Below are 53,441 nucleotides of genomic sequence, written 5' to 3'. Positions count from 1 at the left end.
CTGCGCGAGCGATATCCGGCGATAGATATCGAACTGAAGGAATCCCTCACCGACCGGCTCATCGCCGATCTCGGCGACGGCAGGCTCGATGCGGTCGTGGCGGCGCTGCCGGTCGACGCCGACGGCATCGTCACCCGGCCGTTATTTTCCGACCGCTTCTATATGGCCGTGGCGGAGAACGACCGGAACGTGCTCATGTCGCCGATGACGGAGGAGCAGGTGGATATTTCGCGGCTCCTGCTGCTGGAGGAGGGCCATTGCCTGCGCGATCAGGCGCTTGCCGTCTGCAATGCCGCCGGCAAACGGCAACTCGTGAGTTTCGGCGCCACGTCGATGGCGACGCTTCTTCAGATGGTCGCCAACGGCATGGGAATGACGCTGATCCCCGAGATTGCGGTGCCGAGCGAAGCCTCGCGCAACGCGATCCGCATCGTGCGCTTCGCCGCCCCGGAACCCTCTCGCGAGATCGGGCTCGTCTGGCGGCGCAGCAATCCGCAGCCACGCGACATGGAGGCGCTCGCAAGCGCCATTGCGGCCTGCGCCCGGGAAATCTCTAGACGGGATGAGGAAAAGCGTGTGCGGTTTTCCGCCCGCATCCCGCGTCTCAACCTGTTAGGTTCGATCACCTCTACGATTTTACGTCGGCCGGACATAAATCATCGTGATCCAGGGGCGCCGCGACGCAGGGTCGTGGCGCGGCGAAAGCTGCGCCTTGGCCGCCGCCCGCAAGACTTGGAAGCCTCAGGCGAGCTTCGCCTTCAGGAATTCGACGGTCCGCTGCCAGGCGAGGTCGGCCGCCTCCTTGTCGTAGCGCGCCGCGGAAGTATCGTTGTTGAAGGCGTGGTTCACACCTTCGTAGACGTGGATCGTCGCGTCCTTACCGTTCTCCATCAGCGCTTTGCGGTAGGCCTCTATGCCGGCATTGATGCGCTCGTCGAGTCCGGCATAGTGCAGGAGCAGCGCTGCATTGATCTTCGGCACGTCCTCTGCCCTCGGCTGGGCGCCGTAATAGGCGACGCCGGCCTTGAGATCGGGCGCGTTCACGGCAAGCCTGTTGACGAGACCGCCGCCCCAGCAAAAGCCGATCGCTCCGACGTTCCCCGTGCTGTCCGCATGGCCCTTCAGGAAATCCACGGTAGCCACCGCATCCGCATTCGTGGCGCCCGCATCGAGTGCGCTGATCATCTCCCGCGCCTTGTCCTCATCGTCAGGCGTCCCGCCGTCGGGGGACAGGAAATCAGGAGCGAGAACCACGAATCCTTCCAGCGCCATGCGGCGCGCGACGTCTCTTATGTGCGGGTTCAGGCCACGATTCTCGTGAATGACGATGACGGCCGGGAGCTTGCCGGACGCATCCGCGGGCTTGACGAGATATCCCTTCATTTCGCCGTCAGCGCCGGGATAGTTGATGTCCTCTCCCTTGATACGCTCGTCGGTCGCGGCGATCGTTTCGGCTTTGGCACTGTTTGCAGCCAGCATCGGCGCGATTGCGGCAGCGGCCGCGGCCGTACCGGCAAGCGCCGTCAATCTCTCCATGAAACGGCGGCGATCCAAAGTGAGATGGGTATATTCGTCATAGGCATCGATCATCGCCTGGGTGATGACAGGCTCGTTCATGACGCTCTCCTCGGGCTGTAGCAGATAAAAGCCGCTGTAGCAGGCGGCAGCGGCCAGACGACAGGATAGGTCAGCGGCGCGGTCACAGACGTACAAAACCGCGTTACCTCAGCTCATCGTCATCCAGACGGAAAGCCATGTCCACATCGCGCCGAGCACAACGAAACCTGCCATGAACAGCGGCCGGCGATAGCGCAGCCGGTTGCCGGTGACGTGGACGAAGGCATGGGCGTAACGGAGCGCCACGAAAAGCCAGGCGAGGCCGAGCGCGGCAGGATTGTCAGCCTCTGTGAGGTAGAGCAGCACGCAGCAGAAATGGAAGAGCACCGGCAGCTCGAATTGGTTCGCGATGCTGTTTCGCACGACGAGGCTTTCGCCCGGCTCGTCGCGGTTTTCCCGGAACACGGAAACGTCGATCTTGCCGGCTCTGACGAGCGCCACGCGACGCATGGAGAGGAGCGCATAAAGCATGAAAACAAGCGCGACATGGGCCACCATCGGCCAGATTATTTCAAAGCCTGTCATCGTTACTCTTCAACGTCAGCGATGGAGATGGCGGACGCCGGACGGCGCCCGCCGATGATATCAGGCGCCGCCGGGATAGTTCGGGCTCTCGCGGGTGATCGTCACGTCATGCGCGTGGCTCTCGCGGAGGCCCGCGCCGGAGATGCGAACGAAGGTAGCGCGCTCCTGATAATCCTTGATCGTAGGGCCCCCGACATAGCCCATGGAGGCCCGGAGGCCGCCGGCGAGCTGGTGCAGGACGCCGGAGACCGGCCCCTTATAGGGCACCTGCCCTTCGATGCCTTCGGGCACGAGCTTCAGCGTGTCGCGCACCTCCGCCTGGAAATAGCGGTCGGCCGAGCCCCGCGCCATTGCGCCGACCGACCCCATGCCGCGATAGGCCTTGAAGGACCGGCCCTGGTAGAGGAAGACCTCGCCCGGGCTTTCCTCGGTCCCGGCGAGAAGCGAGCCGATCATCACGGCCGAAGCGCCGGCGGCGATCGCCTTGGCAAGGTCGCCCGAATATTTGATGCCGCCATCGGCGATGATCGGGATGCCGGCGGCCTGCGCGGCCTCGACGGCCGCCATGATCGCGGCGAGCTGCGGCACGCCGACCCCGGCGACGATGCGCGTCGTGCAGATCGAGCCGGGGCCGATACCGACCTTGACCGCATCCGCGCCGGCGTCGATCAGCGCCTTGGTGCCGTCCCCGGTCGCGACGTTGCCGGCCATGATGCGCACCGAATTGGAGAGTTTCTTCACCCGGCTGACCGCATCGAGCACGCGCTGCGAATGACCGTGAGCGGTATCGACGACGATCATGTCGACGCCGGCATCGATCAGCCGCTCGGCACGCTCGAAGCCGTCGTCGCCGACGCTGACCGCGGCGGCGGCGCGAAGCCGGCCCTGAGCGTCCTTCGAGGCGTTCGGGTTCAGCTGCGACTTTTCGATGTCCTTGACCGTGATCAGGCCGACGCAGCGACCATCCTGGTCCACCACCAGAAGCTTCTCGATCCGGTGCTTGTGGAGCAGTCGCTTGGCTTCCTGCTGATCGACGCTTTCCTTCACGGTGATGAGGTTTTCCCGCGTCATCAGCTCATGGATCTTCTGGGAGGGATTAGAAGCGAAGCGGACGTCGCGGTTGGTGAGAATGCCGACGAGGCGCCCCTGGGTCTGCCCGCCCAGGCCGCCGTTTTCCACGACGGGAATGCCGGAAATGCCGTGCGCCTTCATCAGGCTCAGAGCATCCGCAAGCGTCGCATCCGGGCCGATCGTCACCGGATTGACCACCATGCCGCTTTCGAATTTCTTGACCTGCCGAACCTCTTCCGCCTGTTCGGCGGGCGTCAGGTTGCGGTGGATGACGCCGATACCGCCGGCTTGTGCCATGGCGATCGCCAGCCGCGCCTCGGTAACGGTGTCCATGGCCGCCGAGAGAATCGGGAGGTTGAGATCGATGTCCTGCGCGATGCGGGTCGCGATGTTCGTCTGGCCCGGCATGACCTCGGAATGCCCCGGCTGGAGCAGAACGTCGTCGAAGGTCAATGCCTCCAGACCGGTTGCCGTTTCGATGATGCGCGCCATGGCCAGTTCCTCTTCAAATAAACGAAAAATCCCCGGGGACGCTCAGCGACTTGTCCACCGGGTGACTTCAAGGCTTGTCTTGGAAGTTGGCGAGGGCTGGTAACACGGATATGTCGGAATGAAAATAGCTAAAGGCTCCGAATCTGTCGGGGCCTCGCCGAATTGTTGTCGCAGCGCAACAAGCCGCTTCTTCAGATGTCGAACTGATAGCTTGCCGGGACGAAGCGATAGCCCTGATCCTGGCTCTCTACGAAGCCGACGGCCGGAAACGGCATGTGATAGCCGATGAAGGGCAGCCGTTCGGTCGCGATCATGTCGAAGACCTTTTTCCTGCTCGCGCTCGCGGCCGACTTGTCCATGTCGAAGCGGACCTCCCAGTCGGGCCGCTGCAGCGACAGGACATAGTGGTTCGCGGTATCGGCCGTCAGGATCATGGCCTTGCCGTCGGAATCAAGCCGGTAGATCATGTGCCCCGGAGAATGGCCGAAAGCGGCCATCGCGGAGATACCCGGGACGACTTCCCCGCCAGCCGCGACGAAGGTCATCTTTTCCGCCAGCGGGACGACCTTTGCCAGCACCGCCTTGTGCCCGTTCTCGGCAGGCGTGCCGACGCGTGCGTCGTCCTTCCAGAAGTCGTACTCTACCTGACCGGTCACATAGCGCGCATTGGCGAAGGCAGGCTTTCCACCCTCCGTCAGTCCGCCGATATGATCGCCATGCATGTGAGTGATGACGACGACCGTCACCTGATCCGGGGCATAGCCAGCGGCCTTCAGGCCTTCGGCAAGCTTGCCCGTTCCCGCCTCGCGACCGGCTTCGCCAAGCCCCGTGTCGAAGAGAACGACCTCGGATCCGGTATCGACCAGGACCGGGGAAAAGCCGTTGACGAAGCCGCTGGTCGGCAGAAAATTCTGCTCCAGCAGCGCAGAGACCGACTCTGCAGGCTGATTGGTGCCGAAGATCTCGTGCGGGTTGTCCGAGGCTCGCGTTCCGTCGCTGATCACCGTCACCTTGAAACTTCCGAGTTTCAACGTCCTGAAGTCCGTGTCCTTGGCCATACCGTTCTTTTCCGCCGTTTCCTGCGCGCCGGCCAGGCCTGCGAGCAGGCTTGGTGCCGCCAATGCGCCCGCGCCTGCTGCAAACAGCGTCCGCCGCTTCAATTGAAAAACCATCGTCATTCCCTCCTGTTGATTGGCGCTGCCCGCCGGTCGTAACAGGCGAGAAGTAGCGCCCTCGGCGATTCGGACAGGACGGATCACATGCTTTTGATCTTCAATCTCCGGTTTTGCCCCTACAAAGCCATCGGAAGCCCTTACCCGCGCGAGCAGTTCCGCATTTCCAGCTGCTGAATGATTTTGTCCTTGAATCGATTCCGATCTAACGAACGGGGCGGCGACAGCCGGCAGTGACAGCCCAAGGCATCTTTCATGAACCGCATCGTCCCGATGATCCTCGCCATCGCCCTGTTCATGGAGCAGATGGATTCCACCGTCATTTCGACGTCGCTGCCGGCGATCGCGCGCGACATCGGGGTCGGACCGATCACGCTGAAACTGGCACTCACCTCCTATATGGTGGCGCTGGCAATCTTCATCCCTTTGAGCGGCTGGATGGCGGACCGGTTCGGCGCCAAACGCATCTTCCGCGCAGCGATCCTCGTCTTCATCGCAGGGTCGGTCTTCTGCGCCGTGGCGGATAGCCTCTTCGCCTTCGTGCTTGCGCGTTTCCTGCAGGGCATGGGCGGCGCCATGATGACGCCGGTCGCGCGGCTCGTTCTCGTGCGCAGCGCGCCGCGAAGCGAGCTCGTCTCGGCAATGGCGTTGCTGACCATTCCGGCGCTGGTCGGGCCGCTCGCAGGACCGCCGCTCGGCGGCTTTATCACGACGTACTTCTCCTGGCACTGGATCTTCCTGATCAACGTGCCGGTCGGGATCGTCGGCTATTTTCTCTCCGGCATCTATCTGCCCGAGATGGAGCGGAGAAACCCGCCGCCGGTGGACATCCTCGGTTTCCTGCTCGGGGGCATCGCTGCCGCCGGTGTGGTCTTCGGGCTTTCGGTCATCAGCCTGCCGGCCCTGCCACCGGAAATCGGCATCGGTTCCGTATCGGCCGGTATCGCCGCTTCGTTCCTCTATGTCTTCCATGCGCGCCGGCATCCGGCGCCGGTACTCGACCTTAAGCTCTTCCGCGACGGCGCCTTCCGCGCCGCTTCGATCGGCGGCACGATCTTCCGGATATCCGTCGGCGCAGTGCCATTTCTGATGCCGCTGATGCTGCAGGTCGGCTTCGGCCTCGACCCGTTCCAATCGGGCCTCATCACGTTCATAGGCGCTGTCGGCGCCATCACCACGAAGTTCCTTGCGCGCCGCGTGCTCGCTTTCGCCGGCTTCCGCACGACGCTGCTCCTCGCCGCCGTTATTGCCGCCGCAACGACCTTCGCCAACGGCTTCTTCACGCCGGCGACACCCTATCTCCTGTTGATCTCCGTCCTGCTGGTCGCCGGTTTCGCCCGCTCCTTCTTCTTCACCGGCGTCAACGCGCTCTCCTTCGCCGACATCGACGATGCCGACGCCAGCAAGGCGACATCGATGAGCGCCGTGCTGCAGCAGATCAGTCTTGCATTGGGCGTCGCGATCGCAGGCGCCATTCTCGAAATCGAGACGGCGCTCAGCGGCAAACCGCTTGAGCTTGAGGACTTCCACGTCGCCTTCATGATCATCGCCATCGCCAATCTGCTGGCGGCGATCCCCTTCATCGCCATGGCGAAGAATGCCGGCGCCTCCGTTTCCGGCCACCGGCTGGCGGTAAGGGGAGCGGAGACGACGGCTGCCGGCAAATGAGGGCGGTCATGAGGCGCCGCGCTTGGAGCCCATGCGAGGCAGCGGCGCGCTTGTCGGCCGCGGCAAAGCGAGGCGAGGCTTCTGCTCCTCTTCATTCCCGTGCTCGGGAATCCGGCCAGACCAAGTCCTTGGGCTGAACGAGCTCTTTCGGCCGCGCACGCGCCACCGCTCATTCCCTGTGACGGGCACAGGGACGAGGGAGCAAATCCGCCAACCCTATTCCGGCCGCTCGCAGACCGCCGAAAGCTTGTTGCCGTCCGGGTCACGGACGTAAGCCGCGTAGAAATTGGCGTGGAAGGGCCGCAGCCCCGGCGCGCCTTCATCGGTGCCGCCGCCGGCGAGCGCCGCGGCATGGAAGGCGTCCACCGCCGCGCGACTTTCCGCTTCGAGTGCCACCATCGAGCCATTGCCGATCGTCGCGGCCTCGCGGTTGAACGGCGTCACCACCCAGAGGCGGCAACGGAAATCACCCTCCGCACCGTAGCCGATCTCCACTTCATCCTCCTTGCGGCGCCTGAGGCCGAGGGGTGCAAGCGCCGTGTCGTAGAAAGCGCCTGCCCTCTGGAGATCGTTGGAGCCGAGGGTCACGTATAGCAGCATGCCTCTATTCCTCCGCGGCACCCTTTGCCGTATCGTCGCTCTCTGACGCATGGCGGCCTTTGAAGCCCTTGGCGAGCAGAAACATCTCGACCGATTCGGCACGGGAGGACGCCGGCTTCACATGGACGACCTGGCGGAAGTTCTGCTTCAGCATGTTCAGGAGGTCGCGCTCGGTGCCGCCCTGGAAGGTCTTCGCCAGAAAATGCCCGCCCTCCGCGAGAACCTCGACGGCGAAATGCGCCGCCACCTCGCAGAGATGCATGGTTCTGATATGGTCGGTCTGGCGATGGCCCGTGGTCGGAGCCGCCATGTCGGACATGACGATATCAGGAGCTCCGCCGATCGCCTCCTTCAGCTTTTCCGGCGCCGCCGGATCGAGGAAATCCATCTGAAGGAAGCGGACTCCGGGGATCGGGTCCATTTCGAGGAAGTCGATCGCCGCAACACGTGGATCTGGATCGGTCGAGTTCGTCACCTTGGCGGCGATCTGGGACCAGCTCCCGGGCGCCGCGCCCAGATCGATGATGCGCTTCGCGCCTGCCAGAATCTTGTGCTTTTCGTCGATCTCCAGGAGCTTGAAGGCCGCCCTTGCGCGGTAGCCTTCGAGCTGCGCCCGCTGAACGTAGGGGTCGTTGATGTGGCGCTCGATCCAGCGGCGCGAAGACGCTTTGAGCTTGCCCTTCTTGACCTTCTGGCCGAGCTTGCGGCCGCTGCGGTTGCCGCCGATCGGTGATTTCGTCATGCCTCGGTTCCTTCGTGGCGCTTCACACGCTCTTCACCTGCCGGCGGGGGACCGAAGCTGCGCTGATGGCGGCGCGGACGCCCCCGGCGCCAGGCCCCGTCATCCGCCATCATGTCGGTCAGCAGCCCTTCGCGAAGCCCGCGGTCGGCGACGCGCATGCGGGTCGACGGCCAGCGGCGGCGGATCGCCTCGAGGATCGCGCAGCCCGCGAGCACCAGATCGGCCCGGTCCGGCCCGATGCACGGATTGGCGGCACGTGCGGCAAAATCCCAGGAAAGGAGACGCGCCTGCATGGCCGAGACCTCGTCATCTGAAAGCCAGAGCCCGTCCACGCGGCGGCGGTCGTAGCGCGGCAGGTCGAGATGCACGCCCGCAAGCGTCGTCACGGTTCCCGACGTTCCGATCAGATGGAAGCTCTCCGCATAGGAACCGCTTGCGAGGACGTCGACGGAGGGGCTCTCGAAGCCGGCGAGCATGGCCTCGACCTCGCGCACCATCATCTCGAAGCTTTGAGGCGTCACATGCTCGCCGCCGTGGCGCTCGGAAAGGGTGACGACGCCCACGGGCAGCGACGTCCAGTGCGTGATGTGATTGGCAAGCCGGCTCGAGCGGTTTTCGCCGATGCGGATCACGGCGATCTCAGACGAGCCGCCGCCGATATCGAAGAGCACGACGGATTTGGTTTCGCGGTCCACGAGAGAAGAGCAGCCGGACACCGCAAGCCGTGCCTCCGTCTCGCGGTCGATGATCTCCAGTTCGAGACCGGTTTCCTCGGCGACGCGCTTCATGAAGGCCTCGCCGTTGGCAGCCGCGCGCGCAGCCTCGGTCGCAATCAGCCGGCGGCGGCGGATCGAGCGGGCACCGAGCTTGGCGGCACAGACCTTGAGCGCTTCCACCGAGCGCTCCATCGCATCGTCCGAAAGCCGTCCGCTTGCGCCGAGCCCCTCACCCAACCGGACGATTCGCGAGAAGGCATCGACCACGCGGAACTGACCCGGCCGGGTCGGCTGCGCGATGAGCAGCCGGCAATTGTTGGTGCCGAGGTCGAGTGCCGCGTAAAGCGGCGCTGGCGGGTCGGTCGGCTCGACGAACGGTGCTCCGAGCCTTTCGGAACGCGCCTGCTGCTGCGGGGTCTCGCCGCTCCGTGGCCGCGCAGCTTCGCCGGACCGCTCGACCGGGCGGCCGCCCTGCCGGGAATTTGCCGGAGGGTTGCTTGCGGTCGCCAGCGGCCGCCCCTGCAGGCCACGCCGATGGCGCGCCTTCCAGTTGCGCTTACGGCCGCCCTTCTTGTCGCTGAGCGCCGGATCCTGTGCCGGCGTGCTTGCACCGGACGCGGCGGAGGTGGCCTGTAGTTTTGCTGATTTCGAACGCCGGCGCCGTTTGCGCTTGCGCGATGGCTCCGCGTCGTTCAGTGCTGCGGGACGCCCTGCTTCTCCGGACGGGCCGGATCCGCTGGCAATTGCAGGCGGGGAACCGGACGGCTTGCGCCGCCTCCGCTTGCCCTTGCCGCCCCGCGGCGCGCCTACGCGCGCCTCGCTGCGACCTGCTGCCGACGCCCCGGATTCAGACGGCTTCTCGCCGTGATCGGGGTCTTTCACTTGTCTCAACCATGGCGCCGCGCGAAGCCTGACGGCCGCTCAAGGCGCTCTCTCGATTTTGCGTTGGCGCGACTGTACCAGCGCCGCCTCCTTTCGCCAAACTTTTTTTGAAACCATGGCGGCCCCTGAGAGCCCAGCCGCCCTCCCCTGCGGTTGCCGACATCGATTAAGGATCGCTGCACTTTCGAGGCTCAACCCAAAAGCCGAACGACACAGCCCGGCCGCATTTTTTTGGCAAAAGGTATTTGCATCGGGCGTTCTTTTGTTTATAAGCCCGCCACACCGACGCGGCGGCAGACACCGCCTGCGGCCTTGGGGAATAGGTTAACGGTAGACCAGCGGACTCTGACTCCGTTAGTCCTGGTTCGAATCCAGGTTCCCCAGCCACTTGTTTTCCTAATAAATACAGCTAGTTACCCGTAACCCCGGCCCATTTCGCTGGCTGCTTTGCATCACATTAACCTGCGACGAATTTCTCAATGATTACAACGCTTGTCACATAGTCCCACAGTTCCATGGCACATGAATGGCACATAGGACCCGCCGTAGAGACTTGAAAAGGCACCAGAAAGGGACCTTTCCGTTGCCGAAACATCAACACGGTATCGATACTTGGGACATCGACACCTTCGTCGAACATGTCAACGGCAAACACTATCACGAGTTCGCCCGCTTCCAGACCAAGTCGGCTTCAAGCAGTCACCCAGAAATTCGATGAAGCGTTGCGTTCTTGCCGGAAGGAGGCGCGTTTCGATGGCGGCGAAGACAGAGCGGCGGCGACGATTTCTTCCGCCAGAAGCGCGATGTCTTACGTCGGTGTTGAGCCCGCGCTCTCATCGCATCGGATGCAAGGAGCGTGAAGGGCGAGCAAGCGGTCACATTACTCAGGCGTCAGTTCAACTCGATACGTTCTCCCATTGCCGCCGAGCGTTTTACCGCATCGACTACCCTCAAGGTTTCGAGCCCCTCACGCCCGCTGACAAGCGGCGGTTCGTCTCCGAGGATCACCTTGCAGAATTGCCTGATCTGCAGAACGAGCGGGTCCTCGTCGTCGACCTCGATGCGCGTCTGGTCAAATGGTTCCCACCAACTCCGTTTACCAGGATTGCGCCAGACTTCGAGCGACGGAACAGCCAGCGCCCCGTGCGTTCCTCCGATCATGTAACAGGATTGCTCGGTTCTGGGATAGGCCGGATTCTCTCCGGTTGTCATCTCCCAGCTCCACGGTGCGACCACCGAGTCCGAGACCGTCGCAGTTCCCAATACGCCATTCTTGAACTCGATCAGGATCACAGCCGTTTCCTCAACTGCGTTGCCGCGCACCGCGTTGGACTCGCGTGCCTGAACCGCAGCCACATCGCCGAAGAGGTAGCGCAGATTGTCGACATCGTGGATGAGATTGAGGAAAACCGGCCCCGCACCGCGCTCACGACGCCACGAGATGTCGAAGTAATCGTCGGGCTTGAACAGCCAGAACATCGCATTGACAACAAGAACGCGGCCGAGCTTTCCGCTTTCGACGATTTCCTTTGCCTTCTGCATCACCGGATTGTGTCGGCGGTGATGGCCAGTCAAAAGAGGAATACCTTTTGCCTCAGCCGCTGCGATCAGCTTTTCCCCGGATAAAACGTCATCGGCGATAGGCTTCTCGATGAGTGCGGGAATGCCGGCTCCAACGGCTTCCAACCCGTTCTGGACGTGAGCCTGGTTAGGCGTAGCCACGATGATCCCGTCAGGACGGTCTGCGGCAATCATGTCCGCGAAGCTTGTAAACCACTTCACGCCGGCTTCCTTGGCAATAGTCTCGCCAACCGGCGTGGGATCGACCACGGCACTGAGTTGCGCCGAGGGCTCGGCCAGGACGTGCTGAATATGGCGCCTACCGATGAGGCCTGCGCCAAGTACGGCCAGCTTAACCCGTTGGGTCATGGTCACCTCAGCCCTTGCTCGCAGCCTTGATCATTGTCGCCGCGCGCCGGATGCCAAGCTGGTATCCTTCTGTTCCAAGGCCGCAGATCACGCCGTCCGCGCGGTGCGAAACGAACGAATGGTGTCGGAAGCTTTCGCGCTTGTGCACATTGGAGATGTGGATCTCGATCACAGGCCCCTCAAATGTGTTCAGAGCGTCAAGGATGGCGAGTGAGGTATGGGTGAAGGCTGCCGGATTGATGACGATGGCCGCACCGTCCTCGCGCGCCTCATGAATCCAATCGATGATCTCGTATTCCCGGTTGCTTTGATGAAAGCGGATTTCGTGGCCGAGTTCGGCTGCCAGTTTGCGGCAGTCCGCTTCTACGTCTGCGAGCGTTTCATGCCCGTAGATATGCGGCTGGCGTTTGCCGAGCAGATTGAGGTTTGGTCCATTGAGAACGTAGATCCGGCTCATAGTAGATAGTGTCCTTCTTGAGTACGCTGTTCTGGTCAGACGAACGCGATTGCTTGAACAGCAAAATCAGGGTCCGACTCGTAGAGATCTGCGCGCAAGCCGAGCCTTCCAACTTCGAGAGCAGGCGCGGCGATCGCCCGCGCGGCCTCGAGAACGGCAGTGAGGAGCTTCTGCTTGGTTTCTGCAGTACGACCCGGTGCCATCCGCACGATGATTTGGATGAAATGATTATCGACATGCTCATCGCCGACGCAGGAGTATGTCGCCTCCCGCGCAAGCGTGCGCACGGCGGAAGGTTTCACAAGGCCGCCATCGCGAACGCAGCGATGCACGGCCAGCGTCAGCCGGTCTATGGCCACATGCTCGCCTGCGCCCCGGCTATAATCGATGATGATGTGCGGCATTTGGGATCTCCCCATCAAATCGACAGGCGGCACAAGTCCGTAAAGTGACGGGACATGCGCTCTGCGTCGGGTGCTATCCCGGTGAATAATTCGAAAGCCGCTGCTGCCTGGTAGACGGTCATGCCGCCGCCACGAAGGGTCCGGCAGCCTTTTCTTTCGGCGAGAGCAAGGAGCTCTGTGACGAGCGGCATATAGACGATGTCGGCGACCCAATGCGATGGCAGCAGCCATTCCGGGTCGATCGGCAAACCAGGATGGCTCTTCATACCCGTCGGTGTCGCGTGGATAAGGCCGTCCGCGGAGCGCAGGGTGCTGCCGACATCCGTCGTGACACGAGCGCAAGCCCTGGAGAACCGCTCGTTCAACTGCCCAGCCAGGGTTTCTGCCCGTTTCGAATCCTGGTCAAAGATCGACAATCTCTCAATACCGAGCTTGATTGCGGCATGCGCCACGGCGACACCGGCGCCGCCGGCGCCCAGCAGGACGGCATGCGACTTCGCGACGTCCGGAAGGCCGCGCTGGAAATTCTCATAGAAACCGTACCAATCAGTGTTGTGGCCGATCCTCTCGCCGTCACGAAAGACCACGGTGTTGACCGCGCCGAGCATCTCTGCATCCTCGGAAAGGCGATTCAGGTGAGCGATCACCGTCTGCTTGCACGGATGTGTAATGTTGCTCCCGGCAAAACCGCGGCGCTCTTCCTCGTCTAGGAGGTCCGGCAGCGCCGACGCTGGAAGGCCTCGCTCGGCGAAGTCGAGAAGTTCGTAGCGGTAATCGATGCCCTGGTGTCGAGCCTCCGTTTCGTGGAGAGCCGGGGACTTCGACATTTGAATGTCGGCCCCGATCAGTCCCACGAGGAATTTCTTGTCGTGCATTGGTATCGCTTTCGAACGTCAGTGGTGGGCAAGGATTTCGCCTAGGAAGGTTTTCGTGCGTTCGTGCCTGGGAGACTTGAAGAAGACCTCCGGTTCGGCCTCTTCGACGATTTCTCCGGAGGCCATGAAGATGACGCGATCAGCGACCTGACGGGCAAACCCCATTTCGTGCGTGACACAGATCATCGTCATGCCGTCACGGGCGAGCCCGATCATGGTGTCGAGCACCTCCTTCACCATTTCAGGATCGAGGGCAGAGGTTGGTTCGTCGAAGAGCATGACCTTCGGCTCCATGCAGAGCGCGCGAGCGATGGCAACGCGTTGTTGTTGCCCGCCGGATAGCTGCGCAGGATACTTTTCCGCCTGGTCAAGGATTCGAACGCGCTCGAGATATTTTCGAGCCAGTCGCTCTGCGTCAGCGTGGCTTGTGCCTCGAACACGCATCGGGGCGAGTGTACAGTTCTGAAGTACGGTCATGTGCGGGAAGAGATTGAAGCTCTGAAACACCATTCCCACTTCGCGACGTATCGCATCGACGGATCTGGTGCTTCCGTCCAGTACCTGACCCTCGACGACGATCTTGCCGTCCTCGATCGTTTCGAGGGCATTGATGCAGCGGATTAACGTTGATTTCCCGGAGCCTGACGGCCCGCAGAGGACGATTTTCTCGCCTTTGCGGACCGACAGACTGATGGACTTCAAGGCATGGAAAGCGCCGTACCACTTCTGCACGTCCTCAAGGGAAATCAGCGTCGGTCGATCGTTTGCGGAATTGAGCACGGAACTCTCCATCTGGGATTTAATTGACGGTGAACGGGATGTTCGGAATGGACTCCGGGAACTGCGGCAGATCGATCGCCATCCACTTCTTCGTGATGGCGGCAAGCTCACCATTGGCCTTGATCTTTTCGATGAAGGCGTTGACGGCTTCGTTCCAGTCCTTCTCGCCGAGACGGGTCCCGACGCCGTTGTAGGTCGTCAGAAAGTTGATCTTGCGCTCATAGCTGCCGGCACTCGCGGCATCCAGACGCTGACCATAGAACTGATTGCCGCCAACCGCCTTTACCTGTCCGGAGATCAGAGCCTGGATGGTTGCGGCGTCGTCATCAAAGCGGCGGACCGTTGCGGTGGATCCGACGGCGTCCGTTACTGCCTTATCCTGCGAACTGGACTTCGGAACGCCGATCTCCCATCCCGCAACGTCTTCAGGCTTCGTAACCGTGTCGGACTTCGCGGCATAAAGAGAAATCGTGTTGGCGGCGTAGGGCTTGCTGTATTGAATTGATTTCGCGCGTTCTTCCGTCATCGCCATCGTCGCGAACAGGATGTCGACTTTGCCGGTCGTCAGCGCCGGAATTCGATTGGCGACGGCGAGCGGCTGGAATTGAACCTTCACGCCCAATTCCTTGGCAAAAAGGTTGGCGACGTCAGCGTCGAAGCCGTCCTGCACGCCGCTTGTGTTGACGAATCCCCATGGCGCATTGTCGCCCTGGATGCCAACCACAAGCGTGCCCTTTGCCTTGATTTCCTCCACACTTGCCGCAGAGGCGGCGGCAGCGCCAACGGTTGCGAAGGTAACGGTTGCCAGTGCAAGTCCGAGAAAAGACCTACGATTGGTATGCATGCTTGTTCTCCTCCTCAAGAGTTTTGCTTCGAACGAAGCGGTTAGCGGGCAGCTTTCGCCATCCGTTTTTCGAGGCCACTTCCGGCATGGGAGAGCGGCCAGCAAACGATGAAGTAGATTGCGCCGACGATCCCGAAGACGAGCAGCGGACGATACGTCTGGTTTGAAATGATCTGCCCGGCGCGGGTGAGTTCAATGAAGCCGACGATTGCTGCCAGCGACGTGCCTTTGATGAGCTGGACAAGGAAGCCGATCGTGGCCGGCATCGAGATTTTCAGGGCCTGCGGCAGGATGACGTCTTTCATCCGCGAGACGTAATGCAGGCCCAGGGCGTTGGCGGCTTCCGTCTGGCCCTTCGGCACAGCCTCGATGGAGCCGCGCCAGATCTCTCCCAGGAAAGCACTGGCATGGAGCGTGAAGGCGATTGCGACCGCGATCCACGCGTTGACCTCGATGCCCAACAGCGCAACGCCGTAATAGACAACGAAGAGCTGCATCAGAAGGGGCGTGCCCTGGAAGGCGCCGATATAGCCTGCGGTGATCCTCCGGGCGGCCTTCGTCTTCGAGGTACGCAGCAGCGCGATCAGGATTCCGAACATCCCCCCACCGATGAAGCCCACGATCGCGAGCAACAGGGTCCACTTCAAACCCTGCATCAAAAAGAAGATTTCGTTTTCGCCGATGGGACCCATGGCTGCCTCCTATCGCGTTGGATAGTTGAAGTAGTGGCGAGAAATGAGGGCAAAGAGGCCCATCATCAGCGTCGAGATAACCAGGTAGATAGCGGTCACCGTGAAATAGACTTCGAAGCTGCGGAACGTGTCAGACTCAATGCGCTGAGCGGCCGAGGTCAGTTCGTAGGCGGCGATTGAGGTGCAGACAGACGTTGTCAGTGTCAGCATGATGAACTGGCTTGTGAGCGAGGGATAAATCGCCCGCAGCGCTGGCTTGAGCACGATGAGCCGGAAGACGTCCGCCTTGTGCAGACCAAGTGCGAAACCTGCCTCGATCTGGCCGCGCGACACGCTCTCGACCCCGCCTCGGATGATCTCGATTGCGTACGCCCCACCGTTGATGCCAAGGGCAATGATCGCCGTAACGGTCGGATTAAGGCGTATGCCCATGAGAGGAAGGGCAAAATATATGAAGAATATCTGCACCAGGAATGGTGTATTACGCACGACCTCGACGAAGACGATAACGGGAGTGCGTGCGATCTCGCTCTTGGAAGTCCTTGCAACAACGCCCAGGATTCCGATGACGAGCGCGAGGAGCATCCCAGCCAACGCAAGGCCAAGCGTTGCAAGCGAACCCCATAGCAATTCCGGGGCGCGGTCAAGGACCGCACCGAAATCAAACGTATAAGTCATGTAAGACTTCCTCCCTCCGACCGGCCTACGCCGCGTCGGCGCCGGATCAATGATCCGGTTTCAAAATCCCCAGTGCGCTGTCATGCAGATGTTTTAGATGTGCCTCCGGGTCCACCGGCCCGACGAGTGGCACTTCAACCGAGACAGCAGCGCCGTATTCGGTTGCCGCCCAGAGGTCCTTCAACGGCAATTCGCCTTCTCCAGGAGCGAGCCTGCCGCTTCTCGCCTCGGCGATCATTGCGTCCGTTGTTTTGGGAGCAGGCCCGCGGACGTCGCAAAGCTGGATGTGTTTCACCTTCCCTGCATTTGTGCGAAGCTCGTCGATCGAGGCGTCGTTTCGGAAGAAGTGAATCCCGTCAACGAGGGCACCGGCGTTCTCTGCTCCGCAGGAATTCACGACCGCTATGCTGTCCCGAAAGGTTCTTACCGTCCGCCAGCCCATGTTTTCGATGTCGACTGACATGCCATATCGCGCCGCGAGGGCGCAAAACGCAGAAAAGTTTGCGGCAAGCCGGCCGCCGTCTCGATCATCGCCGCAAACACTCAGCCGGCGCGCCCCTATGTTCGCAGCGGCTGCCACGGTCGCCTCGTGGGAGGCCGCAACGAAGCTCTCGTCGATCACGAAGAACTCGATATCGAACACCTTGATGCCTTCGCCATCAGCGATTGTCTTGAACTCTTGGGCACACTGGCTGCCCACCGGCAACTCGTAGCAAGGGGCTCCGGGAAAGGCGGGGTGCAGACGCAGACCTATCGACGCAAAACCCGCCCGAGCAGCTATCACGGCGAATTCGTTGGGCGGCAGCGCGATGGATGAGAAATGCGCCACGCCCAGTTCAAGGCCCGGCCTTGGCGTCGCGACGGTCATCACAAGATCCCCTTTGTCGCGAGGTGATTGCGCAGATTGGTTCCCGTGCGGTGGATATGCTGACGCAACATGTCGCACGAATAGTCCAGATCCCGCGCGACGGCTCCCTGAGCAATCTCACTGTGCTCCTGGCTGACGTTGCGGTCACCCGACGTGCGGGTCAGAAACACCCGGCGATAGCGGTCGTTGAGATTAAGAAGCAATCTGCAGAAATGGAGCAGGATCGGCTTCCCGCAGCCAGATATGAGTGTCAGATGAAATTCGCGGTGGAGTTCTTCCCAGCGCTCCAGTGTCTCTGGCCGAGCCGCGTCACGTTCGGTGCGGTTAAGGCGATGCAGCGCGCGCATGACGTTGCCCTCCCACTCCACATCGCCGAGCCGCATGGACTCGCGAAGCGCGAAGACTTCAAACTCTTCGCGCAGGGTGGTGATCTCTTCCAGATTGGCCAAGGAAATTGATGAGACGCGGTAGCCGCGATTGTCCTCGAACTCCACTAGACCGTCCGATATCAGCCGCGCCAACCCTTCACGCAGCGGACTGAGGCTTACGTTGAACGTCTTGCGCGCCTTGTCGAGATTGATCTTGCTGCCGGCCTGAAGCTCGCCGGAGATGATCGCCTCACGAAGGCGGGATGCAAGCTGGCTCCCAATTGTGTTTTTGCCGTCGTCAAGAAAGCCAGAAGACGATGGAGCATCTTCTGTCGTCGGAGCAAATGCGCCGTCGTCATCCGGTACCATTGTTCCTCCCAAGGCTCCCCCGAACTAATTGTCGATGATCGATATAATAAACGATTATTCCTGTCAACTTGAGCGCGCTGAAATCTGCAAAAAATCAAGCCTTAGCTTTTTTGTGCGATTAATGTGTAATGAAATCAACGCGTAGCATGCTGCTGCGCTGTTTCTCTCGGCTTATTGGCGCCGCGATAATGTACGGCGACCTTGACAGATAATCGATTATTTTGGTAGCCGGGCATCGGGAGGTAGCCCACATGGTGATCAAAACTGAAAGCGATCTGACGCCAGCCGTCCTTGCTGTGATGAATCGCACTGAAGACCCCCGCCTGCGAGAAATCCTCGTGGCGATGGTCAAGCATCTTCATGCCTTCGTGCGCGAGGTTCGACTGACGGAGGTCGAGTTTCGGGAGGCGACAGCCATACTGAATGAGATCGGGAAGCTGCACACGGATCACCACAACGAGTTTGTGCTGATGGCCGGTTCTCTTGGCGTGTCTTCACTTGTCTGCCTCCTGAACAATGGTGACAGAGGACAGACTGAGACATCCCAGTCGCTGCTGGGCCCATTCTGGCGCCTCAACTCTCCGCGAGTCGAAAATGGCGGGACGATTATCCGATCCGAGACGCCGGGCACTCCCTTGTTCGTGCATGCCAGGGTCGTTGACCGCGACGGTAAGCCAATTGCCGGCGCGGAAGTGGATGTGTGGCATGCATCTCCCGTCGGTCTTTATGAAAACCAGGACCCGGACCAGGCCGAGATGAACTTGCGCGGCAAATTCATGACCGACGAGCAAGGTCGGTTCTGGTTCAGGACCGTCAAGATGGTCGGGTATCCCATACCGGTCGATGGCGTGGTCGGACGCCTGCTCAAAGCTCAGGGACGCCATCCGTACCGACCGGCGCACCTGCACGCACTGATCTTCAGGCACGGATACAAGACGCTGATTTCCCAGGTCTTCGACCCCAGCGACCCGAACATCGACTCCGATGTTCAGTTCGGTGTCACGGCAGCCCTGACCGGCGACTTCATTCGCCATGAGGAGCCCCATCCGACCGAAACGGATATTCCTGGTCCGTGGTTCTCGCTCGACTACACCTATGTCATGGAACCCGGCGAAGCCGTTTTGCCGCGTCCCCCGATCAAATAAATCACGATCAGCAGAGCAAACGACATGATCACCGAAGAAGAACGCCGGGCCGCGGCAGACGCGCTGCTCAAAGCTGAAATCGAGCGCAAGCCGATCATACAGCCTAGCAAGACCTACCCGAACCTCGAACTCGAGGACGCCTACCGGATTCAGGCTTTATGGGCGGAGGCGAGGGTCGCCAAGGGCGCACGGATCGTTGGGCATAAGATCGGCCTGACGTCACGCGCAATGCAGATGGCTTCGAAGATGACGGAGCCGGACTACGGCTGCATTCTCGACGATGCGCTTTACAACGACGGAGCGCAGATCAGGGCTGACTTGTTTATCAGGCCGCGCCTCGAGGTCGAACTGGCCTTTGTTATGGGTGAGGATCTCGTGGGGCCTGGCACCAGGATCTATGACGTCATGCGTGCGACCGAGTTCGTTGTCCCGGCGCTCGAGATTATCGACTACCGGACCGAAGTCCCTCGAGCGATCACCGATACCATTGCGGACAACGCGGCTTTCGGCGCCCTCGTCGTTGGCGGCCGTATAATTCGCCCGATGGATATTGATATCCGTTGGGTCGGAGCGACTCTTTCCAAGAACGGCATTATCGAGGAGTCGGGCGTGTCGGCGGCGATCATGGGACATCCGGCAGCCGGCATCGCATGGCTGGTCAACAAACTTCATGCTGTGGGCGGTGGCCTGAAGAAGGGACAAATAGTCCTGGCCGGCTCCTTCACGCGTCCTGTCGATATCGCGAGAGGTGATGTCATTCAGGCCGACTACGGCCCTGTTGGCTCCCTCGGCGTGTCGTTCGTGTGAGGTGCTGGGATGGAACATCCTGTCAATCGTTTCAAGCAGAAGCTCCTTGCTGGTCAAAGTCAGATCGGCCTGTGGTGTGGCCTCCCTGGAAACTACGCCGCGGAAATCGTCGCGCCTTCAGGTTTCGACTGGCTCCTGTTCGACACGGAACATTCTCCGGGTGACGTTCTGACCGTTCTGCCGCAATTGCAAGCGGTCGCACCATACGACGTTTCCCCCGTCGTCCGCCCGGCCATCAACGACCCCGTTCTCATCAAACGTTTCCTGGATATTGGCGTTCAGACACTGCTCATTCCCTACGTTCAGAACGCGGAAGAGGCGAAAGCCGCAGTCGCGGCGGTGCGATATCCTCCGGATGGAATTCGTGGTGTTTCCGCCCTGACGCGTGCCACTCGTTTCGGGCGAGTTGCGAACTATGCGCAAAATGCAGAACGGGAAATTTGCCTGTTGCTGCAAGTTGAGACGCGGGAAGCGCTTGGCAACCTCGAGTCGATTGCCTCGGTAGAGGGAGTGGACGGCGTATTCGTAGGACCGGCAGACCTGGCAGCGAGTTTCGGACACAGAGGCCAACCGAGCCACCCGGAGGTGGTCGATGCAATCGTCGACGCGATCGAACGCCTGAAAGCGTTGGGCAAGCCTGCAGGCATTCTTACCCCGGATGAGAAGTTCGCGGCCCGGTGCATCTCACTAGGAACACTATTTACTGCCGTTGGTGTCGATGTCGCTGTTCTGGCAAGGGGATCGGAAGCACTCGCGGCACGATTTGCATCGCAAGGAGCGTACTGCGATGCCGGAACGTGATGAACTCCTCACTGAAATCGCACCGACGGGAGTCATCAGAGCGGCGGTCAACATGTCGAATGCCGCAGTTGTCCAACTCGATCCAGTGACAGGCTCTCTAGCAGGGCCGAGCGCGCAGATCGCGATCGCTCTTGCCGCAGAACTCGACTGCAGTTTGTCGCTGGTTCGATATGGATCGGCTGCCGACATTCTTGCGGCTGCCGAAGGCAACGAGTGGGACGTTGCATTCATTGCTTCCGATCCGTCACGTGCCGACAGGTTCTCCTTCTCGCCCCCCTATATGACGGTGACCGCCAGCTTTCTGGTGTCAAACAGTAGCCCCTTAGGTAGCGTGGGGCATGTCGACGTCGAAGGGGTGCGCATCGCCGCCGCCAGAACCGCTGCGTATACAAAGCAGCTTGAGCGACGGATTAGAAATGCAATCCTCCTCCATACCGAAAGTCCCGTCTCCGCCCTGGACATGCTTGTATCCTCCCAGTGCGATGCGGCTGCCGGCTTGACCGAGTCCCTGTCACGTTTCTGCGAAGAGAATCCAGGCTTCCGCGTTGTCGAGGGGATGTTCTCGAAAGTGCCTCAGGCGATCGCCGTGCATCGGAGGTGCGTTCGCGCTTCAACCTTCCTGTCAGACTTCATCCAGCAGCATCGCAGTGCGGGTAAGCCGAGCAAGTGAGAACTGCAGATTTTGCGCTGTCACCTGTGCATTTCTAAGCTCGGTTTCGGGCCTCTGTATCTCGGTTGCACTCACCGCACCTGCCTTGCTCAGAGCCCTGCCCGCAGTCAGTTGTTCCGTAAGAGTCGCAATGGTCTTCTGCTGGAGACCGAAGCCTACTTTAACGGCATCGATCTGCTTGGCCACGGCAGCCGCGCGTTCGGTCAGCTCCGCGCCTTTGGCATTGACCTGGGCGCTTATCGCTTCGATGCGGTGCCGCAGCTCTTGTTCCGCGACCTGCAGGCGTCCCAGCTCTGTTTCGGCAGTGGGTTTCCCAATCGATGTACATCAGGACATCACCCCGCTTCACGGCTTGGCCTTCGCGCACGGCGACGCGCTGCACTCGACCCGGCCTGGGTGCATTGATCCGGGAGATTTGTGGCTCGGCTGTGAGAAACCCGACGGCTTGTTCCCGACGTGAAAAGTTCGCAGTAAGTAGGAATATTGCCAAGCCAATCGTGGCGGCGATAAACAACCAGCAAACATTGTCCCGGGCCAGTGTTTACGCCATTGGCTATTCGGGGTCGGTCAAAGATGGCTACGTGTTTGACGTCAGCGATCTCGTTTAAAGATCAACTCGTACCCGGACAATGCAAGTGCGATCACCACGAACATCGTGAGGAACGTCTTGTAGTCCGGGATTTCCGGTCGTTCCAGGAACAACGGCATTATCAGGGCAAGTAGCCCGCAAACGACCAGGGACGTCATCACGGAATTGATCAGGGGTTTTGCGATATTGTTCATGATCTGATTCCCGTTAGACCTTGGCGTCTCCGGCGATATCGTCAAATTCTCCGTCGTCGAGCGGAATACTGTAATACTGATCATGCAGGACATCAGCCATGAAAGTCTCCACCGAAAATCTGATCAATCGATCAGACCCAGAAACCGTTCTGCTTGAGAACGGCCCAGCCAGCGCATCCGACGTTATCGCAATTTTTGCGGGTGGCAATAGGAGAGGGCGTCCGCAATGCGAGCAATGCTCGAAATTTTCATTGCAACGAAATATGGCATTTTGAGCCCACTTAAATCTATGGGTGCTACCACATTCTGCATCGGCACGCTCTTTGCGAAGATCGTAATCTGAGAAGCAACGATCCCGCCATGGCACAGCGTACCCATGATGGGGGCGCAACTCGCGCTTCCCCTTCGAATTTTGCAAGGATAAACGTCACTGATCTCAGCCCGGCCGAGGCCGCGTCCAGGGTTACGACTGAAACGGCCTCATCAGCTATCCTTTTGGCAGCCCTGCAGTGACCAAGTCGCTCACCTGTCTGTCCAGAACGTTATCCTCGAAAAAAGTGAGCTGTCTCCATTTTTCCGCAGTCGAGCTCGGATCAAGCTCAAGAGCTTTCTTCATCTGGCTCTTGGCTTCGTCGATCTTCCCCAGGTTGACAGCGTTGATCGATCTGACAAGAGGGATGCCCGCAAACCAGTCTCCCAGCGTCTTCATAGCTTCATCCGATTCCTGATACCTGCCACCGGCTGTCAGCACGAAACCCTTCAAGAACCTAAGGAGCGCATTGGCTGGATCATTCCTGATGCCGAAGTCTGCCCACGATACGGCCTTGTCGTAATCCCCTGCTGAGGCCGCGACTTCGGCCAGTGTGCCAACCAAAAAGGCGTCGTTCGGTGCCAAGGCGATTGCCGCTTCGGCCTCCCTCAGGGCATTCTCGGGCTCGCGCTCAACGAGATTGGCGTATGCGAGCAACCAGTGTCCCATTTTCCGCTCCAGGGGCGAGAGATTGCCGCTCGACATGCCCTCCTTTGGCTTCAGCCGGATCGGTCGGGCCGCGGATAGGCCGCGATGCGCTCATCAAGAATCGCACGGAGAATGACGTTCAGCGTGGCGTCCATGCAGCCGCCACCCTCGTGCGTAACGAAGGAGCCGGACGGATTGAATTGGGTCGGCGGTGAGCTCGGCGATGGCCACACAGCGATCTGCTCTACTGTCGCCGTAGAAGGAGACGTTGTCCATTTCGGGCGCTCGCTTCAAACGTGTGCACCAGGTAGCCCGAGCCCGTTGCCTCAGGTGCTCCAATCAAAGTGCCTCTGTCTCAAGCTCGGTAGCATTAGAAATTGCTCATCTGAACAGTTTGCCCGTGCATGTTTCCGCAGCGATCTTGCCAACCTACAGCACCTCGCCGCCCTTCACGCCCCAGTGCCCGGCTCCTCAGGCAGCGGACAGCAAGCATCGTTGCAAAGCATGTTGTTAATATCTCCTTCCGGTTGCATTTCCTAGTAGACAGATCGGGGGCAGAGCGATTGATTGCTTTTGTAAGAACCCAGGGGCAATCGGGGCTATCAACATGAACCTAAGAATATTTTCGGCGCTGACCGTGATGGTTGCGGTGTCAGGTTGCGGATCCATCACCCGCGGAACCACGGAAAACGTAACCATTACATCGTCACCCAGTGATGCAAGTATAAGTACTTCTACAGGAAAGTACTGCCCTCGTTCTCCATGCACGGTCGAAGTCAATCGTCGCACGGAGTTCACCGCATATGCTGAGAAAGATGGTTACAAAAAGGGATCGATCGAGATCAGGACAAAAGTAGTCGGCGCGGGTGCTGCCGGATTTGCTGGAAATGTTTTGATTGGCGGCGTCATCGGAATGGGTGTGGACGCAGCGACTGGGGCGGCGTTGGACCATTACCCCAACCCTGCGCATATCGAACTGGTCCCGCTGGGAAAGCGTGCTCCCGAGAAGGCGGTCAAACCAAAAAGGCGGAAACACACGAGCACGGCTAAGCCATCCGTATAGGTTCACGCTCTTCAGCGAACACAGGCCCGCCGGTCCTGACCGGCGGGCCTGTCGAGCGCCCCGCCATACCCTCTCCTCGCAGCATGCTCGTTGCCTGCCATTCATCCGGCGTTCAGGGCCGATCTTCGAAACCGAGCGCTCAAAGATGCGTTGATCCGGCACCACGAGAATGACGAAGGAGCCCGACCATGAAGATCATGACGATAGCAGCGGCGACCGGCGTGGCTATCGCGCTCAGTGCCGGCAACGCATCGGCCGACCCTTGGAAAGACGAAAGCGGGCACGGACGCTGGCGTGGGTATCATGACGGGCCACGGTACGAGCAAGGAGCATACAAGGAAGAGTATCGCCGCGGTCGCTGCAAGATCGAGCGGAAATGGGACGACGACGAGTACAGGGAAGAGATCAAGTGCAAGCGCGGGGCGCGGCCTTTCTACGGTTAGTACCCGTACTGAGTGACGCTCGCGCGGCTGCCGTTTCGGTCCGGTTTCCCGCATCCGGAACTCCATCGCGGCTGACCCGTTCTCCTTGTGGCGAAAGGAGAAGGCGATGAGCACCAAGGACACCAATGCGACTCCGGAACAGGCGGAACCAGCCGACGTTCGCCAGCCGGCAAACCGGAAGAAGCACCGCGACGAGGAGTCGATCGCACCGCCAACCGTCCAGCCGCCAGGGGCAAAGGACACAAGTGAGAAACCCGAAGTGAATCCGGTCACCGGAGGCGCGCTCTAGCGCTCGCCGCGCTATTTGACCACCTGCACAACGGTGCGGCTCTTCACGTCCGCGATAACGCGCCTCTCGTTGACGACTGCAAAACCATAGCGCTTGTCGGCGGGAACCGTATTGAGAAAGACGGTTTCAGGCACGGGCTTGCCGACGGATATCTGCTCCTGCAGGACGAGCGGCCGTTGCGGAAACGGCTGCAGCTCGACATATTCCGTCACCCCCGGCGGCGGCGGATCGACTGCGGCGCCGGCGTCCGATCCTGTGACGGTCACCGGAGCCGTATCGGCAGCTGCGCCGGCCTCGCTTGTGCTTTGCGCTTCGGCAGGAGCCGCGGTCAGGAAGACGGCAAGGCCCAGTGCAACGGAGCTCTTGACGAGAACAAGTGTCATGAGAGCTTCTCCAGCTACGAATCCCTTCCTATGAAAGAATCGCCTGCCGCAAGCTTTGTTCCGCCGTGTATCCGGTATCGGACCTTGGTCCTACACGGGAAGGTTAAAGGTCCTAGGACCGTTGCACGCAGCTTCCCGTGACGCATATCGCTCTGAAGCGACCACGGCGGCATCCTCGTCAGCCGCCAATGTCGTCTGAAGGTCCCGGAGCCAACGCGATTGTCCCTTCTAAACGCTCTGGGACCTTCATTTCCCTCCAGGCGCCGGACTGCCTAAGCGGAGATCCGGCTGGGCTTGCGGATCGCCCTCACCTTGCCGCTGTTTCCTCCTCCGCAGAAGAACCGGTCGCCGCCGTCGGATTCGAGGCCGGAAACGCCGATGCCGGGCGGCATTTCGAGCGTTTCGAGGACTTCTCCGGTGTCCGGATCCAAGCGCCTCACATCGCTCTCGTCGCCTTCCCATGTGCCATGCCAGAGCTCGCCGTCGACCCAAGTGACGCCGGTGACGACCCGGTTGGACTCGATCGTGCGAAGGATCCGCCCCGTGTCGGGGTCGACCTGGTGGATCTTCCGCCCCCGATAGTGGCCCACCCAGAGCGTTCCTTCGGCCCAGGCGAGGCCTGAATCGCCTCCGCCGGCGGGGGCCGGAATCGTCGCAAGCACGCGACCGGTCGCCGGATCGATCTTCTGGATGCGATCCTCGGCGATCTGAAACAGGTGCTGACCGTCGAAGGCCGTTCCCGCATGTGCGGCGACATCGATGGAGCGCACCGTCTCGCCGCTCGCCGGATCGAGAGCGTTGAGCCTGTCGCCGGAGGCAAACCAGATGTGGCGGCCGTCATAGGTGACGCCGTGCACCTGCTCGGTATGCGGAAAAGGTCCGTATTCCTGGAGAATTTCGGCTTTCGATCGTTTCATTTCTCATCCTCGTCGCTTGTTACCTTCCGCATCCTAGTCGCTCGGCAGCGGGCCCGGGAGTAACAAGACTGTCGGGAAGCCCGGCACGGGCGGGGTCATCCAACGAAGCGCCCGCCCGCGGCCGAAGGATTGCACCTTGCCGGCCGAGGCAAGCTGCTCGAGTGCCCGCTGCACGGTGCGCGGGCTCGCTCCGAGCGCGATCGCCAGCGCCGAACTCGACCACGATTCACCATCGGCGAGCAAGGCAAGCACCGCCGCATGCTGGTCTTCGACGGGCGGCGCCAGCACGACGATCTCACCGGCGCGGCGCGGCGAAAGCGCAAAACCCTGCTTCGTCGCCCGCACCTCCGCCAACGCCCGAAGCTCCGCCCGAAGGCGCCCGATTTCGACCCGCAGCCGCGCGCGGTGCGAATCGTCGGACTGTCTCGCGCGGAAGGCGCGCGCGAGGAGTGCAGTTCTCGGCACGTCTCCCGGCCAGGCTTCGCCGAGTGCGCGGGCAAGCGCGAACAGGACCGGACGTGTGGCGAGCGAGACGACGAGGCTTTCGTGCCGCACGACGTTGCGGCAGCCGTCCACCACGAGCGCTCCCGAAGCGAGCAGCGTTTCGACCTCCTCGATCAGGAGAGGGCGCTCCCCGCCGCTTCCGATCAGGCGCGCAACGGGCGTGTCCAGGACAAGCGATGCGCTTTCCACCTCGGCGGTCAGCGCCGGAATTTTGGCCTGGCGCGCAGCGCTCTCGGCCCCGGCAAGCGCAACGCGCGCGGCTTTCGCCTGCAGGCGTCGCATGCAGATGCCCGCAACGACCAGTTCGCGCGCCGCGCGCGTTGCGGGCGGGAGCGGCATGCTCGAGTCTGGCGCGAGCGCGCGCTCGGCCTCGTCGAGGCGGCCGATGAGAAGCAGGCGCCGGGCCTCGAGGTTGCGCGCATGTGCGGCATTCACGTGGTCGCCATGTGCTTCGAGCGTCGCCCTCGCCGCTTCGAGCGTTTTCGTGGGCCAGGCCAGGTCGCGCGAGACGAGAGCGATCTCGGCCTCCGCAACGACGCACCGCGCGCGTGCCACCGCCTGCCTTTGACCGAACGCATGCGCGGCGCTTCTGAGGAGGGTCTTTGCCCGGCCGAAGTCGCCGAGCTGCGCCATGGCGATGCCCCGAAGCGCCAGCGCATGCGCGTCGTCACGCAGAGCCACACGGTTGAGTACGCCGAGAAGATCGCCGGCCGCGAGGGCGCGTGCCGCGGCGGTGATCAGCGAGTCCATCGAAATCCCGTCACACTTGTCACTCTCACCATTCGACCTCCGGCTCGTAGTCTGGCGCATGACCACCGGGAGAACCGCCCCGTGGGAACACTGTACGACGATAGATAGCCAGAGGAGAAGAATGATGACGGCACATGCAACCGGAACACGGGAAGAATGGCTGGCAGCGCGGCTCGACCTGCTCGAGGCCGAAAAGAACCTGACGCGGCGAAGCGACGAGCTGGCGCGGTGGCGCCGGGAATTGCCTTGGGTACGGATCGACAAGTCGTACCGGTTCGAGACTGACGAGGGCGAGGCCTCGCTGCGAGACCTCTTCAAGGGGCGCTCGCAACTCCTCGTCTATCATTTCATGTTCGGGCCCGACTACACGGCCGGCTGCCCGTCCTGTTCTGCGATCGCCGATGGTTTCAACGGGATCGTCGCTCATCTCGAAAACCACGACGTCGCCTTCTCAGCGGTCTCGCGCGCGCCGCTTGCGAAGCTCAAGGCCTATAAGCAGCGGCTGGGATGGAGCTTCCCCTGGGCTTCTTCGGACGGCGGCGACTTCAACCGCGATTTCTGCGTCTGGTTCACCGAACAACAACAGCGCGAAGGCGGCATCGACTATAATTTCCGCCGTGAGCCGCCAATCCCCGAGCAACCGGCGTCCGAGCCGCTCGCGGGCAGGACAGTCCGGGAATGGGACCCAAGCGGCAGCGAGGGGCCGGTCGCACAGATCGCAGCCATGACGGGGACCGACGTCGCCACCTATACACGCGACAGGCCCGGTGTCAGCGCCTTCGCGCTCGAGGACGGCATCGTCTACCACACCTACTCCAGCTATGCGCGTGGACTGGATGGGCTATGGGGCATGTATCAGTGGCTCGACCGGGCCCCCAAGGGACGCAACGAGAACGGCATCTGGTGGCGCCGCCATGACGAATATGCCCAGGAGTGACCGGCCGATGCGGATCGCAACGGGTACCGCCGCGCGTGGCCTGGCCGACTGGCTGAGCCTCGCCGCCGCACCGACTTTCGCGCTCATGGCGCTGCTGGCTATTGGCGGCGGCGATGCGGATATCTGCTCGTCGATACAAAGTGTTCCGTTGCTCAACGGGATGGCCAGCATGTACTTGCTGATGTCCGTTTTTCACGTGGCGCCATGGCTGAAGCTGATCTCCGCAAAACGGGAAGCGCCCTCCAGGCGGGCACCCCCGCGGATCAGTCCGCCGACCTGAACTGCAGCGTGAACACGTTTCCTGCGATTTCGTCGGAGAGTTCCTTGGAAAACTCCAGCGGCATGCAGCCCTGCAGCGCCTCGGTGGCTGCGGTCACGAATGCCTGCCGCTGTTTCTCGTCGCCGTTCACCTGGATCGCAGTCGGCCGGGGCGGGCCCATCAGCGTACCGTCGCCGCGGAAGCCGAACCTCAGGGTTACGAAGGAATCCTTGAAACCTGCCGGCGGAGTCCAGCACCTGCTGAGCGCTGCTCCGAGGTCGTCCACCGTATAAAGCGGTTCGGCGTGGAGCCGCTCAGCCCCCGAAACGGCAAGGATCAGACCAGTGCAAGCCAGTCTCGCTATCTGCATCGTCTTCAGCCCTATCCAGAAAATGACGAAGCTAGCAGATTCGGAAAGGCCTGCAACAAGCCCGCATTCACCTCCTCGCGGCCGGGGCGACAGCCGGCGGGAACTTCGAGCAGCGCCCCGTCACGATGTGGGTTTCAGCGGTGCTTCATATTCAGCGCCGCATGGCTCGTCAGGCTGAGAAAGACGGCCAGGAACATGATTCCGAGGAGCTTGAAGCCCTCCTCCACAAAAACAAGTCCGGCGATGTGTTCCGAAACCGCGTCCACCAGGAAGGAAGCGCCGAGCGAGGCGACGGCGCTGGCAAGCAGGTTCCACTGAATGGCGCGGCGGATGAAGTATGCGTGATAACAGAGCGTCGCCAGCAGGAGCATATGGGGGACAAGGACAAGCGGCTCCGGGACCCCGGCCGTGGCAACCGCCTCGTGAAGCATCAGAAGATCGTCGATGCCCATCAGCCCTGAAAAGAGACCGCCGGCGAGAAGCGCACGGCGCAGATGCGGCGCATCGGAACCGGCGCCGGCCCAATGGGCCTGGAGTGCAGCGATCCCTCCCGTAAACCAGAGAATGACGCCCAGATTGGAGACCAGCCCGAAATAATTCGGCTGCCCGGCGATGGCGTTCGGGTCGCGGACGAGGTCGTAGTAATCGATGCCAAAAAGGCGATCGGCGATGACCATGGACGTCAACAGCACGATGCAGGAACAGATGACGAGGAGAAAATAATGGAAGTCGCCCTTTACTCGCCTCTCCCGTGTCAGGACTCTGGCCGTGGTGGTGCCTTCGACATCCATCTTGCTCCTCCGCAACAGATGCTCCAGCCACGCCGCCGCGGACGGTCTGCCGCCTTTGTGACAGTTTTATGACAAGCTGCGATGGGACCGCAGTCGCTGACTTCCCGCCAGGGTAGTCCTGCGACCGGGGCGAAGTCCCGAACACAACGGAACTTTGCAGGTTCCCGGACGTTTATCATCGCGTCGTGTGCCCACGGGGCGGCGAGGTCGCAATTTAACTTGCGGTGGTACGGAGCCCCCTTGGGTCGTGCCGATTTGGGGATATGCAAAGGCGATTGCAGGAGGGGTGACGGACAGAAAGGATGTACGCCATGAACCCGCACGAAGAATTGAGGGAGAAACCGCCGCTCGATCCTGCCACCGGTCAGCCGACGCCGCGGGATCCGGAAACGCCCGTGGTCAGATCGCGCCGCAGCACCTGGCCGTTGCTGGTCATCATTCTCGCCGGTCTGATACTCGCGCTGATCGCCTGGCTACCGGCAGAGCTGACCAGGGACGCCGAGAACGAGCCGGTCGCGCCGAGCCAGTCCGAGACGACTGCGCCCGATACGACACCTGGCCAACCCGCGCCGACCGATCAGGCGACGCCGCCCGCCGGAGGAACGACAGCCCCGGCAGCGCCTGAGACGCAGACGCCTGCAGCACCCGAGACGCAACCGCCGGCAGCTCCGGCCACGCCGGCTCAGCCGCAGACGACTCCGGCGCAGTAGTCCGACGAATGCCCTTTCGAGCGGGATGAAGGCGGCAGGCCGCCACATCCCGCTCTTCTTCGATTCATGCCCGGCCGGCCGATTTCGGCTACTGCATGTTTCCTTTAATCCAAATCGATTGAAGGGCGAAAACATGCAGCAGATCAAAGTGCTGCTGCGACCTTTGCGCGTCTGATAAGACGCGCGGCGCTGTAAAGGGGAGGAGGAAGGCGTGGGCGGTTATCCGCCCGCGTCCCGCATTGACCTATTTGAATCGATCACGTTCATGATTTTAGCTCGACGAGACCTGAAATCATCGTGACCTAGGGGGCCGAGTGTCCAAGCGGGTTCGTCTTTCATGAACGAAATCGTTGCCGATATCCTTGTCGATACACAAACACCCTATACGGTGATATTCGCACGCCTCTTCGGCGCCCTCCTGCTCGGCGCAGCGATTGGCGTCGAGCGGGAAAAGCGGCAGCGGCCGGCGGGCCTCAGGACCCATATTCTCGTCAGCCTCGCCTCCGCGATCTTCGCCGTGGTCGCCATCGAAAGCGTGCACATGAAAAGCCTTTCCGGCCCCGAGGTACGCATCGATCCCATTCGGGTCGTCGAGGCCGTAACGGCGGGCGTTGCCTTTCTTGCCGCCGGGATGATCGTGTTTTCCAAGGGTGAAGTGAAAGGGCTGACGACCGGCGCCGGCATGTGGCTTGCCGGAGCCGTCGGCCTCTCGGTCGGCTTCGGCTTTTGGCTGATCGCGGCCTTCGCCGCCGCAGCGAGTCTCGTCGTGCTCTTTGTCCTGGGACGGCTGGAGGTGGCACTGCAGTGGAAGGCACCGGACGAATTCTACCACGCGGACGCTGCGCCGCAGAAGAATGAAGATGCCGGAGACGGACCGGCTCCGGGATGATGCACGCGATCGTGAATCGGTGCTGCCGGGAGCGGCCCCGTCACCGCAGTTCGGAAATAGGGGTTGTTTCATACCCGCCCAAGGGCAGCGGACGGGTACCGAAGACCGGCGGACCTTCCTTCAGTCCGTGAATGACGGCCACGGCCTTGCGGGCTTCCTCCGGCGTCGCGAACAGCCGGCCCTCCAGGGACCAGACGCTGAACTTTACGGCCATGAACCGCAGCCGGCCGTTCTCGGGTATCAGCGCGCCGACGGCTTCGCCGGCAAACTCCACCGTCTGCTTGCTCATTGTGTTTGAAACTCCTCCCTCCGCCGGGCAAAGCCCGAGCGGGCCGTCCCTCGTGGTCAGCCGCAGGAGAAACACGCGAGGCGCCGGTTGGTTCCGGCGCCAGACGGAAAAAGCTACGCGAGGAAGCGCTCGGGCCGGTACGGCGCGATGTCGATCACCGGCCTCTCGCCCGTCATCGCCTCGGCCAGCGCCCGGCCGGTGACCGGGCCGAGCGTCATGCCGTGATGCGCGTGCCCGAAGGCGAACCAGAGACCCTCGTGCCGCGGAGCCTTGCCGATGATGGGCATCATGTCGGGCGTGCAGGGGCGCGCGCCCATCCAGGGCTCCTCGTCGCGCCGCTCGGCAAGCGGAAAGAATTCGCGAGCGACCCGCTCGGCCCGCGTCAGCTGAACCGGTGTTTTCGGCGCGTCGCGCAGCGCAAATTCTGCACCGGTCGTCAGCCGGACGCCGCGCAGCATCGGCGCCAGGAAATAACCCTTCTCCGCGTCGAGCACCCAATTATTGAGCTGAGCGCCTTCCCTGGTGCCGTAATGCATGTGGTAGCCGCGCTTCACTGCAAGCGGGAAATGGTAGCCAAGCTTGCGCGTGACCGTGTCGGCCCAGGGACCGAGCGCGACGACGACCTCCCGGGTCTGCAGCGGGCCGTCCGGTGTCGCGACACGCCAGCCCGCTCCTTCCAAAATATGCTCCAGCGTCGCCGCATCGCCGGAGACGAGCCGGCCGCCGAGCGACTGGAAGTACGTGAGATACGCCTTGTTCAGGCTGTGCGGATCGCGGATCGACCACGGATCGGTCCAGCGCAGACCGCCGGCGAGTTCGACCTGGATGGATGGTTCGATGGTTTTCAACTCGCTGGTCGAAAGCTTCTGGTGATTGACCCCGAATCCGGCCGAAAGCTGCTCGGCATCCTTAAAGGCCGCGTCCCGCTCCTTTTCGGTGCGGAAAACCTTCATCCAGCCGTCTTTGCGAATGAGGTCGCCAGCCCCGGATGCGTCGATCAGCTCCTGATGTTCCGCGATCGAATGCTCGATAAGCGGAGCATAAAGATGGGCGATCTTCTGGTGCTGGGTGAAGCCCGAGTGCCACCAGTAGCGCGCGAGGAACGGCACCAGGCTGGGCAGCGCACGGAAGTGATAGCTGGCATCTATCGTGTTGTTCAGGGCGTAGCGGAAAAGCGCGCCGAAATTGTGCGGAAAGCCGTAGGGAAAAACGCCCTCGCGCTGGATCAGACCGGCATTGCCGTAGGACGTCTCCTCCCCCGGACCACGCCGGTCCAGAAGCACCACCGACCTTCCCCGTCGAGCCAGGTGGATCGCACAGGAAATGCCAACAATGCCGGCACCGAGAACCACTACGTCCGTCTTCATGTGCAGATGCTCTCCTATCCGGTCAACCGCCTGCCGCGTCACCCTTCACGACGTCATTTTCCAAGGATTTCATGGGAGTGGCTGTCCTGACATCCGCGGCGGGTATTCGCATGAATAGCCAAGCGCATTCGCCGGGGCAAGGGAACAGAGCTTCACATCGCAACTGGAAAGGGGTGGAGACGAGAGCTCCACCCCTATCGATCGACAACGGTTCCGGCGGCAGGCGCCGCCCTGGAGATTCACGTTCGGCGGATGAGACCCGCAACGAGCGAAATGACGAGGAATATGAGGAACAGGAAGAACAGGACCTGCGCTATCCCCGCTGAAGCGCCGGCAATCCCGCCGAAGCCGAGCACGCCGGCGATGATCGCGACGATCAGAAACACGAGAGCGTAATAGAGCATCTGCTATCTCCTTGTCTGCGCTACCGAAATCGAAACGCGTGCCGGCGCGCCTTTGTTCCCGGATCAGCCCTCCGCCCCGGCGCGCGAAGATGTTCGGCCTTGTGGAAAGCATTGATTCACCAAGAAAACCGCAAATAGAACGAGATTATATTTCGCAGGCAGGCAGCAGGAACCTTCGAAAGCGCTTGGCGTTGTTCGCAATGAAAGAATTTCCTGGAAGACGATGAAGATGCCCTCGCGACATATATGGAAAACAGTAAACGAGGCCGGCCGCCACCGGGCGGATCTGCGCAACCGGAATCTGCATATCGGCAGGACGATGCGCGACCTTCAGCGGCACTCCGAGGAAAAGTACAACAAGCGGATCCAGGCTCTGCTCGATACTCTGGATCGGGTGGAACGCGACTCGCATAAATGACGGTCGCTACGCTCCCGTCCGGCAACAGGCATGCGCACCGGCGTCCTGCCGCGCGGAACAAAAGGCGTCAATCGGCGTTTTGGCGACAATAACAAGCGCCGCGGCGGCGGCATCCATGGGAGATGGAAATGCGAGCCTTAGCGGCGCCTGTCGTAACCACCCCTCCAGCGGGAAACGACGCTCAAAGGACTGTCGCAGCGGCTGCGCCATGCTCTCGCTGCGCATATTCGCCGAAGATTGTGCTCGGCATCTCCAGCAGTTTTGCAACAACCGTGAATAGGAACGCGTCATGAAGAAGCTACTCGTCGTCGCAAGCCTGATTCTTCCCTTGGCTGCCTGCACGCAAACGGAACGCGGTGCGGCAATCGGCGCTGCCTCCGGCGGTATCATCGGCGGTGCCATATCGAATGATGTCAGGGGAGCTGCGGTTGGCGCCGCTGTCGGCGGTGTCGCCGGCGCCCTTATCGGTCGTGCGAACGAGCCCGGCTATTGCGTCTATCGCGACCGCTACGGCCGCCGCTATACCGCGCGCTGCTGAGACGGATAGCCATATGAGCCGCGCTTCCGCCAGCGCGGCTCGTCTTATCAGCGGCTGATTGACGTGGGACGCCGCGGCGTCATTCGCGGGCCTGGCGCTTCGTCTTTTGTCCTTCGGCCTCGTCCAGACGGTGCAGGAGGTCCACAAAGTGCTGTGGCACAGGTTCTTGCTCCACCGCCCGATAGAGTGCCTTCAGCTTCGAAGCGATTTGACCGTGAGGTTGCGTGGCTCCGGCGCGGGCAGCTCCCGCCGGGGTGTCGCCTTTCTTTGAGGACTTCTTCATCTTCCCGTTCCGTGCGGGCCGCGGTTCCGCGGCGTTTCAGACGCGCAGTCACCGATGTGGCGCTTTCCGTCCCCGCAAGTTTCAGCCTTGTCCGGCCCCATCCAAAGTCGCGCGGCCGGTCGCGCTCGATTCTTTTGCCATGACTATTTCTCAAGGCTTTCCATTAACCGAAAGACGTGCTCAAAACGTTGACGTATCCTGCTGCGCGTCGTCGGCAAGACAGGACCATATGCACAATAGTTTAGGAAGGTCTAAATGCCACTTTCCACAAGGATTGCGCCCCACCTCCCTTATCTTCGGCGTTACGCGCGTGCCGTCACGGGCTCGCAAGCGGCCGGCGATGCCTATGTCGCTGCCGTGCTCGAAGCGCTGATCGACGATATAGGGCTTTTCCCAGCCGCGTCGAACGACCGCATCAGCCTTTACAAGCTGTTCTGTTCCCTGTTCGGAAAGGTCAAGATCGACCGTTCCCAGTTCGCCTCACCCTTCGCATGGGAGCAGAGAGCCGCGTCCAATCTCTCTCTCATCGCGCCTCCGCAACGGCAGGCGTTCCTGCTCGTCGCCCTCGAAGGTTTCTCGACCGGCGAGGCGGCAGAAATCATGGGGCTCGACCAGGGCGCATTCGGTAAGCTGCTAACCAACGCGTCGGAGGAAATTTCGCGCCAGATCGCAACCGACGTGATGATCATCGAGGATGAGCCTCTCATCGCGCTGGACATCGAGGACATGGTCACAAGCCTCGGTCACCGGGTCACCGGGATCGCGCGGACGCGCGGCGAAGCGCTTAACCTTTACAACAAGACGTTGCCGAAGATGGTGCTTGCGGATATCCAGCTGGCCGATGGCAGTTCAGGCATCGACGCGGTCAACGACATCCTGACGCGGGCGGCCGTCCCGGTCATCTTCATCACTGCCTTCCCCGAACGGCTGTTGACCGGCAAGAAACCCGAACCGGCCTTTCTGGTGACCAAACCGTTCAACCCGGAAACCGTAAAGGCGCTGATCAGCCAGGCCCTCTTCTTCGACGAGCATGCGCAAGCCGGAACGAGTTGACCGGACGGTTTCCGAACGGAAGCGCGTAGCTTCAAAAGGTAGCGCATTCCGGTGAAATACTGAAAGGCTCTGGTCTAAACTCCAGCTTGCCGACCGGTCAGCCCGGCAACTGGCGTTCCGGCGCCGGCAGGAGGACCTGTTCGAATATGATCATCGCGATCAGCGACAGCGGAAACGCGAGGATCGCGCCGACTGCGCCCCACATCCATGTCCAGAAGATGATCGCTACGAAAATCAGAAATGGATTGATGTCGAAGCGATGGCCGAGGACGGCGGGCACCAGCAGGTTTTCCATTGCCAGGTGAACGATGAAGAAGGCAGCCGCTGGCGCGATCGCCACGATGAGCGCATCATGGGTCATCAGCCCGCCCACGAGCAGCGACAATGTCATGAAGGTGACGCCGAGATAGGGAATGAAGCTCGAGACGAAGGCGAACAGCCCCCAGAGCGGCGGCATCGCCAATCCACCGACGAGCGCTACGACCATGGTCACGGCACCCAGCGCCAAGTAGATCAGGCTGGCAGTCGAGAAATAATGCGCAAGCGCATCCTCGAGGGCGTTCATGACCCGGATCGCGCTCAAGCGACCTTCGCGGCTGGGAAAAGCGAGGATGATCGTGCTGCGCAGCTGAACGCGCCCGAGCAGAAACAGCACGAGCGCGGCCAGGAAGATCAGGGTCTGCACCAAAGCGGGCGTCAGGCTGGCCGCCGCGCCCCCGATCAATGGTCCGGCATTCTTGACGATGACGTCGGCAAAAGCCTCTTCTCCGGTGCCGCGGGCAAGCGCTGCGTTGACCCATTCGAAGCGCTGCAGGTAAGGCAGTATCCGTTCCATGAGACCTTCGACCAGTCGCGGTGCCTCGCGCGCGACCTCGGTAATCGGCCAGAGAATGGCATTGACCAGGTATGAAAGGCCAAGCAGAAAGAGAAGCGCCAGCAAAAGGCCGCCGAACATGGGCGGAAGCCCGAACCGGGTCAGTTCATCGGCAGCGCGGCCGAGAACGATGCCGATGACGACGGCAAGCGTGATCGGCAAGAGGATCGCTTCCATCGTATAGACGACTGCCGCGCAGGCGATCACGAACAGACCGATGACGCTCCATGTGCTGGCAAGATCGATGCTGTCACGTGTTCGGGCGACGATCTCCGATGCCTCTGCCAGCGCGATTTCCCTCTCCGCTTCGCGCTTTCGTCGACGCTCGGCCGTCGTCCGCCCAGCTATGTCCATCGGCAACTACCTCTCAAACGCTCGTGCGGCAAACAGTTCGTTCGCGGATGCAGGACGAAGATGGCGCACTCCACCGCAGGACGCCCGCGTGCTCAATATTGCTGGAGCGGGAACAGGTAGCGCGCGGCGGAAAGCAGACCAAGCCCCCCGATGATGATCAGCAATGTGTAGCCCACGTCTTCCGGCGTCCGCGGGAAGAAACCCATACCAGGCACCAGCACGGCAAGCGCCGACGCGACGAGCCGTGGCACCCGGTAAAGCATGTCCTGTCCTCCATTGCGGAACGCACCGATAAACGCCGCAACTGCGAAAATCGTTCCTGCGCAACAGGCGGTGCGGACCCGCAGCAAAACGCCGCCGGCCCAGGGGCCGACGGCGGAGAAGGTGGAGCGTATATCCGCTTGCGTGAAACGGCTTAGAGAGCAGCCGTCACGATGACTTCGACGAGATATTCAGGGGTCGCCAGTTTCGCTTCGCCGGTCGCGCGGGCCGGGGCGTGGCCCTGTGGCACCCAGGCGTCCCAGACCGAGTTCATCTTGGCGAAATCCGCCATGTCCGCAAGCCAAACGGTCGCGGAAAGAATGCGCGTCTTGTCCGTGCCTGCGAGCGCCAGCAGACGATCCACCTCCGCCAGCGCCTGTTTCGTCTGGGTGACGACATCGTCGCCGGCATTGCCGACCTGGCCGGCGAGATAGACCGTGTTGTTGTAGACCACGGCCTGGCTCATCCGCGAGCCGCTTTCGAAACGCTTAATTTCCATAATCCTCATCCTGGTATTGAGCCGAACAGGAGTCTGCCGGCGAGAGCGGTTGCTGCCGCCGGTTCGGACGGTGGCAGGGAAGCTCTACACGACTGCGGCGAGAACGCCAACAAGCCGGCCGCCAACCGTCCGCTCCCAACACCGCTGCACGGCATTCGCGCGATATGCATTATCTGCTCAGGCGGCATTCTTCCGGGCGAGCCGGGCCTTGATGCTGGCGACGTCCGCCCGCGGCGTCGCCGCGAACAAGGTCTTGGTATAGTCGTGCTGCGGATCGGAGAATACCGCGTCCCGGCTGCCATACTCGACCGCTTCACCGTAATACATCACCATGACGTCGTCGGCGATATAGCGTACCACCGACAAATCGTGACTGATGAAGACATAGGTCAGCTTGAACTCGTCCTGCAGATCGGCGAGCAGGTTCAGAACCTGTGCCTGGACGGAAAGGTCGAGCGCCGAAACCGGCTCATCCAGAACAAGAAGCTTGGGATTGAGCATCAGGGCGCGGGCGATCGCGATGCGCTGCCGCTGGCCGCCGGAGAACATGTGCGGATAGCGGTTGTAATGCTTTTCCTCGAGCCCGACCTTCTTCAACATCGCCATGGCCCGGTCGCGGCGTTCGTCTGCCGGGACTTTGGTGTTGATGATGAGCGGTTCCGCGAGAATATCGCCGATCTTCTGGCGGGGGTTGAGAGAGCCGTAAGGGTTCTGAAAGATGATCTGAACCTTGCGGCGCATCTCCGCCGTCAGCCCCTCGCGGGCGATGTCGACCTTCCTGCCGTCGATCAACAGCTCTCCCGAGGTCGCAGGATCGATAAGCGTGATGATGCGCCCGAGCGTGGACTTGCCGCAGCCGCTTTCGCCGACGATCGCGAGCGTCTTGCCTTCATCGACCGTAAAGCTTACGCCCTTCAGCGCGTGAACGGTGCGCGCCTTGCGGAACAGGTTGCCGGGAATGTGATAGTCGCGCACCAGGTTGCGGGCTTCGAGAACATGGGTCATCGAGCAGCTCCCTCGAGCATCTGTTGCTCATTGAAAAGTTCGGAAATCGTCGGCAACCGATCCCCCGTCGCATTCTCCGGCAGGGCCGAGAGGAGCGCGCGGGTGTAATTGCTCTTCGGTGACTCGAACAACGAGAGGACATCTGCCTCTTCGATCTTGCGGCCTTTATACTGCACGATGACGCGATCCGCCGTCTCCGCCACGACGCCCATGTTATGGGTGATCATGATGAGGCCCATGCGGTACTCCTGCTGCAGCTTCATCAGGAGGTCGAGGATCTGTTTCTGGATCGTCACGTCAAGTGCGGTCGTCGGCTCGTCGGCGATGAGCAGTTTCGGATTGCAGGCAAGCGCGATGGCGATCATCACGCGCTGGCACTGTCCGCCAGACATCTGGTGCGGAAAGTGCCTGAGGCGCTCGGCCGGGTCGGGAATGCCGACCGCCTCGAAAAGTTCGATCGCGCGACTGCGCCGCGCGGCCCGATCGAGGCCCATATGGATGCGCAGCACTTCCTCGATCTGGAAACCGACCGTGAAGCATGGATTGAGGCTGGCGATGGGCTCCTGAAAGATCATCGCAATGTCCTTGCCGACGATCTTGCGACGGTCGGCGGCCGACATCTTCATGAGATCCCGTCCGTTGAAGGCGAGCTTGTCCGCGGTCACCTTGGCGGTCCAGGGCAGAAGGCCCATCGCCGCAAGCATGGAAACGGATTTGCCCGAGCCGGATTCCCCGACGATGGCCAGGACCTCGCCCTCATGCACCGTGAGAGAGACGCCGTCGACGGCCCGGAAGGGCCCGGATGCCGTCTGGAATTCGACGACGAGGTTTTCAATTTCGAGAAGCGCCATGTCAGGACCTCTTCAGCTTCGGGTCGAGAGCGTCGCGCAGGCCGTCGCCCATCAGATTGATTGCCAGAACGGTCGCGAGAATGGCGAGACCGGGCAGCGTGACGACCCACCAGGCGCGCAGGATGAATTCGCGCGCTTCCGCGAGCATCGTTCCCCATTCCGGCGTCGGCGGCTGCGCGCCCATGCCCAGGAAGCCGAGCGCCGCGGCATCGAGGATCGCGCTCGAAAAGGACAGCGTCGCCTGAACGATCAGCGGCGCCATGCAGTTCGGCAGGATCGTCCTGAACATCAGCCTTGCGTGCCCGGCTCCGGCGACCTTCGCCGCCACGACATAGTCGCGCGTCTTCTCCGTCATCACCGCCGCTCGCGTCAGGCGAACGAAATGCGGCTGGAAAACCAGCGCGATTGCGATCATCGCATTGGTGAGACCCGGCCCCAGCACCGCCACCAGGACGAGCGCCAACAGCAGCGACGGGAAGGCCAGGATGATGTCCATGATCCGCATGATGAACGTGTCGATCCATCCGCGGAAATAGCCGGCGATCACGCCGACCAGGATGCCGCCCGTCAGGGACAGTATGGTCACGATGACGCCGACGAAGAGCGAAAACCGTGTGCCGTAGATGAGACGGGAGAGCATGTCGCGGCCGACCGCGTCGGTGCCAAGCAGGAACGTCGCGCGGCCGCCTTCCTGCCAGACGGGCGGGAGCAGCACCGCCTCGCGGAACTGAATGGTCGGGTTATGGGGTGCCACGAGTGGAGCGAAAATGGCCAGCAGCACCAGGAACAGGAAGAAGAAGAGGCCGATGACGGCACCTCGATTCTCCGAGAAATAGTACCAGAATTCGGCAAGACGCGCCCGGCGCGTCGGATCGGTCGACATGGCGGTTGTTGCGGTGACTTCGGTCATATCGCCCTCCTCAGTGCCGGATGCGGGGGTTGATGAGGCCGTAGAGCAGATCCACGGCGAGGTTCACCAGCATGATGACCGCGGCTATGATCAGGAGTCCGCCCTGAATGACGGCATAGTCGCGCCGGAACACGGAATCGACCATCCACTTGCCGATGCCGGGCCAGGAGAAGATCGTCTCCGTCAGGATCGCGCCCGCCAGCATCACACCAATCTGCAGGCCGATGGTGGTGACGACGGGGATCATCGCGTTGCGGAGCGCATGAATGCCGACCACCCGGAAGGTGGAGAGCCCCTTGGCACGCGCGGTGCGCACATAGTCCTCGGAAAGCACCTCGAGCATCGCCGAGCGGGTCTGGCGCGCGATGACGGCGAGCGGAATGGTACCGAGAACGATCGTCGGCAGGATGAGGTGATTGAAGGCCGACTGGAACGCCCCCTCCTGCCCCGACAACAGCGAGTCGATCAGCATGAAGCCGGTGACGGACGGAAAGAAGAACATCAGCGATATGCGACCGGACACGGGCGTCCATTGCAGGATCCCGGAAACGACGATGATCAGCAGCAGGCCCCACCAGAAAATCGGCATTGAGAAGCCGACGAGCGCGGTGCCCATGATGATCTGGTCGAAAATGGACCCGCGCTTGACAGCCGCGACGACGCCAGCGGGGATGCCGATGACGACCGCGAAGATGATGGCGCAGACCGACAGCTCGACGGTTGCCGGGAAGAGCTCCAGGAACTGGTCGATGACGGGTTTCTTGGTGACGATCGACGTTCCGAAATCGCCCTGCAGAACGCCCCAGAGATAATCCAGGTACTGCATGACGATGGGGCGGTCGAAGCCCAATTGGCGGGAAATCTCGGCGTGCCGTTCCGGCGACATCACCCTTTCACCGGAAAGCAGCGCCACGGGATCGCCAGGAAGCAGGCGGATGAAGGAGAAGGCGATGATAGAGACCCCGATGAAAGTCGGAATCAGCACTGCCAAACGCCCCAGAAGGAATCGGAACATAGTCAAACCTCATGCCGAACGTGACCGCATGCGGCGGCACCGGCAAAAAGGAAGAGGGGCGCTCGCCAGCGGCAAACGCCCCCTTCGGATCAGTCGATAAGATTACTCTACAATATCAACGCCGTCGAAAGCAAAGTCGCCGAGCGGGCTCTGGACGAAGCCTTCGACATTCTTGCGCATCGGGACGATGGAGAGCGAGTGGTCGAGCGTCGCCCAGGGGGCTTCACGCTTGAAGACGACCTGCGCCTCCTCGTAGAGCTTGGTGCGCTCTGCCACGTCGGATGCTTCCTTCGCCTTCGTGACGAGGTCGTCGAACTCCTGGTTGCACCACTGTGCGCGGTTGTTGCCGCCGACGGCGTCGCAACCGAGCAGCGTATCGAGGAAGTTGTCCGGGTCGCCATTGTCACCCGTCCAGCCCAGGATCACCGCACCGTCGCGGTCCTTGGCCTTGGACTTCTCGAGATATTCGGCCCACTCGTAGGATACGATTTCGACCTTGACGCCGACCTTGGCGAAGTCCGCCTGCATCAGCTCGGCGGCGCGACGGGCGTTCAGCATGTAGGGACGTGCCACCGGCATTGCCCAGACCTTCATCGAAAGGTCCTTGACGCCGGCGTCCTCGAGCATCTTCTTGGCGGCGTCCGGATCGTAGGTGTCGTCTTCGATGTGCTCGTTGTACGACCACATCGTCGGCGGGATCGGATTGGTCGCCGGCGTGGCCTGGCCCTGGAAGACGGCGTCGACGATCGCCTGCTTGTTGATTGCCTTGTTCAGCGCCTTACGGACTTCGACTTTGTCAAAGGGAGCCTGCGTCGTGTTGTAGGCCAGATAAGCGACGTTGAGGCCGGCCTGCTCCATCACCTTGAGATTCGGATCGGCCTTCATGGCTTCCACGTCGGCCGCGTTCGGGTAGGGCATCAGGTGGCATTCGCCGGCCTGCAGCTTCTGGAAGCGAACGGCCGCATCCGTCGTGATCGCGAAGACCAGGTCGTCGATCTTCTGTTTTCCGCCCCAGAAGTCCGGATGAGCCTTGTAGCGGATCACCGCGTCCTGCTGATAGCCGACAAAGGCGAAAGGACCGGTGCCGAGCGGCATCTGGTTGAGCTGGTTCATCTTGCCTTCGGCCTGCAGCTTGTCGGCATATTCCTTCGACATGATCGAAGCGAAGGGCATGGCAAGATTGGCGAGGAACGGCGCTTCCTTGCGCTTCAGCTTGATCTTGACGGTCATGTCGTCGACCTTCTCGACCGACTCGAGCAGTTCCGGCAGCCCCATGCCGGCGAAATACTCCCAGGAACCGCCGGTCACGTAGCCGTGCCACGGATGGTCGGATTTCCACTGGCGTTCGATCGAAAAGACCACATCGTCGGCGTTCAGTTCACGGGTCGGGGTGAAGAACTCGGTGGTCTGGAACTTGACGCCGGGACGCAGCTTGAAGGTGTATTCGAGGCCATCGTCGGAGATCGTCCAGCTTTCGGCGAGCCCGGGCTCGGTCTCGGTCGTGCCCTTCTTGAACTCGAGAAGGCGGCTGTAAACGGTGTGCGCGGCAGCGTCGAACGTCGTGCCGGCCGTATAGAGGCCGGGATCGAAGCCTTCCGGCGAACCTTCCGAGCAGAAGACGAACGTTTTCGACCAGGCGGTGCCGGCCATCAGCGTGGCAAGCGCCGTCGCTGCTAAAAGAGTAGTGAGCTTTCTCATGAGCTTGCTTCCCAGATTTGTTTTTGTTCTCGTAATTTACCCGACACGGCGTGACGTTTACACCCGGTCAAGGCCGGATGGAACGACATTTGGCGTCGCAATGCAATAAGTCACTTCGGAATTTTGTCTATGCGAAAAATTCTTCCGCAAATAGAGCGTGCGCTACAATCCCTGGCTTTCTCTCGCAGCCGGGATTAGATGAGGAAACATGTGTGCGGTTTTCCGCCCGCAATCCGGTTAGAATCGATAACGGTCATGATTTCAGCTCGACCCGACCTGAAATCATCGTGATCTAAAGCGCCGCGGTTCCCGTCAGACGCGCAAAGACCGCCGCAAGGCATCGATTTCTGTCATTTGATCGCCGGGATCGATCTCGCAACCGTGATCGACTCCAAAGAATGAGACGGGGGCGGAAAACCGCACGCGGTTTTCCTCGACCCTCTCCAACAATCGGCGGCGAGGGCAGATCAGGCAGCCGACGTCTGCGGACGCGCGGTCTCTTCCAGGCCCAGGAGGAAGTTGATCTGCGGCCGGGCCTTGACCAGGTCGTCGATCGTGTACCCCTGAAGCACTTCAAAAAAGGCGTTCAGCGCCTTGCGCAGCGCGGCATTGAGGCCGCAGCTATCCACCAGCGGGCAGTCGATCTCGCCCGCCTCGAAGCACTCCGCCATGGCGAAACTGTCTTCCGTCACCTTCACGACGTCGAAGAGGGTGATCTCCGACGCCGGTTTCGGCAGTCGGACACCGCCGTTACGGCCGCGCACGGTCTCAACCAGGCCGGCTTTCGTCAACGGCTGCAGGATCTTGAAAAGGAACAGTTCGGAAACGCCGTAAGCCCTGGCGATCTCGGGAATGCGGCTGAGCTTCTCGCCGTTCGCAGCGCAGTACATCAACATGCGTACTGCGTAGTTGGTTTGCTTCGTCAGACGCATTTTTCGCTCCGGATTCGATAAATTCGTGCCTCATCATATAGGACGGATCGTAGTTTGGAACAATTCCAAAAAGTGGAAAAGTTCACGAAGGTTATCTCTTCACCGTTTCGCTGTTGACTGGCGCGCCTGCTGGCGGCAGAAATATGATTGAGTTAGTTAAGTTTAAAACACGAAAAAGGAGAGAACACCATGCATATTTCGAAAGCGCTGATCGGCGCGTTGTCCGTGGCGGCGACATTTCTTGCCTCTACGGCGCCTGTCCGCGCCGATGGGGAGGTCAACATCTACTCCTACCGGCAGCCGGACCTCATTCAGCCGCTATTGGACGCCTTCACGAAGAAGACCGGCATTTCGACCAACGTGCTCTTCCTCGACAAGGGTCTTGTCGAGCGCATCCAGGCCGAAGGCGCCAACTCTCCTGCCGACGTGATCCTGACCGTGGATATCAGCCGCCTGACCGAAGCGAAGGATGCGGGCGTGACGCAGCCGGTGGTCAACGAAACCATCAACAAGGACATTCCCGACCATTTTCGCGACCCCGAAGGCAACTGGTTCGGTCTGACGACGCGGGGCCGCGTCGTCTACGCCTCCAAGGAGCGCGTCGCACAAGACGACATTACCTATGAGGAACTCGCCGACCCGAAGTGGAAGGGCAAGATCTGCACCCGCGACGGCCAGCACTCCTACAATATCGGCCTGTTCGCTTCCATGATCGCCCACCACGGTGAAGCCGAAGCGGAGAAATGGCTGACGGGGCTCAGGAACAATCTGGCCAGGAAGCCGGACGGCGGCGACCGGGACCAGGCCAAGGCGATCTTCGCCGGCGAATGCGACATAGCGCTCGGCAACAGCTACTATGTCGGACTGATGATCACCAACGAGAAGGAGCCCGAACAGAAGGAATGGGCCTCGGCGATCAAGGTTCTCTTCCCGAATTCGAAGGACCGGGGCACGCATGTGAACATCTCCGGCATGGCGCTCGCCAAGAACGCGCCGAACAAGGAGAATGCCCTGAAGCTCATGGAATTCCTGTCCGCAGGCGAAGCGCAGAAGATCTATGCCGAACAGGTCTTCGAGTACCCGGTGCTGCCGGGAGCCGAACCGTCGGAAGTCGTCAAGTCCTTCGGTGAGATCAAGCCGGACACGCTGCCGCTCGCCGAGATTGCGGCAAACCGCAAGAAGGCCTCGGAACTCGTCGACAAGGTCGGCTACAACGACGGCCCGCAGGATTGACGCGTACACGCCAGATATATGCGACGGCGGCGGGCGAGTGCCCGCCGTTTTCGTCTGCGCCGGCGGAGTGCTCCTTATTTACGTTCGTCGAACGCGCCGATCCAGTCCAGGATCACCTTACGCCGCTCCGGCGTCGAGGGATGAGTGGAAAAGATGCTCGCTCCACCCCGGTCGTCGAGCTTCGTTTCGAGCAGTTCGAAGAAACGGGCGATCGCGGTCGGATCGAAACCCGCCTTCATCATGAGCTCGACGGAGTGCCTGTCCGCTTCCGCCTCTGCGGAGCGTGAGTAGGAAAGTGCGAGGAGACCGCCGCCCTGCACCAGCACTTCCTCGACTCCCGATCCGATGTCGCCGGCGACAAGCATGATGAGCGCGGTGACTCCGGCGGCTCGATAGATCTGCCGGAGGCTGTGATTGTGCTCGACATGGCCGATTTCATGGGCAAGCACGCCGAGGATCATCTCGGTATCTTCGCCCGCGAGTTCCACGAGTTCGTCGGTAAGGATCAGAGTTCCGTCAGGCAGGGCGAAGGCGTTCGGACCGAGCGCGCCGCCTCCGCGGAAGTGGAGCGTATAGCCCGCCTCTCCCCGTGCCGATTGTGACGCGATGCGGCGGAAACCTTCCACGATCCTGTTGCGCCTCGCCTCGTCGAGCTTCGACTTGTCCAGCAGGGTCCGATCCATCGTCTCCAGGGCGCTGGCCGACATGATATTCGGCACGACCGGGGGCGTGACGGCGATGGCAACCTCCACCAGCAAGGGCAGTGCCGAGCGATAAATCAGCGCGCCAAGCAGGATCGCGGCGGCGACGAAGGCGATCAGCCGCGGATGGAAGCGCTCCAGGCGGTGGACCGCTCCCTCGCGGGCGCGACCTTTCCCGGCCAGGAACCGGTCGACCGCGTCATTGTCCTCAGTCTCGAACAGGGATCCGTCCGGAAAGGTGACCCGGCGCGGAATGCGGCCGACCCGGGGAGATATTTCGATCGAGTGCAGGATGCCGCCCGCGAGCTCGCCGCCGCTTTCTCCGTGCACGACGAGGCGCCCTGCTTGCTCGACGAGGCTTGCGGGAAGGGAGCGGCTCGATCCCGGTGCATGCCACTCGCCTGAAGCGATCGTTGTGCCGTCAAAAGCCAAAGTCGAATCCTTCCATATCCATGAATTCGGCCCCGACCGCCGAGCCTTCCTGTGTAATCTGCGAGAAGAGTTCGCCGACATCTCCTTCGAAGCGCACGCCTGTATGCTCGTTGACGTAGCGCGCCATTCTCACTGCCGCCCAGGGCCGCATCAGGCCGAGCGTAACAAGCGTGACGATCAGGTTGGAGACGGCGATCCAGGTGTAGCGCAGGCGCGACAGGTCGCTCAGCAACCGGTGCCTGCCGTCGAAAGCGGTGGCGCACCAGGCGACGTTGCGCACCCCAGCATGGTAGATGAGCGCAGCCACGCCGAACATGGAGTAGACAAGGACGGAACCGAACGCGGTCAGCAGGATGGCCACCCCCTCGAGCCCGACCGTCGAGGCTTCGGCCTCCTCCTGTAGGGAGCCGATCAATTCCAAGCCGAGAAAAACTAAGAAGCCGGCGATCAGCATGCCCAGCACCAGGACCGCGGCGGGGGCAACCCAGGTTCCGTAGAGCCGTCCAAGAGCGGGATCGGTCGAAAACGCCTTCTGTCCATAGCGCAGATTGTTGCCGATATAGCGATAGGACCAGCGGCTGGCGAGCGGCGCCAGTATGCCGAGGGTCAAAGCCGCCAGGACCGGACCGACGATAAAGGCGAGAAACGCGCCGCCGGCACCGCCGACGAAATCGAAGCGCACATTGCGGTAGCTCGTCACTCTTGCGCTGAATCGCAGGCCCCGCGCGACAAGCCAAGGCACGAAGAAAAGCATCAGAAGGCCGAGACCGATACCGACGAGCGGCACGAATGTGAGCATGATGTTGTAGAGGACCAGATAGGCGAAAACGATCAGGCGGCCGATGAGAATCTGCTCGCCATTGGCGTGATACTCGAACCCGCGCCCGAGCAGGACGGTGTTGCCGTAGAAATAACGATTGCGGCGGACCTTCGCCCAGGCCGAATAGATGCCGAGCGTTATGATCGTCAAAAGGATGTTGACGATCCAGATCCCGAAATATTCACTGCCGTTTCCTGTGAAGGAGAGGCGCTGGATATCCCCCTCAGCCGCGCGTCCGAAGCTGCGCTTGCCGGCATTTTGTGCCGGCAACGACTCTGCCATGGTCATGGTGCCCCCTGCAAACCGATGCCTGCCGCCTCACCGGCAGGTTGCCGCTTGATATTGACGACCATCCCCCAACGGCCATCTGCTAGAGCACCTTGCAACGGTTTTCCGTACCGCAGTGCATAGCTGACGAACGATACGAGCCTGCGACTCGCATCGACCACAACCGAGGATAATCTCCCTGCCGAATCTCGCGCAACAAAAAAGAGCCCCCCGAAGGAGGCTCCAATAGGAGGGAGGAGATCTTTGTTCGCGCTACCGCATCGTCGGTATCGAGAACTCGGCACCGTCCTTGATGCCTGACGGCCAACGGGAGGTGATGGTCTTGGTCCGGGTCCAGAACTTGATCGAATCCGGACCGTGCTGGTTGAGATCGCCGAAGGAGGAGGATTTCCAACCGCCGAAGGAATGGTAGGCGAGCGGAACCGGGATCGGCACGTTGATCCCGACCATGCCGATATTGATGCGGGAGGCAAAGTCGCGGGCGGCATCCCCATCGCGGGTATAGATGGCGACTCCGTTGCCGTATTCGTGCTTCATCGGCAGCGACAGGGCCTCTTCGTAGTTGCTGGCGCGTACGACCGACAGGACGGGTCCGAAGATTTCCGTCTTGTAAATGTCCATGTCCGGCGTGACGTGGTCGAAGAGGCAGCCGCCGATGAAGTGGCCGTTCTCGTAGCCCTGCAGCTTGAAATCGCGGCCGTCCACGACGAGCTTCGCGCCCTGCTCGATGCCGCTGTCGATCAGGCTGCGGATACGCTGCTCCGCCTCCTTGGTGACGACGGGGCCCATATCGGCCTTTTCGTCGGTGTAGGGGCCGATACGCAGGCTTTCGACCATCGGCACAAGCTTGTCGATCAGCCGGTTTGCGGTTTCCTCGCCGACCGGAACGGCGACCGAGATCGCCATGCAGCGCTCGCCGGCGGACCCGTAGCCGGCGCCGATCAGGGCGTTGGCGGCCTGGTCGAGATCGGCATCCGGCATGATGACCATATGGTTCTTCGCGCCGCCGAAGCACTGCGCGCGCTTGCCGTTCATCGCCGCCGTGCCATAGACGTAGCGGGCGATCGGGGTCGAGCCGACGAAGGATACGGCAGCGATATCCGGATGTGTCAGGATCGCATCGACCGCGCCCTTGTCACCGTTTACGACATTGAGGATGCCGGCTGGCAGGCCGGCCTCGATCATCAGTTCTGCAAGGCGGATCGGCACGGAGGGGTCGCGTTCGGAGGGCTTCAGGATGAAGGCGTTGCCGCAGGCGATCGCCGGAGCGAACATCCACATCGGGATCATGCCGGGGAAATTGAACGGCGTGATGCCGGCGCCGACGCCGACCGGCTGGCGGATCGAGTACATATCGATGCCGGGACCGGCGCCTTCGGTGAACTCGCTCTTCTGCAGGTGCGGAATGCCGATGACGAATTCGCAGACTTCGAGTCCGCGCACGATGTCGCCCTTGGCGTCGTCGATGGTCTTGCCGTGCTCGCGGGAGAGAATCTCGGCCAGCTCGTCCATGTTGTCGTTCAGGAGCTGGACGAACTTCATGAAGACGCGGGCGCGGCGCTGCGGGTTGGTGGCGGCCCACTTCGGCTGGGCGGCCTTGGCGCTTTCGACGGCGGCGGCGAGCTCGGCGTCGCTCGCCAGCGCCACGGTGCCCTGAACTTCGCCCGTTGCCGGGTTGAAGATGTTGCTGACGCGCCCGCTCTTGCCGGCAACGCGCTTGCCGTCGATGAAATGACCGAGTTCATACATGAGTGTTCCTCCTGGCCTTGATTGTGGCCCCATGATCGCACTACGATTTCAACAATTCAATTTCCGAAATTCAGGAACCGTTGTGCGCATATTAAAGCCCTGGGAAGTATTCGCATGAACTGGGACGACGTCAGGGTCTTTCTCGCCGTCGCGCGGACGGGCCAGATACTCGCCGCCTCGAAGCGGCTCGGGATCAATCACGCGACGCTCAGCCGGCGGGTTACCGCGCTCGAGGAAACGCTGAAAACAAAACTCCTCATCCGGCGCCCCAACGGCTGCGAACTGACCGCCGAGGGCGAAGTTTTCTTTGCCGCAGCCGAGCGCATGGAAACCGAGATGCTCGCCGCCCAGTCGCAGGTCGGACGGATCGATACGGCGATCGCGGGCACCGTGCGCATCGGCGCACCGGATGGTTTCGGCGTCTCCTTCCTGGCGCCGCGCCTCGGCCGGCTCACGGCACGTTACCCGGAGCTGAAGCTCCAGCTCGTTCCTGTTCCGCGCTCCTTCTCGCTGTCGCAGCGCGAGGCCGATATTGCGATCACCATCGAGCGGCCGGAACAGGGGCGGCTCGTCTCGTCCAAGCTTACGGATTATACACTGGGCCTCTACGCATCGGCAGATTATCTTGCCCGCTACGGCACGCCGCAGACGATCGAAGAGCTGAAAAAACATCGCCGGATCGGTTATGTCGAAGACCTGATCTTTACGCCGTCGCTCAACTTCTCAGCAGAAGTCATGCGCAGCTGGGATGCTTCGTTCGAGGTCTCCAGCGCCACCGGCCAGACCGAGGCCGTCCGCTCCGACGCGGGTATCGGCATCCTGCACAATTATATCGCCCGGCAATATCCGGAGCTGGTGCGGCTCTTGCCCGAAACGACGATCCGCCGCGCGTACTGGACAACCTATCACGAGAGCGCCCGCGACCTGGTGCGCGTGCGTACGGTCGCCATGTTCCTGCAGGAGCTGGTGACGGCGGAGCACCAGATATTCGTGTGAGATCGAAGGAAGAAAATGGTACGGTTGGGTGGTCTCGAACCACCGACCTCAGGTGCCACAAACCTGCGCTCTAACCAACTGAGCTACAACCGCACTCGACAGGCGACGCCAATGCTATTCGGGTCGTCGCTTGGCGGCTCACATACGGTCACTCACACCGATTTGCAAGCCTTAAGTTCAGATTATCCAGCAAAAAGACCGGATGGCAAGCCACCCGGTCTTTGCTCGGAATCCGATCGATACGGTGCGACCGGTCAGCTCTTCTTAAGGTTGGACATCGCCTTTTCCGCGGCTTCCTTGCCGGGCTTGGCAACGTTCTCGGCGACCTTGCGTGTTGCTTCCTGCATCGTCTTCGCCTGTTCGACGGCAAGTTCGGCCTGCTTGCGGATAAAGGCCGTCTGCAGTTCGACGAGTTCGGAGAGCGATTTCACGCCGAGCAGAGCTTCCATGTGCGAGAGCGAGCTTTCTGCATTGGTGCGCAGCGCGTCGATGGCCTTGAGACCGAGTTCGACCGTCCCCGACTGAGCGCTCTCGACCGTCGCTTCGACGGTTTTAGCTGCCTCTTCGGTAGCGGTCTTCATCTTGGCGTAGGCTTCCTTCGACTGCGCGGCGCTCTTTTCGGCAAACTCGCGGAAGCTGTCGGCAAACTTGGTCGGGTCGAAGGACAGGGAAAATGCGTCGTCGGTCTTCTTGGTAGCCATTGGATGCGCTCCTTGGTGTGGCCCTCTTCAGAGGCGCCGTTTTGATGGATGACCGTTCTATAGCCGATTTCGTTGTGCATTGCAATAAACTTGTGCACTGCACAATTCCCACCCCCATTAACCTTCCGCGCCGAAAGACGTTGCCGAGGCGGTGCCGTTGCTGGACCCTTGCCGACGGGCTGGGTATTAATAGAGCGTTAACGCGCAAGCGATCCGTCAGTAGGTCTGCCGATGCCCGAGAGACAGTACCCCTTTATCGACATTGCCGTGCATGCACGGGTGCGGGAGCATTTTGCCCGGGGGGATGCATCCGTCCTTTTTTCAAGGGATGTCGCGCGGGTGCTATGGGCCAACGACCAGGGCGCAAAGCTGTTCGGGACGGCTTCCGTTTACGATTTCATCGATACCGACCTGGATCCGAGCGACCTTTCGCTTCGCCAGCTGCGCGCCGCCGCGGCACAGCTCGCGACCGCGGGAGACCGCCGGCAGCTTCTGATCCGGATGGCATCGGGCTTCCGGCGGCTTCCGCTCAACGCCGCCGTGGAGATGATCCGCGTCGGGGCCGGCGAGGAGGCAATTCTTTTCACAGCGCCCAACAACGGCAAGACGCTTTCGACCGAGGCGCGCGCAGAGGCGATGATTGCCGGGCTCGACGGACCGGACACGCATATGGCCGTGCTCGACAGTGACGGGGCCGTGATTGCCGGCTCGCGCGGCTTCGAGAGCCTTGGCCTCTCGTCGGATATCCGCCGAACGCTCGTTGCGGCCGTCACGCGCGACCAGGACCGGCTGATCAAGCGTCCCGTCGCGACGGAAAAGGGACGCCTGCCGGCCGCGGTCGGCAAGATTTCGGACTATCCGGCGCTCCACCTGCTTTTCGTGGTCGAGGCAATCCTCGAAGAAGCCGAGGCCGGGGAGGCCGCCGGCGCTGCGGCGCAGGAGCAGGCGGGCCCCGCCACACCTACGGCGCCGATCGAAACACAAGAGGCGGTTCCTTCGTCCGCAACACCGGCGGAGACGGACCAGCCGGCGGCACCGCTTGACGAAGCCGTGCCCGCCGCGGTCTCGGAAACGGCTGCCGAGAAGGAAACCGAAGCGCCGGGCGAGGAAGGCACCGGCGACGCGGCGCAAGGGGAGTTTGCCCAGAAGGACAAGGCCGACGCGGCAGATCTCGCCGAGCCGGAAATCCTGCAGGAAGCAGAGCCGGCTTCCGGCGAACCGCCTGTCGATGCGGATCGTGGCGGGGAAACCGCCGACTTCGCCTTCGCGGCGGGCGGCCGGGCGGTTCGGTTCGTCTGGAAGATCGACGCCGAGGGACGCTTCAGCGAAATCTCCGAAGAGTTTGCGTCAGCCGTCGGCCCGAAAGCCGCCGACGTGATCGGCGTGACCTTCACCGATCTCGCCAACCGTTACGATCTCGATCCCGAAAACAAGATCAACGAGCTCCTGCATCGCCGCGATACCTGGTCGGGCAAGACGATCTTCTGGCCGGTCCAGGGGACCAATCTCAAGGTCCCGGTCGATCTGGCGGCCCTTCCCACCTATTCCCGTTCGCGCGAGTTCGACGGCTTCCGCGGCTTCGGCATCGTCAGGGTTGCCGACGCGGTGCCGGACGCAAAGGCGGCCGGGCTTTCGCTCGAACGGGCGGAAAGGACCACGCCGGCCGCAAGCGACGTGCCGGCCAAGGGCGCCGATAAACCGACCGCAGCGGTTGGCTCCAGCACCGGACCTGCCGCCAGCAGCGGCGAAGATGCGGCCGAGGCTGCGGCGGGCGCGCCGGAAGACCCATTCCGCGGCGAACAACCCGCGCTGCGGGTCGTCGAAACGCCCGGCCGGCCGGCCTCCGACAAGGTCATCGATCTCGAAGAGCGCCGGCCGGCGGGAACCGGCACGCTGACACGCGGCGAGCAGGCGGCCTTCCGCGAGATTGCGAGACAGCTCGGCGAACATTTCGTCTCCCCTGGTCCGCTGCCGCAGGAAGGCCAAACCGAAAGCCGACCCGAGGCCGAAGCCTTGCCGTCGACCAGCACGCCGGCTGCGGCGCAGGAGGACGAACAGACGAGTGGCGCCAAGGCGCCGGGCGGGCAGGATGATGCGACGCAGCCCGGCGAGGCGTCTGCCGCGGCGATGGAGCCCGCCGCACGCACCGTTGCGGCAATGAGCAGCGAGATCCTCGACAGGCTGCCAATCGCGCTGCTGGTCCACCACGGCGACGAGTTGCTGCATGCGAATGCGGAATTCCTGCGGCTGACCGAATATGACGATCTCGATGCCTTCGCGCGGGAGGGAGGCCTGGAGGCCCTCTTCGCGCTCGGAGACGAGGCGGGCACAGCAAAGCCGGATGGAACGATGACGCTGGTCCGCAAGGATGGCCGGCTCATCCCGGTCGGCGCTCACCTGCATTCGATCCGATGGGAAGGAAGGAGCGCGCTGATGCTTGCGCTGACCCCGGCCGGCGCAAGCGAAGCGGAGAAGCAGGCGCGCAAAGAGGAAAGAGCGGCAGAGGCAAGCCGGCTCCGGATGGAAATCGACGAACTCCGATCGATTCTGGA

General features: G+C 61.7%; 59 protein-coding genes, 2 tRNA genes and 1 pseudogene (2 of these 62 only partly in view). 20 read left to right on the top strand and 42 right to left on the bottom strand.

Annotated features, from left to right (window positions below):
• Positions 1 to 558: pseudogene (gene oxyR / locus SINAR_RS01000000133525) on the top strand (hydrogen peroxide-inducible genes activator OxyR); its annotated part reaches 339 nt to the left of the window's first position; the annotation flags it as partial.
• A 183-nt stretch (positions 559 to 741) separates the two neighbouring features.
• On the opposite strand, the gene SINAR_RS1000000135350 reads toward oxyR, so the two are convergent.
• From SINAR_RS1000000135350 to SINAR_RS0113525, 4 genes are all read right to left on the bottom strand, one after another.
• Positions 742 to 1,617, bottom strand: a complete 876-nt coding sequence (locus SINAR_RS1000000135350) for a dienelactone hydrolase family protein (protein ID WP_084617724.1) — start codon at positions 1,615 to 1,617, stop codon at positions 742 to 744.
• Between the two features lie 108 nt (positions 1,618 to 1,725).
• Positions 1,726 to 2,142, bottom strand: a complete 417-nt coding sequence (locus SINAR_RS0113535) for an MAPEG family protein (protein ID WP_027999590.1) — start codon at positions 2,140 to 2,142, stop codon at positions 1,726 to 1,728.
• Positions 2,143 to 2,202: 60 nt separating this feature from the next.
• Positions 2,203 to 3,705 (bottom strand): IMP dehydrogenase, encoded by a 1,503-nt coding sequence (guaB, locus tag SINAR_RS0113530; RefSeq protein WP_027999589.1) that lies wholly within the window; start codon positions 3,703 to 3,705, stop codon positions 2,203 to 2,205.
• A 191-nt stretch (positions 3,706 to 3,896) separates the two neighbouring features.
• On the bottom strand, positions 3,897 to 4,877 hold the full coding sequence (locus SINAR_RS0113525) for an MBL fold metallo-hydrolase (RefSeq protein ID WP_027999588.1): 981 nt from the start codon (positions 4,875 to 4,877) through the stop codon (positions 3,897 to 3,899).
• Between the two features lie 255 nt (positions 4,878 to 5,132).
• Here SINAR_RS0113525 and SINAR_RS0113520 point away from each other — a divergent pair, with 255 nt between their 5' ends.
• On the top strand, positions 5,133 to 6,545 hold the full coding sequence (locus SINAR_RS0113520; RefSeq protein WP_027999587.1) for a DHA2 family efflux MFS transporter permease subunit: 1,413 nt from the start codon (positions 5,133 to 5,135) through the stop codon (positions 6,543 to 6,545).
• 216 nt (positions 6,546 to 6,761) lie between these two features.
• On the opposite strand, the gene SINAR_RS0113515 is transcribed toward SINAR_RS0113520, so the two are convergent.
• The 3 genes from SINAR_RS0113515 to SINAR_RS0113505 are packed head-to-tail and all read right to left on the bottom strand — an operon-like array spanning position 6,762 to position 9,485.
• Entirely contained in the window at positions 6,762 to 7,145 is a 384-nt protein-coding gene (locus SINAR_RS0113515) for a VOC family protein (RefSeq protein ID WP_027999586.1), read from the bottom strand.
• 4 nt (positions 7,146 to 7,149) lie between these two features.
• Positions 7,150 to 7,887: an RlmE family RNA methyltransferase gene (locus SINAR_RS0113510; RefSeq protein WP_027999585.1), complete on the bottom strand. Its 738-nt coding sequence runs from the start codon at positions 7,885 to 7,887 to the stop codon at positions 7,150 to 7,152.
• Positions 7,884 to 9,485: a Ppx/GppA phosphatase family protein gene (locus SINAR_RS0113505; protein ID WP_027999584.1), complete on the bottom strand. Its 1,602-nt coding sequence runs from the start codon at positions 9,483 to 9,485 to the stop codon at positions 7,884 to 7,886. The genes SINAR_RS0113510 and SINAR_RS0113505 overlap by 4 nt, the downstream gene beginning before the upstream one ends.
• A 313-nt stretch (positions 9,486 to 9,798) precedes the next feature.
• On the opposite strand from SINAR_RS0113505, the gene SINAR_RS0113500 reads away from it, so the two are divergent.
• Positions 9,799 to 9,872: transfer RNA gene (locus SINAR_RS0113500), tRNA-Gln, on the top strand.
• A 504-nt stretch (positions 9,873 to 10,376) separates the two neighbouring features.
• On the opposite strand, the gene SINAR_RS0113490 is transcribed toward SINAR_RS0113500, so the two are convergent.
• The 10 genes from SINAR_RS0113490 to SINAR_RS0113445 are packed head-to-tail and all read right to left on the bottom strand — an operon-like array spanning position 10,377 to position 17,749.
• Positions 10,377 to 11,414: a Gfo/Idh/MocA family protein gene (locus SINAR_RS0113490; RefSeq protein WP_027999582.1), complete on the bottom strand. Its 1,038-nt coding sequence runs from the start codon at positions 11,412 to 11,414 to the stop codon at positions 10,377 to 10,379.
• A 7-nt stretch (positions 11,415 to 11,421) separates the two neighbouring features.
• On the bottom strand, positions 11,422 to 11,871 hold the full coding sequence (gene aroQ / locus SINAR_RS0113485; protein ID WP_027999581.1) for a type II 3-dehydroquinate dehydratase: 450 nt from the start codon (positions 11,869 to 11,871) through the stop codon (positions 11,422 to 11,424).
• 35 nt (positions 11,872 to 11,906) lie between these two features.
• The gene (locus SINAR_RS0113480) at positions 11,907 to 12,275 is read right to left on the bottom strand and encodes a 5-carboxymethyl-2-hydroxymuconate Delta-isomerase (RefSeq protein ID WP_027999580.1); all 369 of its coding nucleotides are present in this window, start codon (positions 12,273 to 12,275) and stop codon (positions 11,907 to 11,909) included.
• Between the two features lie 14 nt (positions 12,276 to 12,289).
• Entirely contained in the window at positions 12,290 to 13,150 is an 861-nt protein-coding gene (locus tag SINAR_RS0113475) for a shikimate dehydrogenase (RefSeq protein WP_027999579.1), read from the bottom strand.
• An 18-nt stretch (positions 13,151 to 13,168) separates the two neighbouring features.
• The gene (locus SINAR_RS0113470) at positions 13,169 to 13,942 is read right to left on the bottom strand and encodes an amino acid ABC transporter ATP-binding protein (protein ID WP_050577503.1); all 774 of its coding nucleotides are present in this window, start codon (positions 13,940 to 13,942) and stop codon (positions 13,169 to 13,171) included.
• A 7-nt stretch (positions 13,943 to 13,949) separates the two neighbouring features.
• Entirely contained in the window at positions 13,950 to 14,774 is an 825-nt protein-coding gene (locus SINAR_RS0113465) for a transporter substrate-binding domain-containing protein (RefSeq protein WP_027999577.1), read from the bottom strand.
• 41 nt (positions 14,775 to 14,815) lie between these two features.
• Positions 14,816 to 15,466 (bottom strand): amino acid ABC transporter permease, encoded by a 651-nt coding sequence (locus SINAR_RS0113460; RefSeq protein ID WP_027999576.1) that lies wholly within the window; start codon positions 15,464 to 15,466, stop codon positions 14,816 to 14,818.
• Between the two features lie 9 nt (positions 15,467 to 15,475).
• A complete protein-coding gene (locus SINAR_RS0113455; protein WP_027999575.1) occupies positions 15,476 to 16,144 on the bottom strand; it encodes an amino acid ABC transporter permease in 669 nt (222 codons plus the stop codon).
• A gap of 46 nt (positions 16,145 to 16,190) precedes the next feature.
• Positions 16,191 to 17,012 (bottom strand): sugar phosphate isomerase/epimerase family protein, encoded by an 822-nt coding sequence (locus SINAR_RS0113450; protein WP_027999574.1) that lies wholly within the window; start codon positions 17,010 to 17,012, stop codon positions 16,191 to 16,193.
• The gene (locus SINAR_RS0113445; protein WP_014766263.1) at positions 17,012 to 17,749 is read right to left on the bottom strand and encodes a GntR family transcriptional regulator; all 738 of its coding nucleotides are present in this window, start codon (positions 17,747 to 17,749) and stop codon (positions 17,012 to 17,014) included. The genes SINAR_RS0113450 and SINAR_RS0113445 overlap by 1 nt, the downstream gene beginning before the upstream one ends.
• 251 nt (positions 17,750 to 18,000) lie before the next feature.
• Here SINAR_RS0113445 and SINAR_RS0113440 point away from each other — a divergent pair, with 251 nt between their 5' ends.
• From SINAR_RS0113440 to SINAR_RS0113425, 4 genes are read left to right on the top strand one after another with little or no spacing between them, the layout of a single operon-like run.
• Complete coding sequence (locus tag SINAR_RS0113440) at positions 18,001 to 18,894, top strand: intradiol ring-cleavage dioxygenase (protein ID WP_027999573.1); 894 nt, start codon at positions 18,001 to 18,003, stop codon at positions 18,892 to 18,894.
• A gap of 24 nt (positions 18,895 to 18,918) precedes the next feature.
• Positions 18,919 to 19,701 (top strand): fumarylacetoacetate hydrolase family protein, encoded by a 783-nt coding sequence (locus SINAR_RS0113435; RefSeq protein WP_027999572.1) that lies wholly within the window; start codon positions 18,919 to 18,921, stop codon positions 19,699 to 19,701.
• Positions 19,702 to 19,710: 9 nt separating this feature from the next.
• Positions 19,711 to 20,502: a 4-hydroxy-2-oxoheptanedioate aldolase gene (gene hpaI / locus SINAR_RS0113430; protein WP_027999571.1), complete on the top strand. Its 792-nt coding sequence runs from the start codon at positions 19,711 to 19,713 to the stop codon at positions 20,500 to 20,502.
• Positions 20,489 to 21,172, top strand: coding sequence for a transporter substrate-binding domain-containing protein (locus SINAR_RS0113425; protein ID WP_027999570.1), 684 nt, complete (start codon positions 20,489 to 20,491; stop codon positions 21,170 to 21,172). Before hpaI ends, SINAR_RS0113425 begins: the two co-directional genes overlap by 14 nt.
• 591 nt (positions 21,173 to 21,763) lie before the next feature.
• Here the strand turns inward: SINAR_RS0113425 and SINAR_RS0113420 are convergent.
• Complete coding sequence (locus SINAR_RS0113420) at positions 21,764 to 21,955, bottom strand: hypothetical protein (protein ID WP_027999569.1); 192 nt, start codon at positions 21,953 to 21,955, stop codon at positions 21,764 to 21,766.
• Positions 21,956 to 22,053: 98 nt separating this feature from the next.
• On the opposite strand from SINAR_RS0113420, the gene SINAR_RS1000000137190 reads away from it, so the two are divergent.
• Positions 22,054 to 22,230 (top strand): hypothetical protein, encoded by a 177-nt coding sequence (locus SINAR_RS1000000137190; RefSeq protein ID WP_158500198.1) that lies wholly within the window; start codon positions 22,054 to 22,056, stop codon positions 22,228 to 22,230.
• A 212-nt stretch (positions 22,231 to 22,442) separates the two neighbouring features.
• Here SINAR_RS1000000137190 and SINAR_RS0113405 read toward each other — a convergent pair whose 3' ends face one another.
• Positions 22,443 to 22,970, bottom strand: coding sequence for a tetratricopeptide repeat protein (locus tag SINAR_RS0113405; RefSeq protein WP_027999568.1), 528 nt, complete (start codon positions 22,968 to 22,970; stop codon positions 22,443 to 22,445).
• Between the two features lie 550 nt (positions 22,971 to 23,520).
• Here SINAR_RS0113405 and SINAR_RS1000000135340 point away from each other — a divergent pair.
• The 3 genes from SINAR_RS1000000135340 to SINAR_RS0113390 all read left to right on the top strand — a co-directional run bounded on the left by SINAR_RS1000000135340 (position 23,521) and on the right by SINAR_RS0113390 (position 24,708).
• Positions 23,521 to 23,976, top strand: coding sequence for a translation initiation factor 2 (locus tag SINAR_RS1000000135340; protein ID WP_084617398.1), 456 nt, complete (start codon positions 23,521 to 23,523; stop codon positions 23,974 to 23,976).
• A gap of 188 nt (positions 23,977 to 24,164) precedes the next feature.
• Complete coding sequence (locus tag SINAR_RS0113395) at positions 24,165 to 24,419, top strand: hypothetical protein (RefSeq protein ID WP_027999567.1); 255 nt, start codon at positions 24,165 to 24,167, stop codon at positions 24,417 to 24,419.
• A gap of 106 nt (positions 24,420 to 24,525) precedes the next feature.
• The gene (locus SINAR_RS0113390) at positions 24,526 to 24,708 is read left to right on the top strand and encodes a hypothetical protein (RefSeq protein WP_027999566.1); all 183 of its coding nucleotides are present in this window, start codon (positions 24,526 to 24,528) and stop codon (positions 24,706 to 24,708) included.
• Positions 24,709 to 24,719: 11 nt separating this feature from the next.
• Here SINAR_RS0113390 and SINAR_RS0113385 read toward each other — a convergent pair whose 3' ends face one another.
• The 3 genes from SINAR_RS0113385 to SINAR_RS0113375 form a co-directional block, all read right to left on the bottom strand.
• A complete protein-coding gene (locus tag SINAR_RS0113385) occupies positions 24,720 to 25,091 on the bottom strand; it encodes a DUF1236 domain-containing protein (RefSeq protein WP_027999565.1) in 372 nt (123 codons plus the stop codon).
• Between the two features lie 272 nt (positions 25,092 to 25,363).
• Complete coding sequence (locus SINAR_RS0113380) at positions 25,364 to 26,008, bottom strand: Vgb family protein (RefSeq protein WP_027999564.1); 645 nt, start codon at positions 26,006 to 26,008, stop codon at positions 25,364 to 25,366.
• 33 nt (positions 26,009 to 26,041) lie between these two features.
• Positions 26,042 to 27,262: a hypothetical protein gene (locus SINAR_RS0113375; RefSeq protein ID WP_027999563.1), complete on the bottom strand. Its 1,221-nt coding sequence runs from the start codon at positions 27,260 to 27,262 to the stop codon at positions 26,042 to 26,044.
• A 124-nt stretch (positions 27,263 to 27,386) separates the two neighbouring features.
• Here SINAR_RS0113375 and SINAR_RS0113370 point away from each other — a divergent pair, with 124 nt between their 5' ends.
• Positions 27,387 to 28,199, top strand: coding sequence for a DUF899 domain-containing protein (locus tag SINAR_RS0113370; protein ID WP_027999562.1), 813 nt, complete (start codon positions 27,387 to 27,389; stop codon positions 28,197 to 28,199).
• 7 nt (positions 28,200 to 28,206) lie between these two features.
• Positions 28,207 to 28,479, top strand: a complete 273-nt coding sequence (locus SINAR_RS0113365; protein ID WP_027999561.1) for a hypothetical protein — start codon at positions 28,207 to 28,209, stop codon at positions 28,477 to 28,479.
• Here SINAR_RS0113365 and SINAR_RS0113360 read toward each other — a convergent pair.
• Entirely contained in the window at positions 28,463 to 28,828 is a 366-nt protein-coding gene (locus SINAR_RS0113360; RefSeq protein ID WP_027999560.1) for a UCP034077 family protein, read from the bottom strand. The two genes, SINAR_RS0113365 and SINAR_RS0113360, sit on opposite strands and share 17 nt — an antisense overlap.
• Before the next feature lie 134 nt (positions 28,829 to 28,962).
• Positions 28,963 to 29,619 carry a DUF8692 domain-containing protein gene (locus tag SINAR_RS0113355; protein ID WP_027999559.1) on the bottom strand — a complete coding sequence of 219 codons (657 nt, stop codon included), beginning with the start codon at positions 29,617 to 29,619 and terminating at the stop codon, positions 28,963 to 28,965.
• Between the two features lie 302 nt (positions 29,620 to 29,921).
• Here SINAR_RS0113355 and SINAR_RS0113350 point away from each other — a divergent pair, with 302 nt between their 5' ends.
• Both SINAR_RS0113350 and SINAR_RS0113345 read left to right on the top strand, forming a co-directional pair.
• A complete protein-coding gene (locus SINAR_RS0113350) occupies positions 29,922 to 30,329 on the top strand; it encodes a hypothetical protein (RefSeq protein WP_027999558.1) in 408 nt (135 codons plus the stop codon).
• A gap of 337 nt (positions 30,330 to 30,666) precedes the next feature.
• Positions 30,667 to 31,218: an MgtC/SapB family protein gene (locus SINAR_RS0113345; protein ID WP_027999557.1), complete on the top strand. Its 552-nt coding sequence runs from the start codon at positions 30,667 to 30,669 to the stop codon at positions 31,216 to 31,218.
• 40 nt (positions 31,219 to 31,258) lie between these two features.
• On the opposite strand, the gene SINAR_RS0113340 is transcribed toward SINAR_RS0113345, so the two are convergent.
• The 3 genes from SINAR_RS0113340 to SINAR_RS1000000135335 all read right to left on the bottom strand — a co-directional run bounded on the left by SINAR_RS0113340 (position 31,259) and on the right by SINAR_RS1000000135335 (position 33,278).
• Positions 31,259 to 31,507, bottom strand: a complete 249-nt coding sequence (locus SINAR_RS0113340; RefSeq protein WP_027999556.1) for a hypothetical protein — start codon at positions 31,505 to 31,507, stop codon at positions 31,259 to 31,261.
• A 113-nt stretch (positions 31,508 to 31,620) separates the two neighbouring features.
• Positions 31,621 to 32,874 carry an NAD(P)/FAD-dependent oxidoreductase gene (locus SINAR_RS0113335; protein WP_027999555.1) on the bottom strand — a complete coding sequence of 418 codons (1,254 nt, stop codon included), beginning with the start codon at positions 32,872 to 32,874 and terminating at the stop codon, positions 31,621 to 31,623.
• 239 nt (positions 32,875 to 33,113) lie between these two features.
• On the bottom strand, positions 33,114 to 33,278 hold the full coding sequence (locus SINAR_RS1000000135335) for a DUF1328 domain-containing protein (protein ID WP_003527150.1): 165 nt from the start codon (positions 33,276 to 33,278) through the stop codon (positions 33,114 to 33,116).
• 707 nt (positions 33,279 to 33,985) lie between these two features.
• Between SINAR_RS1000000135335 and SINAR_RS0113320 the strand changes: the two genes are divergently transcribed.
• Positions 33,986 to 34,234 carry a YMGG-like glycine zipper-containing protein gene (locus SINAR_RS0113320; RefSeq protein ID WP_003527142.1) on the top strand — a complete coding sequence of 83 codons (249 nt, stop codon included), beginning with the start codon at positions 33,986 to 33,988 and terminating at the stop codon, positions 34,232 to 34,234.
• Between the two features lie 79 nt (positions 34,235 to 34,313).
• Here the strand turns inward: SINAR_RS0113320 and SINAR_RS0113315 are convergent, their stop codons facing one another.
• Positions 34,314 to 34,517, bottom strand: a complete 204-nt coding sequence (locus tag SINAR_RS0113315; RefSeq protein ID WP_027999553.1) for a NepR family anti-sigma factor — start codon at positions 34,515 to 34,517, stop codon at positions 34,314 to 34,316.
• Positions 34,518 to 34,772: 255 nt separating this feature from the next.
• On the opposite strand from SINAR_RS0113315, the gene rsiB2 reads away from it, so the two are divergent.
• Positions 34,773 to 35,570 carry a PhyR-type response regulator RsiB2 gene (gene rsiB2 / locus SINAR_RS0113310; protein WP_027999552.1) on the top strand — a complete coding sequence of 266 codons (798 nt, stop codon included), beginning with the start codon at positions 34,773 to 34,775 and terminating at the stop codon, positions 35,568 to 35,570.
• 97 nt (positions 35,571 to 35,667) lie between these two features.
• Here the strand turns inward: rsiB2 and SINAR_RS0113305 are convergent, their stop codons facing one another.
• The 9 genes from SINAR_RS0113305 to rirA all read right to left on the bottom strand — a co-directional run bounded on the left by SINAR_RS0113305 (position 35,668) and on the right by rirA (position 43,969).
• A complete protein-coding gene (locus tag SINAR_RS0113305; protein ID WP_027999551.1) occupies positions 35,668 to 36,798 on the bottom strand; it encodes an AI-2E family transporter in 1,131 nt (376 codons plus the stop codon).
• Between the two features lie 92 nt (positions 36,799 to 36,890).
• The gene (locus tag SINAR_RS1000000135330; protein WP_084617394.1) at positions 36,891 to 37,061 is read right to left on the bottom strand and encodes a hypothetical protein; all 171 of its coding nucleotides are present in this window, start codon (positions 37,059 to 37,061) and stop codon (positions 36,891 to 36,893) included.
• A 152-nt stretch (positions 37,062 to 37,213) separates the two neighbouring features.
• A complete protein-coding gene (locus SINAR_RS0113295; RefSeq protein WP_018094286.1) occupies positions 37,214 to 37,558 on the bottom strand; it encodes a RidA family protein in 345 nt (114 codons plus the stop codon).
• A gap of 177 nt (positions 37,559 to 37,735) precedes the next feature.
• Entirely contained in the window at positions 37,736 to 38,563 is an 828-nt protein-coding gene (locus SINAR_RS0113290) for an ABC transporter ATP-binding protein (protein WP_027999550.1), read from the bottom strand.
• On the bottom strand, positions 38,560 to 39,414 hold the full coding sequence (locus SINAR_RS01000000133520; RefSeq protein ID WP_084617392.1) for an ABC transporter ATP-binding protein: 855 nt from the start codon (positions 39,412 to 39,414) through the stop codon (positions 38,560 to 38,562). The genes SINAR_RS0113290 and SINAR_RS01000000133520 overlap by 4 nt, the downstream gene beginning before the upstream one ends.
• 1 nt (position 39,415) lies before the next feature.
• Entirely contained in the window at positions 39,416 to 40,324 is a 909-nt protein-coding gene (locus tag SINAR_RS0113280; protein ID WP_027999549.1) for an ABC transporter permease subunit, read from the bottom strand.
• Positions 40,325 to 40,334: 10 nt separating this feature from the next.
• Complete coding sequence (locus SINAR_RS0113275; RefSeq protein ID WP_027999548.1) at positions 40,335 to 41,339, bottom strand: ABC transporter permease subunit; 1,005 nt, start codon at positions 41,337 to 41,339, stop codon at positions 40,335 to 40,337.
• Between the two features lie 102 nt (positions 41,340 to 41,441).
• Positions 41,442 to 43,037, bottom strand: coding sequence for an ABC transporter substrate-binding protein (locus SINAR_RS0113270; protein ID WP_027999547.1), 1,596 nt, complete (start codon positions 43,035 to 43,037; stop codon positions 41,442 to 41,444).
• Between the two features lie 467 nt (positions 43,038 to 43,504).
• A complete protein-coding gene (gene rirA, locus SINAR_RS0113265) occupies positions 43,505 to 43,969 on the bottom strand; it encodes an iron-responsive transcriptional regulator RirA (RefSeq protein WP_027999546.1) in 465 nt (154 codons plus the stop codon).
• 189 nt (positions 43,970 to 44,158) lie between these two features.
• On the opposite strand from rirA, the gene SINAR_RS0113260 reads away from it, so the two are divergent.
• Positions 44,159 to 45,202 carry a Fe(3+) ABC transporter substrate-binding protein gene (locus SINAR_RS0113260; protein ID WP_027999545.1) on the top strand — a complete coding sequence of 348 codons (1,044 nt, stop codon included), beginning with the start codon at positions 44,159 to 44,161 and terminating at the stop codon, positions 45,200 to 45,202.
• Positions 45,203 to 45,276: 74 nt separating this feature from the next.
• Here SINAR_RS0113260 and SINAR_RS0113255 read toward each other — a convergent pair whose 3' ends face one another.
• The 3 genes from SINAR_RS0113255 to SINAR_RS0113245 form a co-directional block, all read right to left on the bottom strand.
• Positions 45,277 to 46,335 (bottom strand): M48 family metallopeptidase, encoded by a 1,059-nt coding sequence (locus tag SINAR_RS0113255; RefSeq protein WP_027999544.1) that lies wholly within the window; start codon positions 46,333 to 46,335, stop codon positions 45,277 to 45,279.
• A complete protein-coding gene (locus tag SINAR_RS0113250; protein ID WP_033057402.1) occupies positions 46,325 to 47,443 on the bottom strand; it encodes a YjgN family protein in 1,119 nt (372 codons plus the stop codon). Before SINAR_RS0113250 ends, SINAR_RS0113255 begins: the two co-directional genes overlap by 11 nt.
• A 252-nt stretch (positions 47,444 to 47,695) precedes the next feature.
• Positions 47,696 to 49,192, bottom strand: coding sequence for a CoA-acylating methylmalonate-semialdehyde dehydrogenase (locus tag SINAR_RS0113245; RefSeq protein ID WP_027999542.1), 1,497 nt, complete (start codon positions 49,190 to 49,192; stop codon positions 47,696 to 47,698).
• Positions 49,193 to 49,306: 114 nt separating this feature from the next.
• On the opposite strand from SINAR_RS0113245, the gene SINAR_RS0113240 reads away from it, so the two are divergent.
• Complete coding sequence (locus tag SINAR_RS0113240; protein WP_027999541.1) at positions 49,307 to 50,188, top strand: LysR family transcriptional regulator; 882 nt, start codon at positions 49,307 to 49,309, stop codon at positions 50,186 to 50,188.
• A gap of 16 nt (positions 50,189 to 50,204) precedes the next feature.
• Here the strand turns inward: SINAR_RS0113240 and SINAR_RS0113235 are convergent.
• Positions 50,205 to 50,281 (bottom strand) — tRNA-His (locus SINAR_RS0113235).
• A 161-nt stretch (positions 50,282 to 50,442) separates the two neighbouring features.
• Entirely contained in the window at positions 50,443 to 50,889 is a 447-nt protein-coding gene (gene phaP1 / locus SINAR_RS0113230) for a phasin PhaP1 (RefSeq protein WP_027999540.1), read from the bottom strand.
• Between the two features lie 231 nt (positions 50,890 to 51,120).
• Here phaP1 and SINAR_RS0113225 point away from each other — a divergent pair, with 231 nt between their 5' ends.
• Positions 51,121 to 53,441 carry the 5' portion of a PAS domain S-box protein gene (locus SINAR_RS0113225; RefSeq protein ID WP_027999539.1) on the top strand. 1,081 nt of this gene lie beyond the right edge of the window, so the window shows 2,321 of its 3,402 coding nt (coding positions 1-2,321); it begins with the start codon at positions 51,121 to 51,123; the stop codon falls past the right edge of the window.

This window comes from Sinorhizobium arboris LMG 14919, assembly GCF_000427465.1.
Classification (GTDB): domain Bacteria; phylum Pseudomonadota; class Alphaproteobacteria; order Rhizobiales; family Rhizobiaceae; genus Sinorhizobium; species Sinorhizobium arboris.
The sequence above is the reverse complement of the archived record's forward strand: the minus strand, read 5'-3'. Positions and strand labels throughout refer to the sequence as shown.

Coding starts and splice junctions, on each gene's coding strand:
- phaP1 (WP_027999540.1), bottom strand. CDS start 50,889: ATGGCTACCAAGAAGACCGACGACGCATTTTCCCTGTCCTTCGACCCG.
- SINAR_RS0113290 (WP_027999550.1), bottom strand. CDS start 38,563: ATGACCCATGTTCTCGAAGCCCGCAACCTGGTGCGCGACTATCACATT.
- SINAR_RS0113350 (WP_027999558.1), top strand. CDS start 29,922: ATGTACGCCATGAACCCGCACGAAGAATTGAGGGAGAAACCGCCGCTC.
- guaB (WP_027999589.1), bottom strand. CDS start 3,705: ATGGCGCGCATCATCGAAACGGCAACCGGTCTGGAGGCATTGACCTTC.
- SINAR_RS0113465 (WP_027999577.1), bottom strand. CDS start 14,774: ATGCATACCAATCGTAGGTCTTTTCTCGGACTTGCACTGGCAACCGTT.
- SINAR_RS0113380 (WP_027999564.1), bottom strand. CDS start 26,008: ATGAAACGATCGAAAGCCGAAATTCTCCAGGAATACGGACCTTTTCCG.
- rirA (WP_027999546.1), bottom strand. CDS start 43,969: ATGCGTCTGACGAAGCAAACCAACTACGCAGTACGCATGTTGATGTAC.
- rsiB2 (WP_027999552.1), top strand. CDS start 34,773: ATGCCACTTTCCACAAGGATTGCGCCCCACCTCCCTTATCTTCGGCGT.
- SINAR_RS0113480 (WP_027999580.1), bottom strand. CDS start 12,275: ATGCCGCACATCATCATCGATTATAGCCGGGGCGCAGGCGAGCATGTG.
- SINAR_RS0113510 (WP_027999585.1), bottom strand. CDS start 7,887: ATGACGAAATCACCGATCGGCGGCAACCGCAGCGGCCGCAAGCTCGGC.
- SINAR_RS0113370 (WP_027999562.1), top strand. CDS start 27,387: ATGACGGCACATGCAACCGGAACACGGGAAGAATGGCTGGCAGCGCGG.
- SINAR_RS0113315 (WP_027999553.1), bottom strand. CDS start 34,517: ATGAAGAAGTCCTCAAAGAAAGGCGACACCCCGGCGGGAGCTGCCCGC.
- SINAR_RS0113385 (WP_027999565.1), bottom strand. CDS start 25,091: ATGACACTTGTTCTCGTCAAGAGCTCCGTTGCACTGGGCCTTGCCGTC.
- SINAR_RS0113270 (WP_027999547.1), bottom strand. CDS start 43,037: ATGAGAAAGCTCACTACTCTTTTAGCAGCGACGGCGCTTGCCACGCTG.
- SINAR_RS0113245 (WP_027999542.1), bottom strand. CDS start 49,192: ATGTATGAACTCGGTCATTTCATCGACGGCAAGCGCGTTGCCGGCAAG.
- SINAR_RS0113260 (WP_027999545.1), top strand. CDS start 44,159: ATGCATATTTCGAAAGCGCTGATCGGCGCGTTGTCCGTGGCGGCGACA.
- SINAR_RS0113440 (WP_027999573.1), top strand. CDS start 18,001: ATGGTGATCAAAACTGAAAGCGATCTGACGCCAGCCGTCCTTGCTGTG.
- SINAR_RS0113420 (WP_027999569.1), bottom strand. CDS start 21,955: ATGAACAATATCGCAAAACCCCTGATCAATTCCGTGATGACGTCCCTG.
- SINAR_RS0113535 (WP_027999590.1), bottom strand. CDS start 2,142: ATGACAGGCTTTGAAATAATCTGGCCGATGGTGGCCCATGTCGCGCTT.
- SINAR_RS0113520 (WP_027999587.1), top strand. CDS start 5,133: ATGAACCGCATCGTCCCGATGATCCTCGCCATCGCCCTGTTCATGGAG.
- SINAR_RS0113435 (WP_027999572.1), top strand. CDS start 18,919: ATGATCACCGAAGAAGAACGCCGGGCCGCGGCAGACGCGCTGCTCAAA.
- SINAR_RS0113375 (WP_027999563.1), bottom strand. CDS start 27,262: ATGGACTCGCTGATCACCGCCGCGGCACGCGCCCTCGCGGCCGGCGAT.
- SINAR_RS0113450 (WP_027999574.1), bottom strand. CDS start 17,012: ATGACCGTCGCGACGCCAAGGCCGGGCCTTGAACTGGGCGTGGCGCAT.
- SINAR_RS0113515 (WP_027999586.1), bottom strand. CDS start 7,145: ATGCTGCTATACGTGACCCTCGGCTCCAACGATCTCCAGAGGGCAGGC.
- SINAR_RS1000000135330 (WP_084617394.1), bottom strand. CDS start 37,061: ATGCTTTACCGGGTGCCACGGCTCGTCGCGTCGGCGCTTGCCGTGCTG.
- SINAR_RS0113395 (WP_027999567.1), top strand. CDS start 24,165: ATGAAGATCATGACGATAGCAGCGGCGACCGGCGTGGCTATCGCGCTC.
- SINAR_RS0113320 (WP_003527142.1), top strand. CDS start 33,986: ATGAAGAAGCTACTCGTCGTCGCAAGCCTGATTCTTCCCTTGGCTGCC.
- SINAR_RS0113295 (WP_018094286.1), bottom strand. CDS start 37,558: ATGGAAATTAAGCGTTTCGAAAGCGGCTCGCGGATGAGCCAGGCCGTG.
- SINAR_RS0113390 (WP_027999566.1), top strand. CDS start 24,526: ATGAGCACCAAGGACACCAATGCGACTCCGGAACAGGCGGAACCAGCC.
- SINAR_RS0113355 (WP_027999559.1), bottom strand. CDS start 29,619: ATGGATGTCGAAGGCACCACCACGGCCAGAGTCCTGACACGGGAGAGG.
- SINAR_RS1000000135350 (WP_084617724.1), bottom strand. CDS start 1,617: ATGAACGAGCCTGTCATCACCCAGGCGATGATCGATGCCTATGACGAA.
- SINAR_RS1000000135340 (WP_084617398.1), top strand. CDS start 23,521: ATGAACCTAAGAATATTTTCGGCGCTGACCGTGATGGTTGCGGTGTCA.
- SINAR_RS0113275 (WP_027999548.1), bottom strand. CDS start 41,339: ATGTTCCGATTCCTTCTGGGGCGTTTGGCAGTGCTGATTCCGACTTTC.
- SINAR_RS0113365 (WP_027999561.1), top strand. CDS start 28,207: ATGCGGATCGCAACGGGTACCGCCGCGCGTGGCCTGGCCGACTGGCTG.
- SINAR_RS0113490 (WP_027999582.1), bottom strand. CDS start 11,414: ATGACCCAACGGGTTAAGCTGGCCGTACTTGGCGCAGGCCTCATCGGT.
- SINAR_RS0113240 (WP_027999541.1), top strand. CDS start 49,307: ATGAACTGGGACGACGTCAGGGTCTTTCTCGCCGTCGCGCGGACGGGC.
- SINAR_RS0113475 (WP_027999579.1), bottom strand. CDS start 13,150: ATGCACGACAAGAAATTCCTCGTGGGACTGATCGGGGCCGACATTCAA.
- SINAR_RS0113280 (WP_027999549.1), bottom strand. CDS start 40,324: ATGACCGAAGTCACCGCAACAACCGCCATGTCGACCGATCCGACGCGC.
- SINAR_RS0113460 (WP_027999576.1), bottom strand. CDS start 15,466: ATGGGTCCCATCGGCGAAAACGAAATCTTCTTTTTGATGCAGGGTTTG.
- SINAR_RS01000000133520 (WP_084617392.1), bottom strand. CDS start 39,414: ATGGCGCTTCTCGAAATTGAAAACCTCGTCGTCGAATTCCAGACGGCA.
- SINAR_RS1000000137190 (WP_158500198.1), top strand. CDS start 22,054: ATGAAAGTCTCCACCGAAAATCTGATCAATCGATCAGACCCAGAAACC.
- SINAR_RS0113305 (WP_027999551.1), bottom strand. CDS start 36,798: ATGGACATAGCTGGGCGGACGACGGCCGAGCGTCGACGAAAGCGCGAA.
- SINAR_RS0113405 (WP_027999568.1), bottom strand. CDS start 22,970: ATGTCGAGCGGCAATCTCTCGCCCCTGGAGCGGAAAATGGGACACTGG.
- SINAR_RS0113250 (WP_033057402.1), bottom strand. CDS start 47,443: ATGACCATGGCAGAGTCGTTGCCGGCACAAAATGCCGGCAAGCGCAGC.
- SINAR_RS0113455 (WP_027999575.1), bottom strand. CDS start 16,144: ATGACTTATACGTTTGATTTCGGTGCGGTCCTTGACCGCGCCCCGGAA.
- SINAR_RS0113470 (WP_050577503.1), bottom strand. CDS start 13,942: ATGGAGAGTTCCGTGCTCAATTCCGCAAACGATCGACCGACGCTGATT.
- SINAR_RS0113345 (WP_027999557.1), top strand. CDS start 30,667: ATGAACGAAATCGTTGCCGATATCCTTGTCGATACACAAACACCCTAT.
- SINAR_RS0113335 (WP_027999555.1), bottom strand. CDS start 32,874: ATGAAGACGGACGTAGTGGTTCTCGGTGCCGGCATTGTTGGCATTTCC.
- SINAR_RS0113360 (WP_027999560.1), bottom strand. CDS start 28,828: ATGCAGATAGCGAGACTGGCTTGCACTGGTCTGATCCTTGCCGTTTCG.
- SINAR_RS0113525 (WP_027999588.1), bottom strand. CDS start 4,877: ATGGTTTTTCAATTGAAGCGGCGGACGCTGTTTGCAGCAGGCGCGGGC.
- hpaI (WP_027999571.1), top strand. CDS start 19,711: ATGGAACATCCTGTCAATCGTTTCAAGCAGAAGCTCCTTGCTGGTCAA.
- SINAR_RS0113425 (WP_027999570.1), top strand. CDS start 20,489: ATGCCGGAACGTGATGAACTCCTCACTGAAATCGCACCGACGGGAGTC.
- SINAR_RS0113340 (WP_027999556.1), bottom strand. CDS start 31,507: ATGAGCAAGCAGACGGTGGAGTTTGCCGGCGAAGCCGTCGGCGCGCTG.
- SINAR_RS0113445 (WP_014766263.1), bottom strand. CDS start 17,749: ATGGTACCGGATGACGACGGCGCATTTGCTCCGACGACAGAAGATGCT.
- SINAR_RS1000000135335 (WP_003527150.1), bottom strand. CDS start 33,278: ATGCTCTATTACGCTCTCGTGTTTCTGATCGTCGCGATCATCGCCGGC.
- aroQ (WP_027999581.1), bottom strand. CDS start 11,871: ATGAGCCGGATCTACGTTCTCAATGGACCAAACCTCAATCTGCTCGGC.